Genomic DNA, 57,671 nt, shown 5'->3' with positions numbered 1-57,671 from the left:
TTTTTCTGAAAGAGAGATCGCCTATTTGACGGAAATTTTAGTCAGTTATAGTGAAGAGTCAATCAATCAGAGTTACCAGAAGAATCTTTTGTCTTTCAAATTATTTGTTTCCAAACTAGTGACTAGTGTTGGTAAGGAGCTTGGGATGGAATTAACAGAAGATCCTATTCTAATGGAAGGGCTTTATCAACACGTTAAAAGCACGATTTATCGAAAGAATAACTCCTATGAGATGGATAGTGAGATTTATCAACAAGCTATTGGGAACTATCAAAGCTTATTTTCGCTTTTAGAAAAAAATATTGAGTTTTATCAGAATGAACTTAATGTTCACTTTACAAAAGAAGACATTGCTTTGTTTGTGATTCATTTCTTAGGAGGGATAAGAAGATTTCAAGAAACACATCAGCCTAATTTAAGAGTTTTACTCGTATGTCATTCAGGCTATGGAACATCAGTCCTTTTAAAAAATCTGATCGAAAAAAATTATAACGTTGAGGTGATTGGAACTTCTTCCATCTATCAAATCAATGATTACCTTTCTCAAAACATTGATTTGATCGTGAGTACCTTATATTTTTCCTTTGAAATTAAAAAAACAGTAGAAGTTCCCATTCTGTTTATTTCGCCGTTCTTAACCTTTAATGATGATCAGAAGTTAAAAGAATTTGGAATTACTAGAAAACGGGAAAAAAATAAAATTTCTGTAAATAAATTATTGAAAGTGCTAGAGCGTCATACCACTATTTCTAATTCCTTAAGTTTGAAAAAGGACTTATTAGCTGCTTTTCCAGAGAATCTACAAGAGGAGCGAAAAGAATCTAGTCTGTTTGATGGCCTCAAAGATGAAGACATTACTTTCGTTCAAGAAATAGAGGATTGGCAAACGGGATTGTCCATGTGCTGCCAATCGCTGGAACAAAACCAAGTTGTGAAAAAGAGTTATTTGGAGGGAATATCTCAATCCGTTAATTTATATGGTGCCCATTTTGTTATTCGGAATCAAATTGCGATTCCTCACGGCAGTGAGAAAAGCGGAGTTTTAAAATCAGGTATCCATATTCTTTATGTGAAAAATCCAGTTATTTTTCCAAATGAATTACCAGTAAGACTGATATTCTTTATTGCTTCGAAAGAAAAAGAGCTATTAATAAATACAGTGATGACTATCAATGCTATTTCTCATGATAAAAAGTTTTATCAAAAATTAGACCACGCAATTGAAAAAGCAGAATCCTTATCTGATTTCTTCAAAGAGTGGCTCGATGGAGTGTGATAAGATGCTTAACCAAGATTTTGTTTATTTTGACGAAGAATACAAATCAGCCCGGGATTTACTCTCACAAATTGCCAAGGATTTGTATAAAAAAGGCTACGTTAAAGAAACGTATGAACAGTCTATTATTTCTAGAGAAGAGAAGTACCCTACAGGTTTGAAGTTAGCAGGCTTGAATATCGCAATCTGTCATACAGAACCTAAAGATGCTGTTAAAAATACCTTGTTTTTAGTAAAACCAGCTCAGCCCGTATTTTTTAAGAATGCTGAGACATTAGAAATACTGCCGGTGGATTTGGTCATTGGTTTGGTATTCAGTGATGGGAAAATCCATTTAAAGAATCTTTCTTTTTTAGCTCAGTTATTTACCAATCAACAATTCATTCAGGAAATTAAGCAGGCGGCTTCAAAGAGAGAACTGATAACGACCTTTTCTCATTTTGCGCAGATAGGAGGAGAGCAATGGAGCGATTGAAGCAGTTGATTATGGAATTATCCGATTTACCAGGAAATGTTGGTTACGAAGATCAAGTCATTCAGTATTTGCTAGACAGTTTAGGCGAGGAAAAGCAGGTTTCTCTCGATATATTAGGAAACTTGACCGTTCACTTAACGCCAAAAAACATAGGAAAACAAAGAGTTATGCTTTTTGGACATATGGATGAGGTTGGCATGATGGTCAATCATATCGACAAAAATGGATTTATCTACTGTGAGAAACTGGGTTCATTGAATCCTACTTGCCTTGCAGGTTTAAAGCTCGAGTTACATGGGGAGAAAGGATCAGTCAATGGGGTCGTGGGAGTAAAGTCTCATCATTTGGCAAAACAAAAAGAGGGAAAAATTCCAGAGAATGCTCGGGACTACTATTTGGATATTGGGGCTTTAAGTAGGGACGAAGTATTAGATGCAGGAATTGACATAGGATCTCCGGTCACTTTCAAGCCACAATTCTTGCAATTATATGGAAACTGCATCGCAAACAAGGCGATGGATGACCGTGCGTTGTTAGGAATTTTACTCTATTTGACTGAGAATTTAGCCATTGAGAAATTAGACGTAGACTTATATCTAGTATTTAGCGTTCAAGAGGAATTCAACACTCGCGGGATTATGCCGACTGTTAGAGAGATTCATCCAGATATTGTTATTGGTTTAGATGTTACTCCGGCAACTGACACACCGGATTTATCCGGATTATCGGAGATTAAGTTAGGAAAAGGTCCCGCATTAACTTTCATGAACCATCATAGTCGCGGCACATTAGCAGGCATTGTTCCAAATAAACGATTTTTGACCTATTTAGAAAGTATGGGAGAAAGAGCTGGTATACCGATTCAGAGAGAAGTAGCCACAGGGATTTTGACTGAGACAGCTTATATCGCCATTGAAAATAATCAAACTGTTGTAGCGAATATTTCATTGCCTACTCGATATACACATTCGCCTGTTGAAGTTATCCATTTGGAAGATGCACTAGGAATTTATCAATTGTTGGCAGAATTTCTACTTTCTTTAGATGGCACTCAAAAGTTTGGAAAAAATAGTGATTTTGAAAGGAATGATAATAAATGAAAAAAGTGATTGTAGCCTGTGGAACTGGTATGGCTACTTCTTCCATGATCGCGGAGAAAGTCAGACAGGTTCTAGAGGACAACGAGGTGGAGTACACGCTTTCTCAAGCACAATTAAGTGAGTTAGACATGTACAAAGAAGCAGATTTATTTGTAACGGCGATGCGGGTCGAAGAAGATTACGGAGTACCGATGGTTGTTGGCACGCCTTTCTTGGTAGGAATCGGGGAAGCTGAAGCAGCTGCGAAGATTATTGAAATTCTAAAAAATTGATTTGATAAGGAGGAAGATTGATGGAAGCAATACTCGATTATATTTTATCACTAGGCTCGACAGTATTTGTTCCAATTGTTCTGTTCATTATTGGTCTAATATTTGGTTTAGGTTTTTTCAAGTCTATCAAATCAGGAATTACTGTAGGTGTGGGATTTATTGGTTTCAATTTAGCAGTTGGACTTATTTCCAGTTTTTTGTCGCCAGCTGTCAATTTAATTGTGGAGCGTTTCGGATTTAATCTAACGGTCATTGACCTAGGGTCTGGTGCGGGGGCTGGAGTTGCTTTTTCAACAGTAGTCGGTGCGTTAATTATCCCAGCGGTTTTCATTTTAAACGTAATCCTTTTGGCTATTGGTGCCACTAAAACGATGAACATTGATATTTTTAATTATTCTCATTACGCCTTTACTGGAGCAGTCGTCCATACTGTGACAGGAAATTTGATTTTAGGGATGGGAGTAGCCTTAGTGCAAGCCACATGGTCACTATTATCTGCCGATTACACAGCAAAAAGAGTCCAAAATGAGTTAGGAGTTGAAAGTATTTCAATTCCTCAGGGCTATGCAGCAAGCAGTGTTCCGTTATTCGTGATTCTAGATAAGATTTACAGTAAAATTCCTTTTCTCCAAAACTCAACTTTGGATATTAAAGGCTTACAGAAAAAAGTCGGATTTATGGGAGATCCAGTGATAATCGGTGGAATATTGGGTATCATTTTAAGTTTATTGTCTGGTTATGGCTTTAAAGATGGTGCGAACCTTGTAATGGGTGTCTGCGGAATTATGGTACTGTTTCCGAGAATGATCAAAATTATCGTGGAAGGTCTGATGCCTCTATCGGAAGCCGCAAAGGGATTTTTTGCAAAGCATTTCTCTGGAAAAGAAGTGTACATCGGACTCGATTCCGCAGTTACCTTGGGACATCCTACTACTATGATTATTGGAACAATACTGATTCCTATTACGTTGATACTAGCAGCAATTTTACCAGGAAATCGTGTGTTGCCTTTAGCTGATTTAGCTTTTGCTGCGTTCTTTATCTGTATGGCGACTATTATCCATAAAGGAAATATCCTAAAAACCTTAATTAGTGGTGTCATTAATATGACAGGTATTTTATACATTGCAACTTGGATTTCACCTTATTTTACAAAACTAGCGGAAAAAGGCGGCGTGTCAGAATCCGGTGATAAGGTCAGTGCCTTATGGGCAGGGAATGTCTTTGATTTTGTTATCGCAAACATTGGATTTTTGGGTTATCTTGGCTTGGCCATTTTAATTATAGCAACTTGTTTTATAACGATTTTTGTAAAAAGGAATGCTTTAAAAGATTAAACATCAGGAGGGAACAACATGACTTGGTTAAAAGAAAAATTAGGTACAGAAAAGGCAATTATTGCAATGTGTCATTTCGATGCGTTGCCGGGGGATCCTCATTTTAATGAGGAAGGTGGTATGGAAAGAGTGATTGAGCATGCCAAAGCTGATTTTTTAGCGCTTCAAGAAGGCGGCGTTGACGCAGTAATGTTTTCTAATGAGTTTTCTTTACCTTATTTAACAGATGTTCGGACAGAGACAGTAGCCGCAATGGCACGAATCATTGGAGAGCTGAAACCATTAATTAATATACCATTTGGAGTAAATGTTTTATGGGATGCTAAAAAATCGTTAGACTTAGCAAAAGCCGTAGATGCTGTTTTTGTAAGAGAGATTTTTACTGGAGTATACGGGTCAGATTTTGGCTTATGGAACACAAATGTCGGAGAGACTGTTCGACATCAAAAACAAATTGGCGCTCAAAACGTGAAACTTCTATTTAATATCGTTCCGGAGGCTGCTACTTATCTTGGTGATCGTGACATTACAAGTGTTGCCAAATCAACTGTTTTCAATAATCGTCCAGATGCACTTTGTGTCTCAGGTTTGACAGCTGGAACAGAAACAGACGCTAATACTTTAAAGGTCGTCAAAGATGTTGTTCCCAATACTGTTGTTTTCGCTAACACTGGTGTCAGACTGAACAATGTTGAAGAACAATTAAAGATCGCTGATGGTGCTGTTGTGGGTACTACGTTTAAGAAAGATGGCGTCTTCGAAAATCATGTTGATCAGGCACGTGTGAAGGAATTTATGGACAAGGTCAAAGCGTTCCGCGAGCAATCTCATTCATGAGAAAACCAGCTGTGATTAATCGTTATAAATTTGTGATTGATTTTGATGGTACGATTTCAATTAATGATAGTACGACAATGCTGGCTGAAATGTATATTCCTGATCTACATCAGAAATATTTAAGGGAGATTCGAAATGGAAATATTTCTGTAAGGAAATATATAAAAGAACAATTAGAAGCAATTAGGATTACCAAAGAAGAGTACATTCGTACATTACGAAACGAGATGCAGATTGACTTGACCTTCAAAAATTTTCTGATAAAGAATTGGGATTTTATGATTGTAAGTGCGGGCACTCTACAAAATGTTTTTTACTCATTAGAAGCAAAAGGGATAGATATCTCACAAAAACAAATTATTTCAAATCAGTTGACTTTCAATGGTGAAGAATTGAAAGTGGAGGCACCGCGCCAATATGATGATCAGGAAAATGGTATTAATAAGGCTGAAGTCATCAGGAACTATCAGCGACAAGGATATCAAGTTGTTTTTATAGGTGACAGTATTTCAGATTTTGAAGGTGCTAAAGTTTCGGATATTGTGTATGCCAAAAAGAGCCAGAAATTAGCGAAGTACCTCAAAGCACAAAATATTCCTTTTATTGAGTATCAAAATTTTGACGAAATTGTTCGTCATTTTCAACGATATTTAGTTGGTATGAAGTAAATGATAGTTCTATAAAATCCAAGCAGCTTCTTTGGATTTTGTAGGACTATCTTTTTTGGGGGAATCTGTATTGAAGACATGCTTTGTTTGACTATGGGATATAAATAGAAGATCGTCTTTAAATGATGAGAGTGCTTATGATTTCAGCTAACTAGTTCGTAGATGTTTTTGAATAGCTTTTTGTTGAATCATTATACAAATATTTCTCTCCCTGGAGTTTATTTCTTCTTTAATAATTATAGTAAATAAAAAATAGCTACATTCTATATTGAAAACCCCTGTCACTTCAATTAAAATTTAATTATCATACGCTATTATGATAATTAAAAATGGAAAAGAGGGTACTCGTTTTGCTAGAATTTTTTAAACAGCTTTCGCTAATCAAGCGGATCGTCATAGGGATTATCATTGGGGGAATATTAGGTGTTTTTCTTCCTCAATGGAGCTTCATTGCGATCCTAGGCAGTTTGTTTGTTGGCGCGTTAAAAGGGATTGCGCCACTATTGGTATTTGTGTTGATCATGTCTTCGGTATCGAAACATCAAGCGGAAACGCAAACGTTCATTAAGCCAATCATTTCTTTGTACTTATTTACCACTTTATTAGCAGCAACTGTTGCTGTATTGGCTAGTTATATTTTCCCGCTAACTATTTCGTTACAAGAGGTTTCGGGTTCTCAAGAAGCGCCCAAAGCTCTGATCGATGTATTGACGACTATTTTGAATAATATTGTTCAAAATCCGTTACAGGCAATGATTGATGGTAATTATTTAGGGGTTCTATTTTGGTCCGCTTTAATTGGTTTTGCACTACGTACACGGAAAAATTCGGTAAAAGAAGTCATTGACGAATTCTCTCAAGCAATTACTGGGGTAGTCCAGTTAGTTATTGCGATGGCACCATTTGGTATCGCGGGTCTTGTTTTTGATTCGGTCGCATCAACTGGTTTGGCTGGTTTAGCGCAATACGGCCGTCTTTTGCTTCTATTAGTAGGTACAATGTTGGTTGTAGATTTGATTATTTATCCTTTAGTCGCTTTTGTGATCATTAGACAAAATCCATATCCGCTCGTTTGGTTCTGCTTAAAAGAAAGTGCGATTCCAGCATTTTTCACTCGAAGTTCTGCAGCCAATATCCCAATCAATATGATGTTGGCTAAACGCTTAGGCTTAACAAAAGAATCGTATTCTATTTCGTTACCACTAGGTGCAACCATTAATATGGGGGGAGCGGCGATTACTATCTCTATAATGACCTTAGCGACTGTTCAAACTTTAGGAATCGCTGTTCCTTTTAGTTTGACCTTAATGCTATGTGTATTGTCAGCCTTAGCTGCTTGTGGAGCTTCAGGAATTGCCGGTGGCTCGTTATTATTGATTCCATTAGCCTGCAGTCTCTTTGGGATTTCTAACGATATTGCTATGCAAGTTGTTGGTGTTGGCTTCATTATCGGGGTAGTTCAAGATTCTGTTGAGACAGCAGTGAACTCATCCAACGATTTATTTTTCACGGCTATTGGTGAATTTTCAGATCTGCGCAAACGTGGAGAAAAAATTAATCTAAAGGAACGCTTGGCAGAGAAATAAAGAACGTTGATTCAGTTCTCAAGAAATGAATGAATTAGGAGTGTACAGAAGATGTACACTCCTATTTTTTGTATGTTTTGAAAACCATAGGCTATGCCTATGGTTCCAGAGAGCTTCCAGCGTGGTATTAAAAAAGCCTCCCAAAATTGATAAACTGATGATGGTTTCCCGACCGCATCACAATCAAATTTAGGAGGTATCCTTATGATGAAGGATAAAGAAAGTTTAGCACACTCAAAATGGAGATGTAAGTATCATATTGTATTTGCACCAAAATATCGTAGACAAATCATTTATGGGAAATATAGAGAAAGTATCGGAGCAATCATCCGTAAGCTTTGCGAAAGAAAAGGGGTAGAAATTCATGAAGCAAATGCTTGTAAGGATCACGTTCATCTTCTTGTCAGCATTCCACCAAAGCTAAGTGTGGCTCAATTTATGGGATATTTAAAAGGAAAAAGCAGCTTAATGATATTCGATCGACATGCGGAGTTGAAATATCGATATGGGAATCGTAAATTTTGGTGTCGCGGATACTATGTGGATACGGTTGGTCGAAATAAGGAACAGATAGCAGAATACATTCGTAAACAACTCAAAGAAGATCATGTAGCGGACCAGTTAACGTTGTTTGAAGAAGTAGATCCATTTACAGGAGAAAAAAACAAGAAGAAATAAAGAGAGATTCTTTTAGAATCAGCGAGTAGATGTGGTGCGGGAGGAAGCCTTCAGATGGCCTTTCAGGCCAAGGCCGGTAATAGAGGCTTTCAGCCGAAGAGCAAACCACCCGTTTCACGGGTGGTTTTGATTCTATAATAGAGCAAGTTATTCACTTTTTTTATCTGGGCGCATAATTGGAAACAGTACAGAATCTCTTAGATTTTTTGTTCCAGTGATTACTTGAATTAATCGATCTATGCCCATACCCCAACCCGAAATCGGCGGCATACCGTGACGCATAGCAGTAAGGTAGTCAGTATCCATTACCATGGCTTCCTGATCCCCCTCTTTATTTAATTTTGCCTGTTGCTCAAGTCTTCGTTCTTGTTCAGTAGGATCAACAAGTTCAGAATAGCCATTAATAATTTCAGCACCGTTAATAATTAATTGAAAACGATCTGTGATTTGCGGATTTTCGTCATTTGCTCGAGCTAGTGGTGATAGCTCAATAGGATGCTCTGTTAAAAAGGTTGGTTGAATAATCTGTGGACGACTTACTTTTTTATAGAGCAAATCAATTAGGTTTCCTTTGCCCATTGAGTCTAAGTCATCCGTGCTATTGAGTTCAATGTTGTTTCTTTTAATTTCTTTCAATAAGCTTTTTGCTGTATCGAACTGATTTATGTCTATTCCACAATCTTTGATAAGCAGCTCTCGAAAGGTCACAATTGGCCATTCGCCATCAAATTCTATAAGACGTTCATTTATGGAAATCTGTGTTTTACCATAGACCTCTTTTATTACTGAAACGAGCATTTCTTGTAGAAACTTCATATTGTCTAAATAGTTATAATATGCGCAATAAGCCTCTAACATAGTAAAATCCTGCAAATGAGTAGCGTCCATCCCCTCATTGCGAAAACAACGGGCAAATTCAAATACTTTGGTAAACCCGCCTACAATGGCCCTTTTTAAATAAGTTTCAGGAGCTATACGCAAAAAAACATCAATATCTAAAGCATTATGGTGTGATACGAAAGGCTTAGCCAAAGCACCAGAAGGCTTATTGGTCAATACAGGTGTCTCAATTTCAATATATTGCTCATTCTCTAAATAGCGTCTAATCGCTTGAATGATTTTCGTTCGTAACAAGAAACGCTCCTTGGCTTCTTTATTCATGATTAAATCAAGATATCGTTGACGATAAATAATCTCAGAATTCTGCACCCCATGAAATTTTTCCGGTAGTGGAAGGTAGCTCTTGCCTAAAAAAGTATACTCTTTTACTCTTAACGTTTTTTCTCCTGTTTTAGTTGTAAAAATGGCGCCCTCTAATCCGATAAAATCACCAGTATCAATTATTTGATGAAAATGGTTGTAGCTTTCCTCGCCAACCTCATCTTTTTTGATAGCTGCTTGTACTTCACCATCAATGTCAGAGATACGGAAAAAAGTTAGTTTTCCTATTTTTCGAACAGCGGTTATTCTACCAGCAATCTTTACATCAGTTGTCCCGTCCTCTAGAGAGGCAACTTTACAAATCTTTTCATTAACTTCGTATCTGTCAGGATAAGGATTTTTTATCTCCTTTAGTTTTGCTATTCTCACTTCTTCTAATGACAAATTATCCATATTGATTCCTCCTTAAAATAAAAAAAGCCTTCATCCATAAAAGGACGAAAGCTTTTGTTTCGTGGTACCATCTTTTTTCATCTATACCTCTCGGTACAAATCTCTGCAAGTACGGGTAAATTACCGATACTCTGATGCTATAATGGGCATTCCCATCGCAGCCTCAATACTTAAAAGTATAATCGGTGCGCCGCTCCGAGTCTTTTCAGTAAGCTTATTTTGTACCTTCTTTCAGCAACCGAAGGCTCTCTGTAACAAAAGTTGAAGCAAACATTCTCTCTTCATAGCGTTTCATTTCTTTTAAGTATGTTCACATGAAGTCAGTAAAAAGTCAACCGCTCAAAAAAAGATATTTATCTGTGAAGCTATGAAACAAGAGCTAAAGAGATATTGATTGCCCGTGGTAATCAACGACATAAGGAGATTTGAAATACCTATAAGAAATCTTTTCCTGCTGTTTTTGAAGAGGAAATTGAGAAACGAGGAGACTTGTTTGCGCTATTAAAAAACTTTTAAATGTTTTTATAAAATACTTTTTAAGGGTAAATAAAAGTATTTTCTGTAGAAGATTAGGGCACGATAGGGAGGAGGCATCGTCGATTATCAATGATTATCTATGCCGGCCATTCGTTTTGCGTGTAAGAATTTCTAATTGCCTGAGGATCTATAAAAAATCATCCTTGATTGACGAGGAGAGATAAGAAAAAATCAATGATCAACTTAGTAGATCGTTGTATCTTTTCAAAAGCTGTTGATAGTGAGCATACAGCAATGTAAAGCGATTATTACTTTTTTCATCCCAAGGCTTTGGCTTGCCGCAATAATGCAGAACAACGGTATTTTTGGCTACCCAGTGAGAGTTCTGTTTGCCGAGGCTTTTTGTGAGGTAGACATTAGATTTTCTAGTATCGTAATTCCATATTTCTTCGGGGATCTCTTTGATATATTTTCCATAAAGGAAGTTTAGAATGTCTTGATCAGGAAGTAATAGGTAATCGCCGAATTCATGAATCGTCTTGAAAATATCTTCTAGCTGGACGATTTCACGAACTTTTTCCATATCCATAAGCATCACGCCAGAGTTATAGTAGCCATGATCCGTACCCAAACGAATATTATTGAAGCCTTCTGTCAAGTTAGTTAACCCAGCATGAGTCGCTGCTCCTAGCATGTTTCCATTCAAATCAAAATCCCATAAGGAGCTTAATGGATTAATGATTAAGGTGTCAGGGTCCAAATACACTACCTTTTTGACGGTATTTGGCAATAATTTACCGCTGGCTAGACGAAAATACATTTCTTTTGGATAACGCTCTACAGTAGGGGCATTAGAGAATAATTCCATAGGGACCTTAATTTCATGGAACGTCATTTTCCATTGGGCCAATAGACGATTAAGCTGTTGTAGTTTACTATCAGGTATCCGCTCATGTATCAACCAAATAGTAAAGTCTTGAGCTGGATTATTAACGTGTAGTGAGGTAAGCATGACATGCAGCGGCTCCAAGTAATTTTCATCTAAAGTAATTAAGATATCTATCGTTTCAGCCATCGTGCAGCTTCCTTTCCAAAATATAGATTATTTTTGGGGAAATAAAAAAGGAATGTTTTCCTCTATGACAATAGTCAAGTGGCGAAACCGACTACTTAGGAGGTACATTCCCTACGAACAAATTTACCATAGAAACAAGGCTCGCTCTAGCCTAAAAAAAAGATTTGAATAAAACTTTATGTTTTTGTCTTGAACCAATTTTTTATATGAATAAATAGGTCAGAGTGAACGCTCGTGTATTGTTGGAATAATTGCTCCAAACGATACACGAGCTTTTTAAATTGCTGGGTTGGTCCCTCTAGTTATTTAAATACGACATCCAAAATTTTCAAGGAATAAACCATCAGATGGAAGTTTCTAATTTTGTCATGAATAATCGAATCCTCCATAATCGTGTAAAAAGCTTCTTTCAGCTCATCGATGTTTAAAGAGTCGGTTTTTCTACGTATTTTTTTGAAGAATAGCTCCATCTTAGCGTTAAGAATAGTGAAAATTTGCGCTTTTAATGGCATAAAGTGATTCAAGTCGATCCCATGATTCATTTGAAAGAGCAGCTTCATTCTTTTCTGCTGCTCCACAGAACTCGTCATTTCAATCAGGTTATCAGTTAAACGGGTCAAATCTTCTTTTGACTCAATCGAAGGAATGATCGCTTCTAGTTCAGTAATAAACGTGTGATTAGCCGAGTGTAGTAAATCGACCTGGTTCTTGTAGTGCTGATAGAATCTTTTTTTACTAACCTTGGACGCTGCAAGCAGCTCATTCAAAGAAATTGCCAAGTAGTTCTTGTCCTCAATCAGTTTTTTTGCTCCATGCATCAATTGATTTTGTAAGTTGTTTTTTATTGTATTTGCGGATACTGTAAATTGCATTGTTTTTATCACTCCGATCCTTTGTTAAGTGGTTCCAATATCACTGCTACCTGAGAAGAATTTTCAATATTTCTCTTTTTTGAAAGCCGATAACCATCATTGACGATCACTGAGAACTCGCCTTTTTCTTTTAAAACCAATTTCATTAGCTTTGAAATATAGTTTTGTTTAAGATTCCCGTTAATGATCAGCTTTCCTTTGGCTTGCTTTAAATACTCTTTGATCTTTTTGATAGAAAAATGACTATTTTTGTGGAACTCTTTAAAGGTAAGAAAGTGTTTTATATTTTTGGGTTTACTGCCTAATAAGATATCTGTTTCGACAATAGGCTGTTTTGCTAAGTTTTGACGTTGAGCAATGTATTTTCGAATTTTATTGATCATAGTGAAGGCACCTCTTTCTTTTTATTAGACAAAGGAAATTTCATCATGCAGCTTTTTTTCAGCGTTTAATAGGGATATTCCCAATTATTGGCTGCGTAATCCTCTAGTGTTTTCAGTACACCATCGCTATTGTTTGATGGAATGATTTTATCAGCGAGTTGTCGGATACTAGGATCAGCATTTCCCGGAACAAAGGATCTGCCTGCATACGTCAACATTTCCTCATCATTTCGGTCATTTCCAAAAGCAATCATTTGAGAAGGGCGGATAGCATATTTGTTTCCTAGCCTTTCTAAACCGGTCGCTTTATTTATGTCAGGCGAAAGAATATCCAAAGTTCCATGTCCAGCTGCTTTAACACAAATATTCCCGCCAAAATTTTTTTCGATCACTTTTGTCATATAGACTTTACTGTCACTAGGAAGCAAACAGGTGATTTTAAAAAACTGATCCTTAGGTAGTTGTTTGATGTTTTCCATGACTTTTAAATTAACAAAAAACCGTTTTGCTAAAGAGAGAACTTTTTCGTTTTTAGAATCTGTATAGGCAAAGCGCTTTCCAGAAAGCAAGATCTCGATCCTGGGTATTCGTTTAAGTAAGGCTAAGATCTGAGCGATTTTGGATGTGGGGATCGAACTAGCGACCAGCTCCTCCTGTTCTGCTAAAACATGCGCGCCATTTTCCGCTATGATTGAAATGTGGTCATTGAATGAAAACTGCGAGCGGAGCCTCGAGTGCTGGTTCCCACTTGCGGCAACAAATTTGACGCCATTCTCCTCCATTTTTTCAAAGATTTTACGAAAGCGCGTGTTATCGTAGGTCAGATCGTCTCTTAAAAAGGTGCCATCCATATCTGCGGCAATAAGTTTGATCATTTTGTTTCCTCCATTCATGAGTTTATTCGCTATAGGAGTTATTTTTTTGATTGTTCCAATAGACGACAAACGTATAGTAAAATGATATAAAATAGTTATAAGCTATCCCTTAAAGGGAAGGTCAAGGAGGATAAGATGGATCATAAGGATTTGTTAACAATTGGAAAGCTCGCTGAACTCTCAGGGGTTCATGTCAAAGCGTTGAGATACTATGATCGTATCGGAATATTGCCGCCAGCTTGGGTGAGTGAAGAGAATGGGTATCGCTATTATTCTCAAGAACATATCTATTTAGTTGAAATCATCAAGCTTTGTGCAGAAATAAGTATTCCGTTAAAGGACTTAAAGGAGTATTTATCCGAAGATGGATCGATCGAAAATATCTCCGAGCTTGCGGATGTCGGTATTGAGATGTTGAAAAAAAGAGTGAAGGAATTTCAGGAAGGTTTAGGCTTTCTGGAGGAGTTGAAAAAAGAGATTCAACGTTCGTCAGATATGAAAGAAAATAATCAGGCTACGCTGATTGAATTTGATGCCACTGATTATTGGTTAGAGCCATTCGATGGTCGAATAGATGACATTGCTTATCATACTTTATTGGCAAAGGTATTTAAGAAGTTAGAAAAGCTGGGCCTACAAACCAAATATGAAATGGGTACTGCTCTTATATGTGAAGAAGATACGTATCGTTCTTATATTTTTATCGCACTAGAGGACGAGGAAAAGAATTCAACATTTGATTCTGTCATTCGTGTGCCAGCGACTTCTTATTTAGCAAAAATAACCGCTGAGACAAGGTTAACTTCAGCAAATGAGGTTTTCCCAGAGCTCTTTAAAAAAGAACATCCCAAAATCATATTCGAGCTGGAACTGATAACCGTTCAAATGAATCGAAGCCTGCCGAGATACGAAATGAGATGTTCATTGCCCGCAAAATAAAAAAAGTTCTTATGACGTTTTGTTGGAAAACGCTGTAAGAACTTTTTTGTATTTTATAGGTTGTGTCTGATTTGAGATTATGAGCTTGCTGGATTAAAAGCTAGTTCAATTGCTTCTAACCTATTTGTTAAAGTGAATAATTGATAAAAGAGAAGGGCGGCGAAAACGTGCCGCCCTGGGTATTTTTGCGATTAGAATAGAATCGTCTCGGTAGTTTCTACCAGCATAGCTGTCTCTACCGTATCGAAGAGATCTTCTCCTTCTTTAGAGAATAGCTTCAATGGACCGATTCGTTCTAATAGACCTTTGATTTGCCCGGGTGTTTTGCTCGTATCTGGATTAGCGAAGCTCCATGTTTGTTTCTTTCCTGCACTGCTTCTGAAAATGGCGACTAGTTTTAACATATCATTTCCTCCGATTTCTTTTTTATGATGTTAGTTGGTGTAACGTGTTTGGCTGGTTAGGACAACACTATCAAGCTCGCTGCCGTCAGGTGATAGAAGAGTCATGATTTCGCCTAACTCTAAGATGGCACTTTCTTCTGGAGCGTCCACGACATTTTGAAAGTTGATGTTTTGCAATTTTTCCTCATTTGGCGCATTGACCTGTACCTTTAATTTGTTTCCAATTCGTTGAATCATTTTCATTCCTCCAAGTTGAATTTTTTATAGTTCCGGCCGGTGAGGTAAGAATACCGCAAAACGAAAAAAACGCCTCCTGCCAATTTCGTGAAAAGTGGGTCAATTTCGGAGGGCGATACCTATTTATTTGACAGAAATGTTGATTTAATAGGTTTTCTAAAAATTCTAAATCGCCAAGACCTCCGTAAAAGGCCCTTAAATCCAGTTATACGAGCTTGACAAAATTATTTGTTTGTGAAAGGGCTTTATTTGTGTTTAAGAGGCTGGTAAATCAGTTTTTGTAGACAAAAAGACTCGTCTGTAGAAACATAGGCGAGTCAAAAATTTATTTATAAAAAGCTTGCATTATGTGATAGGCATGCAGTCACAGATCGGAAAGGTCACTGACACACATTAAAATTTTTGAGAGGAATTATTCTTGAGGGCTTCTCATTTTTACTTCAGCCGCTAACTGCGTCAGCTTTTCGCTATCTAGAATTAGATAGTTTTTTTTTTCTTTTATGATGTAGCCTTTTTCCACAAAATGTGCGAACACGTAAAGCAGGTGTCGATAGGAGACACCTAGGTATTCAGCGACCTGAGTGTGTTTTTCGCGATAGATGCCTTCGTTTTGTGTCAATAAAATGAAGGAAGCTAAACGCTGCGAAAGAGGATAGCCTTGATTTTTTGTTGATGCTTTAATGTTTCGATAGTTTTTATGAGCAAAGTAAATACATAATTTTTGTAAAAAAAGTGTGTCGGACAGCAGCCGCTTTTGGCAATCCTTTTGTGCCAAAGCAAGGCACCAGCAATCATCGATCGCCTGTACACTAAAAGCTGTTTGATTTTCATCTACCAATTCCATCTCGCCGATAAAGCAGGGCGGTGAAAAGAAATCGATCAGTGCCAATTTACCATTAGCCAAGGTGTCATACAGCTTGGCTTTACCTTTGACTAAATAAAACAAATGCGTTGGCGGTTGATTTTCTTTGACGATATAGCTGTTGGCTGGAAAGAAAAATAGTTGAGTATCTAAGCTGACATCAAAGGAAAATTGATTCAAAAAGCCCGAAGAGCGGATAAATTGCTGCTTTAATTGCTCATTGTGCAATTTCTTCATTTTTCTGTCTCCTTGTATGAGATTTCTCATATTTGTGATAGGAAGGAACTCGCTATAATGCAAATAAATAAAGGAAATAAATTTGTAGGAGGCGTTAAAATGGAAAAGCGAAAAATTATTCTCGACTGTGATCCAGGGCACGATGATGCGATTACAATGTTGATGGCGGCAGTCCATCCGAAAATTGATCTATTAGGAATTACTATTGTAGCAGGAAATCAAACGTTGGACAAGACGGTGGTAAATGGGTTGAATGTCTGCCAATTATTGGATATCGATGCGAAGGTCTATGCGGGGATGCCAAAACCACTAGTACGAGAACAAGTAGTGGCAGACAATGTTCATGGTGAATCTGGTTTAGACGGACCAGTCTTTGGCCCGCTTCATCGTCAGGTAGAAAAAACACATGCGATTAAATACATCATTGATACTCTGTTGGAAAGCGATGGGGATATTACGCTGGTGCCAGTTGGTCCACTAACCAATATCGCGGTTGCTATGCGGACAGAGCCAAGGATCGTTCCTAAGATCAAGGAAATTGTTTTGATGGGTGGCGCTTATGGAACAGGCAATTTCACACCTTCAGCTGAGTTCAATATTTTTGCCGATCCAGAGGCGGCACAAGTCGTCTTTACCTCTGGTGCTCCGATTGTCATGATGGGATTGGATTTGACGAATCAAACACTTTGTACGATGGAGGTTATTGAACGGATGGAAGCAGTTGGAAATGCTGCTGGTAAATTATTCGGAGATATTATGCGGTTTACACTGAAAAGCCAATTCGAGTGCTTTGGGTTGGAGGCAGGCCCTGTACACGATGCGACATGCGTGGCCTATCTGATTCATCCAGAAGCCTTTGAAACGCAAGACATGTTTGTAGAAATCGATACGAATCAAGGACCTTGCTACGGGAGAACGGTCTGTGATGAATTGAATGTCTTGAAGCAAGCACCAAATGCGAAGGTTGGTAAAAAGATCGATACCGATTATTTCTGGGATTTGGTAGAGGAATGTATCAAGAAGTATTCAGACGTATATGTTGGTGCAAAATAACGAACCATGAGAGAAGCAATTGAATAAAATAAATGAATTGTTTCTCTTCTATATTATGTAAGCGGTTTATCTAGGAGGATTTGAAAATGAAAGTTGTAGTAGTTGGGAGCATTAATTTAGATCTGGTTGTTCAAGCAGATCGCTTTCCGAAAGTTGGCGAAACAATGTTTGGGACAGACAGTAAGATGCTGCCCGGAGGAAAAGGTGCCAATCAAGCTGTTGCGGCAGCGCGACTGGGTGCAGAGGTTACCATGGTCGGGTGTGTCGGAAACGATGCTTATGGTGAGATTGTATTGAAAAATTTTCAAGAGAATCAGGTCGATGTCTCTTGTGTAAAAAAAGTGGCAGAGCCTACCGGAGTGGCTTATATAACGATCGCGGAAAACGATAATTCAATCATTCTGGTACAAGGAGCTAATGCCTGTGTGGATCGTTCACTGATCGATGCCTCTAAAGCTCAGATTTTAGCAGCGGACATCGTCATCACTCAATGTGAGATTCCACTGAATACAATCGAATATTTGATTGATCTGTGTGCTGAAAATGACGTATGCCTGGTGCTGAATCCAGCACCAGCACCGGAGATTGATCCAGCGCACTTAGTCAAGGTGGCTTTTTTAACCCCGAATGAAATTGAGATCAATCAGCTTTTTGAACAGGAGGCGGAGTCGGTATTACAGAAGTATCCGAATCAAATCATTATGACTTATGGCGCAAATGGGGTTCGCTATCATGATGGAGAAAAAATCGTAGAGATTTCCAGCTATCAAGTTCCAGTGGTGGATACGACAGGCGCTGGTGACACTTTTAATGCAGCATTTGCAGTGGCTTTTGGACAGAAACAGGATCTGGCAGCGGCCATCGACTTTGCGAACCTAGCAGCTAGTAAGACAGTTCAAGGATTAGGAGCACAAAGCGCTATGCCGAGAATCGAAGAGCTGGTTTAGCAAGGAGAAGCTTTGAGATATCGATTTTGCTTTTTGCAGCTATCGGTCAAAGAAATCCTATGTTTAGACAATTGATAGATGTGATGAGCATCTAACTTATTATTCTTTTGAAAAACAATGCATGAAAACGAACTAGGAGGAATACAAAATGAAAAAAACAAAATTATTTTCTTTGGGTCTTGTGGCAATGGCGGCGTTAGTGGCGTTTAGTGGTTGTGGTGGTGGAAACAAAAGCGGTGCTTCTGATAAAGGAAGCTCAGATCATAGTGTCGTGATGGTGACCGATGTCAGCGGAGTAGATGATAAATCCTTCAATCAATCGGCATGGGAAGGTCTGCAAAAATGGGGGAAGGAAAATAAATTCAAACGAGGAATCGGCGGCTATGACTATATTCAATCCAATGAGATCGCTCAATTTGCCTCGAACATCGATACTGCTGTGTCGAATAATTTCAAGACGGTGTTTGGGATTGGGTATTTACTGGCGGATTCGATTGAAGCAGCGGCCGGACAAAACCCGGATACCAATTTCGTCATTATCGATACTGTAATTGAGGGTAAGGATAACGTTGTATCTGCGACCTTCCGTGACAATGAAGTGGGTTACATTGCGGGTGTCTCTGCCGGCTACACGACCAAAACCAACAAAGTCGGCTTCATCGGCGGCGAAGAAGGCAAGGTAATTGATCGTTATGAAGCAGGGTTTGTTAAAGGAGTCAAAGATACAGCGAAGAAGCTGAACAAGGAAATCTCGGTAGATGTGAAATATGCAGCATCCTTTGGCGATCCGGCAAAAGGGAAGGCCTTAGCAGCAAATATTTATCAAAACGGTGCGGATATCATTTATCAAGCGGCTGGCGGAACTGGCGCCGGTGTTTTCTCAGAAGCAAAGGCCTTGAATTCAGAAAAAAATGAAGCAGATAAAGTTTGGGTATTAGGCGTGGATCGCGATCAACAGGACGAAGGTGAGTACAAATCAAAAGATGGAAAAGAAAGCAATTTCTGTCTTGCTTCAACGATTAAATCTGTTGGTGTGGTGGTTCAAGATATCTCTACTCGTGCATTAGAAGATAAGTTCCCTGGCGGCAAACACCTGTCCTTTGGTTTGAAGGATGGCGGTGTAGAAATGACCGACGGCTATCTAAGCGATGAAGCAAAAGCGGCAGTGAAGGAAGCGAAGGAGCAAGTGATTTCTGGCGATATCAAGGTTCCTGAAACACCTGAGGATTAGTAATAGACAGGTCCCCTCTGGATTGTTCAGAGGGGATCACTAGAAGGGAAGAAAGGATGCGAATCAACGTGACAGAAGAACAGTATGTCATCGAAATGCGGCATATCACAAAGCAATTCGGCGATTTTAAAGCCAATGACGATATCAATCTGCAAATTCGCAAGGGTGAAATCCATGCGCTCTTAGGAGAAAATGGCGCTGGTAAATCGACCTTGATGAATGTATTGTCGGGGTTATTGCAACCAACCTCAGGTGAGATTTACATGAATGGACAAGCAGTCAGCATCGCCAGTCCAACCAAAGCAAATCAGCTTGGAATCGGAATGGTCCACCAGCATTTTATGTTAGTTGATGCTTTTACAGTGACTGAAAATATTATTTTAGGCAGTGAGTTAAGTACAAATGGCGTGTTGGATCAGAAAAAAGCCAAGGAAGAGATTACTCGATTATCTAATAACTATGGTTTGCAGGTCGATCCAGATGCGTATGTTCGGGATATTTCGGTCGGAATGCAGCAACGAGTAGAAATCTTGAAAACCTTGTATCGCGGTGCGAATGTGTTGATCTTCGATGAGCCGACAGCAGTTTTGACGCCGCAGGAAATCGATGAACTGATCACGATCATGGCAACATTAGTTGACGAGGGCAAGTCAATCATTTTGATTACTCATAAGCTGGATGAGATCAAAAAAGTCGCTGACCGTTGTTCAGTTATTCGCCGAGGCCGTTATATTGGAACGGTTGATGTAAAAGATGTGAGTTCTCAGGAATTGGCAGATATGATGGTAGGACGCTCGGTTTCTTTCAAGACGGACAAACAGCCGCCGACGATCGGTGAGATCGTTCTTTCTATTGAAGATTTAGTAGTAAAGGAAAGCCGTGGGCTGGATGCGGTGAAAAACTTGAGTTTAGTTGTTCATCGTGGCGAGGTCTTAGGAATCGCCGGTATTGATGGGAATGGTCAATCAGAGTTGATCCAGGCATTGACGGGTTTGCGAAAAGTGGAAAGCGGCACGATCATGATTGATGGAAAAGATGTGACTGGCAACAAGCCGCGGGAGATCACTGAGAATGGGGTTGGACATGTACCAGAGGATCGCCATAAGTATGGCTTGGTTTTACCTATGCCATTATCGGAAAATATTGCTCTGCAATCTTATTATCATGAACCTTTTAGTAAAAATGGTATTTTGAATTTCGCGGAGATCCAGCAATACGCTAGTCGCTTGATTGAAGAATACGATGTTCGAACGACTAGTGAACAGGCGCCAGCGGCATCATTATCTGGTGGAAATCAGCAAAAAGCGATTATTGCTCGAGAAGTGGACCGAGATCCAGAGCTTCTGATTGTGGCGCAGCCGACGCGAGGCTTAGATGTCGGTGCTATTGAATATATTCATAAACGTTTGATAGAACAGCGAGATAAAAATAAAGGAGTCCTGTTGGTCAGCTTTGAGTTGGATGAAATTTTGAATGTTTCGGACCGTATAGCGGTGATTCATGCAGGAGAGATTGTCGGGATCGTTGATCCGCAGGAAACAACGGAAAGAGAGCTGGGCCTGCTGATGGCGGGATATAGCTTAGAAGATGCCAGAAAAGAGTTAGTAAAGGTGGGGGGAACAAATGAATGATCGTTCTGGACAACTCAGAAATGCGCTGGTGCCGATTATCTCGGTCGTTTTAGGATTTATTTTGGGAGGATTGCTGATGCTTGCGACCGGATATAATCCGCTCTTAGGGTACCAGGCGATGTTCCGTTCAGCCTTTCAAAGCAGTATCTCTATTGGTGAGATCTTAGTTGGTGCCGGACCGCTAATTTTTACTGCATTAGGTTTCTCAGTGGCTAATTCAGCAGGATTTTTCAACGTCGGTCTATCGGGACAAGCGTTATGCGGCTGGGTAGCGAGTATTTGGGTAGCGTTGAGTATGCCTGATTCACCAAAAGTAGTGGTAGTACCTTTGGCGATTCTTGCAGGAGCAGCAGCTGGTGCTTTGGCAGCGGCAATCCCTGGCTTGCTGAGAGCTTATTTTGGGACTAGTGAGGTCATCGTCACGATTATGATGAATTATGTTTTATTGTATTTTGCCAATCACATAGTCAATAATGTCATGGCACCAACGATCATTTCCAATAAAGGTGTTACTAAAATCGTGGGAACGAATGGGTTACTACGAGAAGAGTGGCTGACAAATCTGTTTGGCGCGTCACGAGTCAATATGGGGTTTGTTCTTGCCTTGATCTTCTTAGTTCTGGTTTGGTTTCTGATGAAACGGACGACCTTGGGATTTGAGATTCGCTCAGTTGGAATCAATCCTTTTGCCTCTGAATATGCTGGTATGAGCAGTAGACGCACGATCGTGATCTCTATGCTGATATCTGGGCTGTTAGCTGGATTAGGCGGGGTGGTTCAAGGACTAGGAACATTTGGCAATTATTTTGTTCAAGGGTCCTCGATCAGTATCGGCTTTGATGGTATGGCTGTTTCCTTATTAGGAAATGGCGGTTCGGTCGGGATTCTTTTATCAGCACTGCTTTTCAGTATTCTGAAGCTCGGCGGACAGGGAATGCAGTTTGCTGGTGTTCCAAGTGAACTGGCAAATAGTGTGATTCCGCTGATCATCTTCTTTGTCGGAATCAACTATGTAGTTGGACGGGCATTAGACAAAGCTGGAGAGCATAAGAAGGAGAAGAAAAAGCGAGAAGTAAGAACAGTCCAGTCGTTAAATCATAAACAGGAAGGAGCTGATTTGGAATGAACATCCAGTTAATAGGTTCATTGATCTCTCAAACCCTCGTTTATGCAGCACCTTTGATTTTAACGGCATTAGGCGGTGTCTTTTCTGAACGTAGCGGAATCGTAAATGTCGGATTAGAGGGAATCATGGTAGTTGGTGCATTTAGTTCGGTTATTTTCAATTTAAGCTTCGCAGATCAATTTGGTATGATGACGCCTTGGCTGGGAGTCCTCGTTGGTGGAATTGCCGGGTTAGTGTTCTCCTTAATCCATGCGGCAGCCACGATCAATTTCCGTGCGGACCACGTTATCAGTGGGACGGTCATGAACCTATTGGCGCCACCATTGACGATCTTTTTGATTAAAGTGATGTATGGCAAGGGACAAACCGATACGATTCAGCAGCAATTTGGCTATTATGATTTCCCTGGTTTAAGCAAGCTTCCGATTCTGGGCGACCTGCTTTTCAAGCGTACTAGTTTGCCAGCCTTTTTTGCGATCGCTGTTGCAGTTGCAGCATGGTTCGTCATTTATAAAACCAAATTTGGTCTGCGATTACGTTCAGTCGGAGAGAATCCGCAAGCAGCAGATACTTTAGGGATCAATGTCTATGCGATGCGTTATGCGGGCGTGCTGATTTCTGGATTTCTTGGCGGTATGGGCGGAGCAGTGTTTGCTCAGTCAATTGCCGGGCGTTTTGCCATCACTACAATCGCTGGACAAGGATTTATCTCTTTAGCAGCAATGATCTTTGGTAAATGGAATCCACTCGGTGCGATGGGAGCCGCGGTTTTCTTTGGCTTCGCGCAAAATCTCAGTATTGCCGGATCTAACTTGCCGGTCATTTCGCAGATTCCTGATGTGTATCTGCAATCTGCGCCATACGTACTAACGATTCTCGTGTTAGTTGTCTTCTTAGGAAAAGCTACAGGGCCAAAAGCAGGCGGAGTGAACTATATAAAATCGAAATAGTTAGAAATACGAAAAGAAACTAATTCCTAGCGATTGGTTTCTTTTCTTGTTGTTAAAGGAAGTGTAAAACTTGAGGTATTCAAGTAGAGCAATTCCGATTCGTAAATTTATATTTAAACATATATAATATATTGAAATATGTATGTATTGCGATAAGTAGCGTAAAGGGGGTTACTCAATACCGCTTACAGGCAAAAAAGAATGATTGGATTGTCATTAGAAAAAACAGTTTCCTCATCAATTACAACATTCTGTAACCGGAAAAAAGAAAACTATAGCAGTTCATACAAACCGAGATTTGCCAATAGGTACTGAACAGAAGCTTTTGAAACAGTTAGGTCTGAAAAAGTGAGAGCTAGGAGGAATTACTTAATGGAAAATCGTAGCTTAATTTATGCAATGCGTGTCACAAAACTAGCAGATAATGATTTTTATGTGGATTATCCTTTTGATGATATGAGTATTCAGGGAAGTGCAGAGTCATTAGAAGAAGCAATTGAGATCGCTAAAAGCTCATTAGAATTTACGCTATTTGATATGTATGAGGAGAACGAAGAATTTCCTGTTTTTGATGAAAGTAAGGTATCCGAGCTAGAAAAAACCAAGGAATCGAATCAGCATATCACATTGATAGGTACAAGTATGAGATCTATTATTGAAACTTTTGGAGAAAAGAAAATAGTTAAATCTATTACTATTCCTCAGTATCAAGAATTTTGGCTTAAGAAAACGAAACTTAATTTATCACAATTCGTCCAAGATAAATTAAATGATGAAATTGGGAAATAACGAAAGCCGAAAAAAGAGAATAATGAAGAAGAGTGTGTATATGGTAGATTTTTTTGGGGGGATCAGCAAAACAACCACACCAAAAAGTAAATGGACAGTATGGTTAATAGTTGATTCGGGGGCTAACACAAAATACAATGTCGCTAAAGGATCAAAAATGTTTAACACTGAAAAAGAAGCAGAAGTATGGATTGATAACTATGTTAGTAGTTTACCGTTTGGAACATCTGTTTCTAGCTACGGCGTTATGGAAATTCCAAAGTAAATTAATAGGTGTAAAAAAAAGACACTCAAAATTATTTTGGTTCTTTCTGAAGCTTTATATCAAAACTTCAGAAGGAACCTTATTTTTTTGAATGTCTTTTTTGACGTTTAAAAGAGTCTCTTATCTGTAAATTTAGTTGTATGAGTAAATGAATTTCGGTTATGATACGAATGAGGTGATTTCGTGCTAACTTATCGACAGGTATTAATTTTATCCTATATTTTAAGTATGAAAGAGGGCGTCTTGCTAGCAACGTTAGCTCAAACTTTAGAGGTATCTGATAAGACTGTAAAAAATGAAGTTGCAGCAATCAATCAGCTGTTGCCGAAGGAAGAACAAATTCAGTACATAGGAAAAAAAGGCTACTTTATTGAAGAGGCTGGCAGGACAATCGATAAAATTATGGATGAATCTTTTCAAGAAAATCACGAGGAGTATGTAGACAGGGATAGAACGAACCGTATTTTAATGATTTTACTATTTGAAAAGGATTATATTAGCATGGAAGCGCTAGGTCGAAAGTTGTTTTTGTCTAAGTCCATGCTGAATAAGCTAATGGATGTTTCCTGGAGATTGCGGAATTATATTGAAGTTTCTCCTACAAAGGGTTTACGTTTACCATGGTCTGAAAGTAAAAAGAGAAATTTTCTGGCTAAATCTTTTATTATCAGCCCAGCAACACTGGCACTCGTTCAGCAAGACTCAGAGGCTCTTTCGGCTATGGATACTTTGTATCAAATTTTACAAAAAGCCGTGTTAGCCCATCATTATACAGTTGCTGGAGATGCTTTTACCGCGTTTCATCGGTATATGTCAGTAACGATGATTCGTACACAGCAGGGCTTTCTTTTAGAAGAAGAGGTTACAAAAGTACCCCTTTCAAATTTAATGATGGAGGTAAATCAGCAGATTCAATCAGAGTTACAGGTAATTTTGAACGAAAAGGATCTGTGGAGCTGCCAAAAGAAGTTAAATGAGTTGAATGTTCTGCATTCTATAAAAAAAGATGGCTTTACTGAATATATGGAGGTCCTGAAGGATAATCTGGATTTGTTTAGCAAAGAAATAAAAAAAGATTTCAACATTACTATTGAGATGACTGAATCGCTGCGGGAAAACTTTTTACTGCATATGTACAAGCTGAAAATTAGAAATGACAATGGCACAGATGTTCCGAACTTTAATAAGCGAACGATTAATGAGCATTATCCTTTCTCAGCCCAAGTGATAAGAGATTATTTTCTTCCGATTTTTAAGTTAGACATTAGAGAATCGGAAGTATCCTATATTATTCTCTATTTTGCAAAATTTTTAGAACCTTCAATGCCAAAGCAGGAACTTTTGCTTATTAGTGATAGTGCTCCCAGCTTGATTTATGATGCACAGAGGAAGCTAATGCAGCGACTTGAAGGGTGCTCTGTAACAATCATTCCCCAATATAAATATTTAGCAGCTATGGAAGAGTACAATGCCCGTTTTCTAGCGATTCTTACCACGGAGGTTCCAGTTATTGTAAAAAATCATCGAGCGTTGTTAATTGATAAATTCCTAGTTCAGGAAGATTATGGCCTCATTGAGCTTTACCTGCAGGGATGTCTGCGTAGCAATGAGAAAACCAGACTAGAAGAAAATTATCGGCGTTTTGTTTCCGAAGATGATGTAATTAAGGGAGCTTATAAGTTCGTGGCGGAGCTTTTTCCTGAAGAACAGCTTGGCGACTTTAAACGCTATGACTTGGTTTTAGAAAAAAATATTGGTTACTTTGCTTCTTTTTCAAGTGAGAAGAGCCAAATAAGAATTAAAAAGCTGCAAACACCTATTTTGTACAAGGACCATTTTTTAGAAATGGTAATTGTTGCTGAATATAATCCAACGACAAATAATCTAGAGGGCTTTTTCCAAGTGATTCATCACTTACTTCAAACATCTACTTAAGCAAAAAATACAAGGAATTGATCGGCTCCTAGTATACCCATTCACTTTTTTTCCATTTTTTTTGGAAAAAGACTGAATGGTTTTTTTTATGCAGCTTTTTATAATAAGAAGTAACAATAGAACAGATGGAGAGAGGAGTAGAAAGATGTATCATAAACGAATTTCTAAGTTCCCTGAGGACTTTTTGTTTGCCGCAGCGACCTCAGCGTTTCAAGTAGAAGGAGGGGTTGACTGTGGTGGCAGAGGGATAGCGGTTCATGATTTACAGCCGAAGAAACCAGGGATTACTGATTTCTCTGTAGCCAGCGATCATTACCATCACTATAAAGAAGATATTGCTTTGATGAAAGAACTGGGGTTAAAAGCCTATCGTTTATCTATTTCATGGGTTCGTATTATGCCGGATGGAGAAAGCGTCAACCCAGAGGGAGTGGCTTTTTATGATCGTCTGTTACAAGAGGTTGTTGATAACGGCATGGAGCCGATTGTGACAATTTATCATTTTGAATACCCGCAAGCATTAGTAGAAAAATATGGTGGCTGGTTGGACCGCAAAGCCATTGACGATTTTGAACGGTTTGCGACAGTACTTTTTGAAAATTATGGAGATCGTGTGAAGCACTGGCTGACTATTAATGAACAGGATCATTTACTAAAAATTAGTGGACGTCTTGGTTTTCCTGAAGAATTGACAGGTCAGGATTATTTAAAAGCAGCTGAGCAGGCAAATTATCACATGTGTACAGCAACGGCTTGCGTAATTAAAAAATGTCATGAGCTTTTGCCAACCGCTAAAATTGGTCCTGTGATTAATCCCATGCCGGCTCTGGCTGGCAGCAACAAACCAGAGGATACAATTGCGGCGATGGAATTTAATGAACTTTCCACGTACTATATCACCGAACTGCATTGTCGTGGGGAGTATTCACCTCTTCATTGGAAATATATGGAGGATCGTGGCATCCTTCCTGAGATTCGTGAGGAAGACATGCAGCTGATGAAAGAAAATACACCGGATTTCTTGGCGATGAACTATTATTTAAATCAAACGGTTGCCAAAAGTCAGAAGAAAGAATTTGGCTATCATGACAAAGCTGTCTTCATCAATGAAGAGCCGGGTATTTATAAAATTGTAGAAAATGAGCATGTTCCACAAACGGACTGGGGTTGGAACATTTGTCCTGAAGGGCTTAAAATCGCGATTATGGATTTCTACCATCGCTATCGTCTGCCAATTCTGATTACTGAAAATGGGTTAGGAGCTTACGATAAGCTGGAGAATGGAGAAATCAATGACGATTATCGTATTGAATATCTGCAGAATCATTTATCACAAATCAAAGATTGTATCGGAATGGGGTATCCGGTTTTCGGTTATTGTGCGTGGTCCTTTATGGACTTGGTTAGTGGACGTGAAGGCATGGATAAACGCTATGGGTTTGTTTACGTTAATCGAAATAATGAAGAGCTGCTGGATATGAAGCGCATCAAAAAGAAGAGTTTTTATTGGTATCAAAATATGATTAAGGAAAGAGGGGAATCGCTATGACCAATCAAGAAATTGCCAAGGAGATTTTGTCGTTTGTTGGAGGAAAAGAGAATATTACGAATGTTACCCACTGTGCGACAAGACTACGTTTAAACGTAAAAGATGAAGCAGCGGTAAAAATGGATCGCTTGAATGATATTCCTGATGTAATCAAAGCACAATTCAGCAGTGGCCAACTGCAAGTTATTCTTGGTGGAAAGGTAACAGGTGTCTACAGTGCATTTACGGCATTGGTTCCAAGTGGTGATGAGGAACAAGTTGAGGAGAAGAAGAAGTTTTCTTTCGGCTCGTTGATTGAAACCATCGCAGGCATTTTTAGTCCGACATTACCTATTTTAATTGGTTGCGGGATGATTCAATCCGTGAATGCTCTGTTGGTCAACTTTCAACTAATTTCACCAGAATCTGGTGCGTATGCGTTGCTGCAAATGACTGGTGATTTAATCTTTTATTTCTTGCCATTCTTCCTGGCCATTAGTGCAGCAAGAAAGTTCAAGACAAACGAATATATGGCAGTTGCTTTGGCTGCGGCTTACATGTATCCGACCATTCAAAATGGTGCGTTGACTGCAGCAGAAACAGGGATCAAGGCATTAGATTTCTTTGGCTTGCCGCTATTGTTCGTTAATTATAAGGCAACCGTTTTTCCAATTATTTTTGCAGTCTGGATTATGAGCTATATCTATAAATGGATCAATAAGTTGATTCCGGATGCTTTTAAGATTCTAGCAGTTCCTATGCTTACCTTATTTATCATGGTTCCCTTACAACTAGGTATTTTAGGACCGATCGGCTCGTACACGGGGATCTATATCGCTCAAGGTGTTAACTGGTTATATAATACGGGGGGAATTATTGGCGCCTTCCTTCTGGGGGCATTAAGACCCGTTCTGGTAATGTTTGGTATGCATTATGCCATTACTCCAATTATGGTTCAAGAAGTTGCTGAAACAGGGAAAACAGTGATTATTCCTGCGCTACTGGTTGGAAATTTAGCGCAATCAGGTGCGGCTTTTGCGGTGGCTGTCAAATTGAGAAACAAAGCTCAGAAGGCCGGTGCGTTTTCAGCTGCCTTCACAGCCTTTTTAGGAATTACCGAACCGGCAATGTATGGCTACAATTTAAAATATAAAAAGCCATTTTACGCAGCCTTACTTTCCGCTGGGGTGGCAGCTGCTTACTTAAGTATTTTCCATGCATCCAGTAATGCAGTCGCTTTACCAGGAATTCTGGCATTATCTACGTATAAAGCAAGTAGTTTTATTCATATTATTATTGGAGTAGTGATTGCGGTAGTCGGCGCATTCTGTTTAACCTTTGTATTAGGAATTGGCGAACAAAAGGAAGAAAAAACAGGAGCAGGTACCACAAATTCAGCCGATTTAACTTCAAGCATGACAGTTCAAGAAATGAGGTCACCGGTTAAAGGGGAGCAAATTGAGTTGGCTCAGATACAGGATGAAGTCTTTTCTAAGGAACTAATGGGGAAAGGTTTTGCTGTGTTACCAAGTGAAGGAAAAGTCTATGCTCCTTTTGACGGAGAAGTAACCATGCTTTTTGATACCCTGCATGCCATTGGTTTAACCTCAACGCAGGGGGCAGAAGTCTTAATTCATGTTGGAATGGATACCGTCAATTTGAAAGGGCAGCATTTTACTCCTAAAGTAAAAGTAGGAGATCAGGTGAAGGCTGGAGATCTATTGTTGGAGTTTGATCTTGAAAAAATCAAAGAAGCAGGATATTTAACAGATACTCCTGTTGTTGTTACTAATGGTATGCCCTATACAGTAGTCTAAATTGAAGCAATCGTAAAAGAATTCTTTACTTGTTGAAAGATAAGTAAAGAATTTTTTTTGCGTTCATGCTCCAGATGATTTTAGGGCATAAAAGTATGGTCATTCCAGCTATCTAAATTGGTGGATGTAAGGAGGATCAGACCTATTTTCGAGTTCATTATCTAAGAAAAATAGTGGACATTGCTGCCTATACCCCCAACTTAATAGAAAACGATATGAACATTTTAGACCAGAAAATGGAAAATTAGAGAAGCATTTAACAAGGAGTGGAACGGTAACTCTGCTTGACGAAAACCACATGTGTTACGAAAATAAACCAATTATTTACAATATTCGTAAAAGAGTTCAGCCATATATTCTTCACTTTCGTTAAAGTCGTTCATAATCCATTCAATTAGTATATTAAAAAAACCACCGGTCAAAAATTTGATGGTATATTTTTCCTTTTCTGGAGAATAAGACTTGTCACAAACAATTGTTTTACAGATGTCTTCTAAAAAAGTATTGCACTTATCAAGTAGGAGATAGGTTAGTTTTGATTCGATCAGATTTAATAAAAGCGTTTTTTCCGCTTTGAAAGTAGAGAAAAACAGCAATACAACTTCATAGCTATTATCTAATCCGACACGTTCTATCGCTTTTTCATATTCGGCGAAGCAGTCATTCAAGTAGTCAGTGATGACATCCTCAAGCACTTCGTAATTTCGATAAAAGGCCATTCTGGAGACACCTGCTTTTGCGGTGACTTCAGTGACGGATATTTTATGAAAGTCCTTTTTTTCCATGATGATCATGAGCGCAGTAAAGATACTTTCCTTTGTGATTGCGTTTTTGTAGCTGTTCATCGCATTAGCCATAACACTTTGCCCCAATCTGTAACGTTTGGAGGGGTTACACTTGAAACACCTCTTTGAAAGGAGTATATTTCATTTTGCGAGAGGTTGCAACTGTAACATCTAGAAAAATAAGGTGAGGGTTACTGAGATGAATGAAAAAAGAAATGCAAAAAAAAGATGGACAGAAAAAGAAATAGGTTCTCAAATTGGTAAGAATGTAGTGATTACTGGTACTGGCGGACTAGGATATGAAGCAGCGATAACTTTGGCAGGTGCAGGCGCGAATGTGATCATTGCAGGACGCAATCCTGAAAAGGGGAGAAAAGCGGTGGATGGCATAAAATCCGTTTATCCTAATGCGATAATCAGCTTTCAACAGCTTGATCTGGCAGATTTGGCTTCAATAAAAAAATTTAGTGAAGTGATTCAGTCACGCTTTAAAAAACTGGACATTCTCATCAATAATGCCGGTGTCATGGCGGTTCCAGAGAGACACGTGACGAAAGATAAATTTGAATTGCAGCTTGGGACGAATTATCTTGGGCATTTTGCATTGACGGCGCACCTCATCCCGCTTCTTCGCAAGGTGCAAACTCCCCGTGTCGTAACAGTGAGCAGTATGGCGCATCGTTCTGGAAAGATTCATTTTGATGATCTACAGCTAGAGCAAAATTATGATCCTGATGTTGCTTACTCTCAATCTAAGCTGGCTTGCTTGATGTTTGCTCTTGAGCTACATAAGCGCAGTGTTGCGGCAGGCTGGGGGATCACCAGTATCGGTGTTCATCCAGGTGGGGTGGCGACTGATTTGATAGATAATGGTCCAGGCAAAACGCTCTATACCCGATTGATTTATCATACTCTCCAAACACCTAGTGAAGGGGCCAGAGCTTCTTTACTTGCGGCTACATCATCCGAAGCCCAAAGCGGTTCATTTTATGGACCAACAAGACTGATGGAGATTTATGGAAAGCCAAAATTGATTGAACCTGCAAGCCAAGCATTAGATGCTCAGGCTTCTGCAAAATTATGGGATATATCCAGTGAACTGGTTCATGCGGACTTTATGTAGAATCCAGATCAAGCGTGGAAAGATTTCTTGAAGACAAGCCCCTATTAGTATTTATCTAACAAACGCTTTTATGATAAACTATATGAACGATTAAGATCATAAAAATGGAAAAAGAGACAGGCATTTAAGAAGGGGTGAGTCAAATTGATTAAGCGTATTCGGGAAATAGGTGCTGAGTATCCAATTCTAGCACACATAATTGGTTATTTTCTTTTGGCTATAGGTTTGGGAGCTTTTGATTTGTATGTGAATGATAAGATCGGCTTTGCTGTTTTTATGGGGCCTCTAGTTCTCTTTTTATACTGGCTCCTTGAATCGTATTATCGCCTTTCGTATAAAAAAATATGGCTTATTTACTTTGTTGTACTCTTCATCTTTCTAACAATTTTTGATAGAGGAGCTTGGGTAGATTGGACATCTTCGCTCGTTCAATTAGGGGCAGCTGCAATAGTAGCGAGTCTCGCTGTAGTTTTCTCTAGAAGAGAAGGAAGAAGCTAAACGAAAAATCGATTGGCTTACAATCTGCTTGTACGAAACTTGGCAACAGATTGGTCGTAAAAATATATCTGAGTGACTCATGCTGTCTCAACCGAACTAAATACGGGAAAATAATTATATTAAAAGACCAGAAAATGAGATGTCTATTATATCTCCTCTTTCGGGTCTTTTTCCTTAGCTCAACACTTTGCAAAATAAAAACTGTGGAGCAACTCCTTGAATAGTGGTTACTTATTTCAAAAATCATTATGGCAAATATTTTTCATAAATTCTTGAGTCTCTATCTGGGAATGGGTAGCTAATATCCAATTTCTCTTTATCTATTTGTCTAAAGCCGTTCTTTTCATAAAAGAAATGTGAACGTTTTTCGTTTTCTGGTGTATCTAAGACAACTCTATTAAAGTCTGCATTTAGGGCATACTGAAGAAAGGTTTCAAACAATTGGGCGCCTAATCTAATGGGATCTCCTCTGAATTCAGGATAAGTAAAAAATTTTTTTAATACAACAACCTCATTATTGATTGGTAATAACGCGATTGATCCTACAACTCGATTTTCTTTCAAAGCAATCCAAAATTCGCCATTATTATCTTGATAATATGATTTAATATTGAAAACATCACTCTGTTCAGCCATTTTAATATCTAAGTCGGCCTCAATATTTTGACAATAGTTTATTAAATCGACTAGTTCTGCTAAATGTTGAGAATTCTCTTTGTATTTGACAATTTCCATTATGCTCACTCAATTCTTACTAAGATATGTAGTCTATTTGACGTTGACAACTAATAGGCTACAATCTATAATAACACCAAAAAAACTTCGGAAAAATCGAATTATATGGATTTTGAATTCGATGAAACCGAATCGAAGGACATCACCTATGGAACTTAAAAATTTGATTACTTTTAAAACAATTGTTGAGACTGGAAGCTTTCAAAATGCTTCCTTCCAACTGAATTATGCTCAATCAACAGTTACAAATCAAATTCAACAACTTGAAAATGAGTTCAACGTCAAATTATTTGAAAAAGTTGGAAGGCAAATGATGCTTACTCAAGCTGGGAAAGATTTAATTCCACATATTAATAGCATTATTGATACCATGTCTTTGATAAAAAACTACCATAATAGAGACAATACAAAATTAGAAGGTGAATTAAGAATTGCGCTTCCAGAATCGTTGTTAACTTATCAGCTTCAGCCGATACTCAAAAAATTTCATCAAGAAGCACCGAATGTAAAATTACATCTGAGAACCATGAATTGTTATCAAATACCTAGTGAGGTTCATTCTGGTATAGTAGATTTAGGCGTTTATTATGATGTCGAAGAGCGAATACCTAATTTAATAATAAATAAAATTTGGAAACACTCGGTTGTTTTGATTGGCAGCCCACAATTAGATACAACAAAAATAGATTTTTCAAAACCCAATCAAACAATTGATAGCTGTTTGCTGACAAATGACCCAGACAGCATATTTCAAAAGCGGTTGAATCGCTATTTAAAGAAAATGAATATAAATTTTTCACATAGTATGAATATTGGAAGCATAGAAACAATAAAAAGAAGCACCCAAAGTAATCTTGGAATCGCAATACTTCCGAGATTCGTGGTTGAAAAAGAGTTGACCGCGAATGACATAAAGGAAATTCCTATAAATTTTTCAAAAGGCCAAACGCAGATTGAAACCATTTATGCGTTCCATAAGAACAAGTGGATGTCTCCTAGTATGAAGCTCTTTATAAACTTATTGGAAAATGAAAAGGCAGACGAAGAGTTTATTTAGTTTCTTCAAATTGCTGAGGAGCAATGAAGAAATTCTTAACAAGCACTCTTTATATTTTTCCTAGGTTTATAGTTCCATTCGTTTAGTGTTTCTTCCTACGTTGAATTCTTCGTAAATATCCCGCTCAGTTTTTGCAGCAGTCCATTCCTTTTTTTAGGGATGGTTTCTTTTTTGTCTGATGAGCTGGGACTAGGCGATCGATCTTCTGAATGGTTGCTTTCTACAGGTAGATAGGAGTCGGTCTCAACTGCTTCTATTTGTTTGATAGGACGAGTGATAGGTAGGCTTGTGTGTAGTTCTATCGGCTCCTCTTTTGTGTCAAGCTTGTCAGTTGGAACTTTGTTTAGCGCCTTAGGGCAGACTAAATCGACAAACTTTCCGTAATTAATCGGCTTGAAGGGATTCAAGCAAGAAACGGGCATAGGGTTCTTGACTGGCTTTTCTGGCAATGGCTCGGATTCGACAGGAGCGTCTGGATTAAATTGAATGTACTTTACTGTTTCGATGTATTTAGCAGTGACGACTTCCGCGAAGGTTTTTATGCCGTTTTCTTCTTCAAAAATATCTAAGGTGGTCAGTAATTCTAGGGCTTCATGAACTTCTTCGGGCGTTTTATCAACAGTCGGACTTTTGATCGTCAGATTGTGCTTTTCGCCGACACTGTTTTTAAAGGTGGATACGAGCTTTTTGACTTTGATAGTTTTCATGTTTTTCGTCCTTTCTTTTTAGTTTTTTTTACGATTACTCGACCTGTGTTTCGTTGTTAAATAAAAGGATACTAGAAAAGCGGCTGCGGACTTCGTGGATCGCTTTTTCGGCGTATTGTCGGACAGGAAAGACGCGGATCGTTAAGTATTTCCACTGTTTTGATACGAAGTACTCTTTAAAGTGGAAAAAGTATTTTTTCATAATTTTCGTAACCTTGCGTTGGGTGAATAGATGGTGCACAAGATCCTTTAGAACCAAGTGAAATTCGCTATCTCCTAGGCGATTTCGGACTTGCAGGGCGATCAGATATTGTACGGTGGCATCGGAGTCGCCGGAGATTCTGTAATACGAGACGATACGTTTTTCCAGCGTGGATTTTTTCAAGCCAAATAGCTGTTGACGGGTAAAAGGTTGTTCGTTCATAGGTTTTTCCTCCTCGATTTAGAAATGAGTGAACAGATGCGAGTCCGTTGATGTCATTTCCTTTGAATAGTGTGGTTTCGATAGTTTCTTGATACTTTGCGCTTTCGATCGAAAAGAAAGCAGCGTTTTTAAAAAGGGTTAAAAAAGTAAGACGTTCCAGAAGACTGCGCAGTTCCTCTGGTTTTAAATCTGTCCTAGGATTTATGTAGTACCAGCGATGGTGTGTATCATCGTCGGATTTGTAGTCAATGATGAGCCTGATCATGTTTCTTCCTCCTTGAAAAGAGAAGGGCGGCGAAAACGTACCGCCCTCGACACTTTTACGATTAAAATAGAATCGTCTCAGTAGTTTCTACCAGCATAGCTGTTTCCACTGTGTCAAAGAGATCTTCTCCTTCTTTAGAGAATAGCTTCAATGGCCCGATTCGTTCCAATAGCCCCTTGATTTGCGCGGGCGTCTTATTCGTATCTGGATTGGCGAAGCTCCACGTTTGTTTCTTTCCTGCACTGCTTCTAAAAATGGCAACTAGTTTTAACATATCATTTCCTCCGATTTCTTTTTTTATTTATGGTGTTACCTAACGAATGGCCCGCTGTAAGCGATTGACCTTCTGGTGTCGGATTGCCTTTAGCAGGCCATTGGGTTGGATAGACTATTTGGTGTAACGAGTTTGGCTGGTTAGGACAACACTATCAAGCTCGCTGCCGTCAGGTGATAGAAGAGTCATGATTTCGCCTAACTCTAAGATGGCACTTTCTTCTGGAGCGTCCACGACATTTTGAAAGTTGATGTTTTGCAATTTTTCCTCGTTTGGCGCATTGACCTGTACCTTTAATTTGTTTCCAATTCGTTGAATCATTTTCATTCCTCCAAGTTAAATTTTTATGGTTCCGGCCGGTGAGGCAAGAATACCCTAAAATGAAAAAAACACCTCCTGCCAATTTCGTGAAAAGTGGGTCAATTTCGGAGGAACGATACTTATTCATTTAACAGAAATGTTGATTTAATAGGTTTTCTAAAAATTCTGAATCTCCAAAACCTCCGTAAAAGGCCCCCAAATCCAGTTATACGAGCTTGACAAAATTATTTGTTTATGAAAGGGCTTTATCTTCGTCCGAAAGGCTGGTAGAACAGTGTTTATAAATAAAAGACTCGTCTGTAAAAACACAGATGAGTTAAAAATTTATTCTTAAAAAAGCTTGCATGAGTAAATGGTGTGTGAATAAGCGGGTTTGGAAGACTGACATTTTCTTTTGTGTTCGGGAGGTAATTTTTGTAAAGAATAATGAGTTTATTAGGTAATAATTAATTTACATCTGCGCTGGATTTGTTAATTAGTCAAAGTATATTAATCGGTATAATTATAAATGGTGATGTTAATAATCAATATTAAGCTTATTGTAAGGAGGAGGCAGGGTTGTATTAAAAATCGGAAAGTGTGAAATGAACGACAGCATCTCCTCACCCCCTTCGATATAAATAAGAAATATGTAGGTAAAGAAATGGATAACTTTCGATGAGGGAAAAACAAGAGGAAGAAGTCGTTAGAGGAAATGCTGGTAAATCAATACCCGTATTAACATTATCAAAACGATCAATTAAAAATGGAGGAAAAAGAATGAAAAAGAAATTCTACTGTATAATAAGCTTGCTTTTAATAGTTATTAATTTCTTTCCACCAATTTTTCAATCAATACAAGCGACCGCAACAAGTACAGAACAGAATAAAACGATTCAATCAGAACAACAACCAATAAAAGATATTGATTTTATAGATAAAGTTGAAGCAGATAGCAGTGAGGCTCCTAAAGAAGACCTTACTACAAGAAGTTCGATGGATAATCAACAAGAAAATTATTCTGACTTAATACAAGCTATGTCAGAGGTTGACACAGTAGTTAATATGAGTATAAGTGATTCAACGGGGAATCCCTTAGCCCCCAATGCATCTATTGATGAATATGAAAGCTTCAGGATTGATGTAGATTTTTTCGTCCCTAATAATACTGTCCAATCAGGAGATACTACCACCCTTACACTACCAGCATCATTAAAGATTTCTAGTTTAACAGCTGAGTTCAGTGTATATGATACTATGGGATACGAAGTTGCCAAGGTAAAAGTTGAACCGGGGAATAAGACGATCACTATAACATACACGGATTATGTAGAGCTGAATTCAGATGTCTCAGGTAGTTTTTATTACTATGTGCAAGTGGATAGCGTCACTGTTACTGAAGAAAAAGACATACCAATTGATATCACAGTTAACAATGGAACAGAATATCACGCAGGAGACATCCATTATCCTGGTCCTATAATTATTCCTGAGACCAGTATTGATAAAATTGGTTGGATGGATGCAGTCACACCTTACACAGGTTTTTATGAAATCTACGTCAATAGAAACAATAGTAAAATGCGCAATGTCTCCTTACATGATGAATTAGAAAATGCTGGGATAACTATTATTCCAAGTACGATTTCTATCACAAAAGGACAATGGACCAAAAATGGACAAGGCAAATTTGTTCTAATTAATACATCGAATGTTACTGCAAACTATACCGTTACTATGGATCAGGGAAATACTGGTTTTGTTATCGAATTAGGTGATATATCAGAAACAGAAGGTTTTATCATAAGCTATCAGACAGAGATATCTTATGATTTGATTGACGGAGAAGAAATTAATAATAAAGTTACTATCAATTATGATGAAACCAAAACAGAAGAAAAAATCACTCAATATATTTATAGAAAAACTGGAGGAGCTGCAGAAGGATACACCTACAGTATTGAAATTATAAAGAAAGATAAGGATAATAATAAACTAGCTGGAGCAGAATTTGAGGTAGTTAGAGATCGAACCAATGAAGTAGTTGGAAAAATAACGTCAGATACAAATGGGAGTGCAGTGTTAAACGGTCTATTAAAAGATGATTATACTATTAAAGAAATAAAGGCTCCCCAAGGCTACCAACTGTCGGCTCAAGAAATTACCATCTCTCAAAACAATTTTGATGAGAATAAATATTTTGGTTCGGAGTTCATTAACGAAAGAATAGAAGGTACCGTCGTTCTTCAAGCGAATAAGGTATTAAACGGAAAAACCTTAGCAGATAAGGCGTTCAAATTTGTTCTGAAAGACGAAAACAATCAAGAAATACAAACACAAAGCAATGATGCCGCAGGTGCAATTAGCTTTGACGAAATAAAGTATAAAAAAGCAGGCACCTACAAGTACACGATTCAAGAAGTAAAAGGTACGGAAGAAGGAATCACTTATGATGATCACGTCTTAAATGTAACAGTGACAGTAGAAGAAAAAGACGGAAAATTAGTAGCGACGCCTTCATATAGCGGTGAGCAGACCTTTGTTAATGATTACAAGTCCCCAGAAGATTCTGTAGTATTACAAGCAAAGAAAGTATTGAATGGAAAAAGCTTAACAGACGGGGCATTCAAATTCATTCTGAAGGACGATAAGGATCAAGAAATACAAACACAAAGCAACGATGCCGCAGGTGCGATTAACTTTGATGAAATAAAATACAAAAAAGCAGGCACCTACAAGTACACGATTCAAGAGGTAAAAGGTACAGAAGAAGGAATCACTTATGATGACCACGTCTTAAATGTAACAGTGACAGTAGAAGAAAAAGACGGAAAATTAGTAGCGACGCCTTCATATAGTGGTGAGCAAACCTTTGTTAATGTTTATGGAGCACCCACTGGTTCTGCGATATTACAAGCAAAGAAAGTATTGAATGGAAAAACCTTAACAGATAAGGCATTCAAATTCATTCTGAAGGACGACAAGGATCAAGAAATACAAACACAAAGCAACGATGCCGCAGGTGCGATTAACTTTGATGAAATAAAATACAAAAAAGCAGGCACCTACAAGTACACGATTCAAGAGGTAAAAGGTACAGAAGAAGGAATCACTTATGATGACCACGTCTTAAATGTAACAGTGACAGTAGAAGAAAAAGACGGAAAATTAATAGCGACGCCTTCATATAGCGGTGAGCAAACCTTTGTTAACACTTATAAGGGAATGAATATGGTGGGCAACCAAAAGAATTTCTCAAATTGGATACACAGGAAATTACTTCCTAATACTGGGGAACAAAAATCAAGATCAATGATCATTGCCGGTATGAGCATACTAGTACTTTTAATTCTTTTTGTAATAGTGCCTAAATACAAAAAAAGTAATTAGAGAACAATTGCACTTTTTGATGAAGGATACTTAATTAGGTATTTCCATTAGTAAAACGGGCAGCTAGACTTATTTCCTAAATACTATTTTGAATGCTTGAGGTATAAATATATCTGATTTTAATCATTAAGGGTGTATATATATTTTGGTGAATTAAGAAAAGAGGGAAGAACATGGCGATACTGAGAAAAACAGAAATCATTTCTATTCCAGAATCCCTCATGGTTGGAATAGAGGTAGTGAATGGCGGAAAGCAAAATCCTGTTCCCGTTTTATGGAAGAAACTACTTGAAAATAATACATTGGACACAATGTCCCAGAATGATACCATTTTAGATATGTATGTTGGTTGGATGGGTGATTACAATCCTCAAAATGGCACCTTTAAATATCTAGCAGGCTATATCATGCCATTAGGATACGATATTCCAAAAGGCTTCTCATATAGACAGATCTCAACCAGCAACATTGGGATAGCTGAAATAGAAATAAGCAATTCAAATAGAAATGTATTCAGTCAATTACACGATATGACCGTTGCCGGTATTCATCAACAGGGCTATGAACCAGACTATACTTTTGGTTGGAGTGCAGAAGCTTATCCATTTGACTTAGCTTTTGAGGCAACATCTGGAATATTACATTATATTTGCCCGTGTAAAAAATCTGAAGAGTAGAATATGAACGGTGTTCTATTGTTGGAAGAGTCAAAGAGAGTAGGCGTTTCTATCCATCGATCAAAACAAAAATAATAGGAATGGTCACTTAAAAATTTTATAAATCACGACAGCCCTGCTTCAGCTCGAAGCGGGGCTGTTTTCGTCAAAGCCGTTCTTTTCCAATGGGCATGTCATCTAGAAAACCTGGTTCAGCGTCTATCGATTCACCTTTAGCGGCAGCCGCATCAAAAATATTTGCCTGCTTTTTGACAAATGTAATCGAATCGTCGTTACCCTTGAAAGCAAGGTATTCAATATCTTCACCAATTCTAAATTTAGCTGGTATTGAAAAAAAGCTCTACTCCTGACCGAGTAGGGCTTATGTGTTTCTAGCATTCTGAATCTGTACTTTTTGCCAGTCTATTATAGTATAAGAGCCAGTTTTTAATAAAGGCTTCGGTGCAGTTATTGAAGCGTATTTATCTTTACATTTCATTCGCAATAATTTCTTGCCACAGCGCTATGGCAAGACTTTGTATTCCTTTTGTAAACGCTATCTTATATGATCAAGTTATCGAAGGAAAGGATGGTTTGATCAATGAGTAGATGTTCAAAAATTTGTGTGAGGAGGGAATGCCGCAGCTCGCCGGTTTGATGGCGAATGAAGAGGAACAAGGAAAACGCTAGTGTTCATTGATTTTGCTCAAGACAACGATAGAAAATGGTACATTGGATAAAGTAAAAAAAGATTAGGAGGAATTAGGATGAAAAAAGCGCTAATTGTTTGTGCAGGCGGGATGTCTTCTTCGATCATCGCCAAAAAAACAACGGAAAATTTGCAGAAAGGCGGAAAGGATATCGAGGTGAACGCCACTTCTCAATCACAAGGGGCGACGATTATCGGAAAAGATGAATATGAGCTGTATCTGGTAAGTCCACAAACGAAAATGTATTTTGACAGTTTGGAAAAGGCGGCGAATAAGTTTAATAAGCCTATTGTTAATATCCCGCCGCAGGCATACGTACCGATTCCAATGGGGATAGACAAGTTATCGAAGCTGATTACAGACAATATTGATTAAGGATTGATTGATATGTTGAGCAAAAGAGAGGCACAAATTCTTAAATTACTTTTTGATTGCAAGTATACCTATTTGACGAGCCAAGAAATCGCCTCTGGTATCGACGTTTCAAATCGTACCGCTAGAAAATATCTACATCAATTAGAGGACACGTTAAAAGGAAAAGGCCTGGCAGTAATCGAAGGTAAGCAGGGCAACGGCTACAGATTGAAAATAAACAAGCCGAAGGAGTTCGATGAATTTTACTACCAAGAGGTGAAAAGTAATTATGCCTCAAAGGACATTCGAACGATTCAGGAATCGATTGACCGGCAGTACTATATTTTGAATCACCTGTTTTTTGAACGAAGTGAGGTTTATGTCGATTGTTTAGCAGATGAATTGTATGTTTCTCGCTCAACGATTTCAAATGACTTAGTTGAGATAAAAAAATTATTAAACCCTTATTTGATAGAGCTCCAGAGTAAGAATAATAAAGGGATCTTCGTGGTTGGAAGCGAGCAGAACATTCGCCACTTCATCATGAACTATTTCTTCATGGATCGTTTACACGACAATTTATTTACGTTTTCGATGTATGCGAATTTATTAGAGGGCATAAGTATCGAAGAAATCGTCATCATTGTTCTGGATGAGTGCCGAGAATCTCAACTAAAGCTTTCTGATTTTATCGTCTACAACCTAGTGCTTCATATCGGATTAGCGATCAAGCGAATCCAAAACGGGTTTCAAATGGATATCCCAGCGCCAATGGTGGTTGAAGCTAAATCAGTCGAATATCAAACAGCGCTTAAAATAATCACTAGAATCGAAGAAACGATCGATCTCACTTTTTCTGCGGAAGAGGCGGATTATATTGCTCTTCATTTGAGGAATAAGATCACGGCCAAGACGATTTTTCAAAAGGCAGAATTTAGTGAAGCTGAAATCAGAGCACAGTTGTTGAATACATTGAAGCAAATTGATCAGGTAACGGAGTATACACTAGAAGACGACATGATCCTAATTGATGGTTTGATGATGCACTTCATTCCTCTTTTAACCAGACTTCAAAATGGTTCCAGCATGGAGAATCCTCTGTTGGAGGAAATAAAGTCGCAGTATCCCGATCATTTTCAAGTAACCGTCGACTATTTTTCACAGATGCCTGTCTTCCAAACCTATCAGGTCACAGATAGCGAGTGGGCGTACATCACGATTCATTTAACCGCGGCAGTAGAGCGATTTTACAACGAGCAAAAGGCGCATGTACTAGTCATTTGCGCGACAGGCTTAGGCAGTTCGCAAATGATAAAAAATCGCCTTGAAAGAGAGTTTGGCACAAAAATATTGATTGAGAAGGTCATCAGCTATTATGAGATCGCTAACCAAGACCTGGATCACATCGATTTGATCATTTCTACGATTAATTTGCGGAATATGGTCCTGAATGTGCCGATAGTAAATGTCAGTGTGTTTCTCAGAGAAGAGGATATTCGAAATATCAACCATGAGATATCCAGCTTTAAAGGGGTAAAGCTCACGCATTCATTAACAGAAAACGAACCTTCTTTCGTCAAGGAACGAGTGCGCTTAATAAAAGCCTGCTTCAAACCGGAATTGTTTTATCTGATTGATAGAAAAACAGAGAAGGATGCAGTGATAAAGGAGCTGGTCACACGAATCGAGCGTGTCGAGCAGCAGGACCTATATGAAAGCTTCTCAAAGCAATTACTGCTGAGGGAATCCTACAGCTCCGTCGTTTTCTCAGAATATCTGGCTGTTCCGCATCCGATCGAAGCGTTGACGAACGAAGCCCATGTCGCCATTGCGGTCGCAAAAGACGGAATCGACTGGGGAGCTGAATCATCAACGATCCAGCTGGTATTCTTGCTTTCGCCAGATAAGCTAGGAAAATTTGAGATCGAAAAAATTAGTCAAATGCTAATGGAAATTATTGAAGATAATCAGTTTAGAGAGCGATTAATCATTAGTGAAAGCTTTGACCAATTTATTGAAGCTTTCACCAATCAACTAGAGAAAAAATCCTGTTAGGGAGGGAACAAAATGGATTCAGAAAAATTACAAGAGGTCGCTTTCCAGATTATTTTAAGCAGCGGCGATGCTAGAACCTTGGTTCATGAAGCATTTGCGCAAATGCGAGCAGAAAAATTTAATGATGCTGAGTCTCGATTAAATGAAGCGAATGACTCGCTGGTGAAGGCCCATAAAGTACAGACAGAGCTGCTTCAGCAATATGCGAACGGAGAGCGGATCGAGATGGAGATTATTATGGTCCATGCACAGGACCATTTGATGACAACGATGACTCTGAGAGAAGTCGCGTTAGAGATGCTGTCACTATATAAAAAGGTTTCATAAAAGGGGAGAGAAACAAATGAGCAAACGAAATAGCAATCAATTAAAGAAGGAAACAGCGTTAAAGAATTTCAGATACAGCCGCTTCTTATTACTCAGATATCTCTTGGCAGGATTTTTCTTCACAAACCTGTATTGGGCTCTTTTATTAAAAATGAGTCATAGTCCATGGGTTATTTTGCCTGTTCTTTTGATTGCTATTTCGATCCCAGCCATTGCGGAGCATCTTCGTTTATACGGATATCCGTCAGATGATGTGAGTGATCAGTTGAAATTTCAGCGATTGTATCAACGAATCCAATTATCAATCAATGGTATCCTGCTCATTTCAATCTTAACTAACATCGGATATAGCGATTTGTTTCCGTTTCTTTCCGATACCTTCGCCACAAAAGGAGCAATCATTTTTATTCAATTAGTGGGGATTTTATTGTCTGAAGTTGTTCTGCGCAGAGTAAAAAAGATCTACCAGCAGCAGGATAAGCACCTGTCATATATCACAGAATTTATCAAACTTAATAAATAGAGAGTGAGTGAAAAAAATGGACGGATCAAACAGCAGGTTATTTACATTTTTGGAAAAGTCTTTAATGGGACCGATGGGGAAGCTGGCCCAGTTTAAAATCGTTCGAGCGATTATGGGCGCAGGGATGGGTGCCATTCCCTTTACGATCGTCGGGTCAATGTTCTTGGTATTTAATATTTTGCCGATGACAATGCCGTTTTTAGAAGGTATTTTTAATTCAACATTCTTCAAGATCAGTGATTTGTATATGTTAGCCAACAGTACGACAATGGGGATTCTAGCTTTGTATTTCTGTGTAGGATTGGGCTATGAATATACGAAAATCATTGCTGAAGAAGAAGATTTGAATGTAGCTCCTTTAACAGGTGCGCTATTGTCTATGTTTGCATTCTTTTTATCAATTCCGCAATTAGTGATTGAAAACGGGAGTATCGTACGTTTGACAAACGCTGATGAAGCTATTATTAATGGATGGGCAATAGGAGCTGATGGGGTCTCACGCTTAGGAACAGTAGGTATTTTTACCGGAATCATCATGGCGGTCATCGCTGTACAGCTCTATCGCTTGTGTATCGCTAGAAATTGGGTCATCAAAATGCCGGAGGAAGTACCAGAAGGTGTTTCAAGAGCCTTTACAGCCCTAGTACCTGCATTTATCGTCGCATTTGTCGTCTTGATCATCACAGGTATCTTGGTGGTATTCAATACGGATATTTTCCAATTGATCGCTGTTCCATTCGGCTTTGTGACAAGCCTGACGAGCAGCTGGATCGGGGTCATGGTTATTTACTTCTTAGTACATGCATTATGGCTTGTAGGTATTCATGGCGCGAACATTATCTTCTCACTGATCACACCAATCACATTAGGAAATTTGGCGCTAAATGCAGAAGGCGCACATATTCCTTTGGCTGGTGAATTCAATAACGCCTTTGTAACCGTTGGCGGATCAGGAGCAACTCTAGGATTATGTTTCTTCTTAGTGTATATGGCAAAATCAGAACAGCTGAAGGTTCTAGGAAAAGCTGCACTAGTTCCAGCAATCTTCAATATCAATGAGCCGATGATCTTCGGTATTCCATTGATCTATAATCCATATCTTGCGATTCCGTTCTTCTTAGCACCAATGGCCTCCGCAACAATCGGCTACTTCGCGATTCAATTAGAATTGATTCGTCCAGTCATCGCTAATATGCCTTGGCCATCACCAGTAGGTATCGGAGCATTCATTAGTACCGGGGGAGATTGGAAAGCAGCGGTTGTCGCTGTAATATGTGCAGTAGTATCCTTTGTCATCTATCTGCCATTTGCCAAATCTTATGACCTTCGATTAGTGAAGGAAGAAGCTGAAAACGCTACAGAAAGCACAACAGAAGGATTAGCATAAACGAAAAAATGATCTAGTGTGGTTTTGAGAGAATTCCCACACGTTGACCATCATAAATAATGAAAGAAATCCCTGCTTCTTGCTGAGCAGGGATTTCTTGTTTCTAGCACTTTCTCATATAAAAATATAAATCATGAAATTAATATTCAATTACGATAGCGGATGCGCTATCATAAATATACAAAGAAACCTCAATTTGATTTCATAAGGCGGAAGGAGTAAATAAATTAAAAGATTTTTCAAATTCGATTCCTGAAAAAGATTCTGCTAAAAACGTTAAAAAACGGTATGAGAAAGGAGAACTTCAATGGGCAAAATTGATGAATTAATTAATAAGAAAAAAGCTGAAAGTGCAATTTTTGCTACGGAGTATGAAAAGGAAGCACAACGCTTAGATATTGCGATTGCTTTAACTCAATTGCGAAAAGAATTAGGGCTAACCCAGCGTGAATTGGCTGAAAAAGTAGGGAAACCCCAATCAACCATTGCTAGGATTGAAAATGGATCAATGAATCCTAGCTTGACTATTCTCCATGAAATTGCAACTAAAGTAGGAAAAGAGCTACATGTAGAGTTTAAGTAGTTTTGATCAATTACAGAAAAATCGGTAAATCAGTAGGCGCGATTTTTCGTAAAGATACTTCTCCAAAAGTTGGCGAAGTCTACATACAATTATCAAATAGAAGTCTGATTTCACATTAATTTATTGTACTAGAAACGCTTTGAAAAAAAATCAATTGTTTTCTCTAGTCGTTCTTATTCACATGGTACAATAATACGTGAAAAAATGAGTGAGAAGATTGGAGAAGATAAAATGGAAAAAGAATATATTGTAGAGGCGAGAACAGGAATAAACATTAAAGTGAATGAAGGAGAACTAATCGAGATAATCGATTTAGCAGGGCAACAAGTCGTAGATTTCTTTGCGCTAAATCAAATAAATCCCAAAGAATTTTTATCAGCAGGGGTCACCATAGATTGTAACGAAAGCTTGAAAGTTACAGTGGGGGATAGACTTTATACAAATCATTACAAAAAAATGTTTACGATAATCGATGATGATGTAAAGGAGCATGATTTGCTACATCCATGTTGTCGGACGGAAATGTATGATTTCTTTTACAAAACAGGTGAGAATCATCCTAGCTGTTTATCAAATATTAATGAGTCTCTTCTTGAAACCTTTGATATTCGTAAGGAAGAAATTACTCCTTTTAATATATTTATGTATACTAAAATATTACCAGATGGAAAAATTTCTGTGGAGCCCCCTAAATCTAAAGCAGGAGATAAAATTGTTTTAAGAGCTGAAATGGATGCTTTGCTGGCTGTGGCAGCGTGCAGTGTTTCTGAAAGTGACTGTAATGGAGGAAGATGTACTCCAGTCAAGATTGTTATAAAAAAGCCGGTAAATGAGAGAATCATCTAGGTTTCTCTTCTTATGAGTGTAAAACAACTGAAAAGTTCTTCATGGTTAGCTGGTAGCGATCGTAGAGACTATAACTTTGTTGAAACTGTTCCAGATGATTTTATTGATGCCCCGCTAAGAAAAGTGACGGTACTATTTCAAAGGGACAAGGACTAACTGATAACAAAAAAGACGGGCAAAGCGCCCCGTCTTTTTTTAAATTTTACAGCTGATCGTGAGAAGGTGAAATACTGTTGTAGCAACAAATCAGATCCCTTTTCTTAAGCAATCGATTGCACCAAGATTGCAATGCATGGGCGTTTAACATAGTTATGAAAAATTGTTCTGCTAATTCTTATAAGAGATATGATATACTAACTCTGATGAAGTAAACAAAGTTTACTAAAGAAGGTGAAATTATGGCAACAATACAAGATATAGCTGATGAAGTTGGTATTTCTAAAGCAGCCGTTTCTAGGATACTTAATCGAAAAGGCAAGTTTAATGATAGTACAAAGGAAAAAGTATTCAGAGTCGCAAAAGAATGGGGTTACTCAATACCTGGAGAGAATCAAATTTTAGACGAAAAGTTTTTTAAAACAATAGGAGCTGTTTTCCCCACAGGGCATATTGCTTATTACAGTGTTCTAGTCTCATTGTTAGAACAAGCTGCCTATAGTTTTGGTTATAGTTTGATGATTTGTAGTTCTTTGTATGATAAAGAAAAAGAAGAACTTTTTTTTGAAGAATTAAGAGAAAAAAGAATTAGCGGAATAATTTACGGAAGTTTTACAAATGATGCCAATTTACCTATAGATGAAAATCTTCCAATCGTCACTATTGGACATCAGCTTTCTGAAAACATACCAGTGATTAAGTCAGATAATCATTTGGCAGGAGTAATTGCAGCTAAGCACTTAATTATGAAGAACTGCGAGAACTTCTTATATATATCCGCCTATCAGGTAGGAGAATATAATGATGATCGATACAAAGGATTTGCTGAAGAATTAGAAAAAAACGATAAGAAACTCAGGTCTTATTTTACTGGAATTAATGAAAGAAACAAAGATGTACCAAGTGTAATCACTCAAATGTTTATCGAGAATCCAGAGGCAGATGGTATTTTTGTTGAATCCTATACTCTGGCTATTCAGTGTTTAAAAGTCTGTAAATCCTTGGGGATTAATGTTCCCGAAGATCTGAAAATTGTTACCTACGGAAGTCAGATATTAAGCTCCTATAGCTTTCCGGAGATAACAATGATATCTGAAAATACAAATCAAATTGCACATGAAGCAGTATCGTCTTTGATTGATATCATTGAAAAAGAGAGTAATGAAACTTCTGATATACCTAACAAACAAATTATTATACCTGTTGCATTGATTGAAAAACAAACAACATAAAACGAGTGAATGAGACTAGAGACACTATTCTTTTTAAGGATACTGTTTTTAGTCTTTTTTTTATTATTTTAAGTAAACATGTTGACTTAAATAGTAAACGAGTTTACTATTAGTGGTGTAAACGTTAACAATAATAAGCACAGGCCATGCTTAAGAATTTGGAGGAAAATTATGTCGGATAAATTTAAAGACACCGCTAAAAGTATTATTGAACTTTCTGGTGGAAAAACGAATATTTCTAATGCATTACACTGCGCAACTAGAGTCCGTTTTAATATAAAGAATTTTGATTTAGTGAATATTGAGAGGTTAAAAGAAGTGCCTAGGGTACTCGGGGTTATGAAAGTGGGAGATCAGCTGCAAATCATCATTGGAGCCGATGTCAATAATGTTTTTGATGAGGTAACTACTATCTTAAATGAAGGGACAGAAGAGAACGAGCTTGAAGTTTTACCTGATAAAAGTAAAAGGAATGGCTTTAAATCCTTAGGTTTAGGAATTCTTGATGGACTTTCTGGAACAATGGGACCTGTTATTCCCGCAATAGTCGCTTGTGCGCTTTTCAAAATGTTTACTGCTATTTTAGGACCAGATTTGTTAAATTTACTCCCAGTAGAAAGCGATATTTTCACTCTGCTGACATTTGTAGGAGACGCAGGTTTCTACTTTTTCCCAGTAATTGTAGGCTATTCTGCGGCTAAAAAATTTGGTGTTACACCAGTTCTAGGTATCTTATTAGGAGCAATTTTAATTCACCCGACCCTTATTCAAATGGTGACAGAGGGGGCTAAATTCACCGTTTTTGGACTACCTGTTTACATGTTGGATTACAGTGGAACAATCATTCCAACTATCCTTTCTGTGTGGGTAATGAGCTATGTAGAGAAATTCTTTAATAAGTATATTCATAGCTCGATAAGAAGTGTTTTTGCACCTGCATTTACCATATTTGTTATGTTGCCACTATCTTTGTGTTTCATTGGCCCAGCAGGAGCATTTCTAGGAAACTATGTTGTAAACGGACTTTTAGGGTTACAAAATTATATTGGATTTCTAGGTATAGCGATTATCTCAGCTTTGTATCCAATTCTTGTAATGACTGGTATGCACATGGTACTCATTACGGCTCTTTTCCAAATCTTTGCCACGCAGGGATGGGATGGCTTCGCAGGCCCAGCTCTTTGCTATGCTAGTTTTTCTGTAATGGGAGTCGCGCTAGGTGCTTTCTTCAGATTAAAAGACAAGTCACAAAAATCTTTAGCCGCTAGCTATGCAATAACGGCTATCGTTGCTGGAACTTCTGAGCCTGTAATCTATGGGATATGCACTCGTTATAAAAAACCTTTTATAGGATTGATAGCAGGAGGCTTTGCAGGCGGGCTGTATGGAGGGCTCACTAAAGTAATCTCTGCAACACTAGTTCCTTCATCTAGTGTGACGGCAACACTAGCTTTCGTAGGAAAATCTACAAGTAATATATATAATGGCGTAATCGCCTCGTTGATTGCACTTGTTGTGGCTGCTGTTTGTACTTATTTTTTCGGTTTTGAAAAAGACGAACCTGGATTAGAGAGGTAAACATGTTTCATAAAAAAATAGAATTGAATGATACCGCATTTGTTGAGGCGTATATCCCGGACCCAATCATCTCATACGAAGTTAATAGAAAGTGGCCAGCAGTAGTTATTTGTCCTGGAGGAGGCTATATGATTTCTGCGATCAAAGAAGGGGAAGCCGTGGCAATGCAATTTTTATCCCAAGGGTATGCTTGTTTTGTTTTAAGATACTCTACGTTTATTAAAAGTCGAGAGGCTTGCTACAAAGAGTTAGCAGATATAAACGACAACGGTTATTATCCCTCTCAAATACTTGAGCTCATGGAAACGCTGCTTCTTATCCAGGAGAATTCTGAGGAATGGTCTATAGACAAAGATCACATTTTTACAATTGGTTTCTCAGCAGGAGCACATATCGTTGCTATGGAGGCTTTTAGGTGGAATGATGAGGAATTAGTCAGCAAATTAAAATTTGTGCCAAAATCAAAAGAGTTGAAACCTAGAGGAAGTATTTTGTGCTATCCCATGCTGAATGCCAGAATGGATCATTTTACGAATAGTGAATTATCCAAATTTCAAAAGGACATGATGAATAAATGCCTACACAAAAGCATTAGTCCAACTTTAGAACAAAGCAAAGAATTAGAGGTTGAAAACTATCTGCAATCAGATATTCCGGAGTTATTTATCTGGCATACTACTGAAGATGCTGTTACGAATGCGAAACATACAACATCTTTAGTGAAAAAAATTCAAGATTTTGGACTGCCATGTGAATATCATCTTTTTAGACAGGGGCGACATGGATTGGCCTGTGGGAATAAGCAATATGCGAATAAGACGGATGATATAAATAAATATATTGGTATGTGGTTACCATTAGTTTTTAATTGGATGGGAGAAATATAACGAATGCTGGACGAAGACAAAACAATTTTTGACTATAGACTGAAAAAAGAAGAAAAGTATTGTGACATGATAAAAGAAGAAAGACTAAAGGATGATATTGAGAAGATTTCTTATTTTTCTAAACACTGTGGCTATATAGATGGATATGTCTATAGACCTGAAGGATACGACTATGAAACCAATTTACCTGTTGTCTTTAACTTCCATGGCGGCGGGATGGTACTAAGGTATTGTGAACAGGATGGAATTTATTGTCAAGAGATTGCAAATAAGGCTCGAGTAGCGGTTATTAATGTTGACTATGTAGTTGCGCCTGAGTACAAGTTCCCAGTACCGATACTTTCATCCTATGATTTTATTGACCAGGTTCTTGATAATAGTGAAATATATAATCTTCAAAAAAACAATGTTCTATTAATGGGCCATAGCGCAGGAGGCTATATTTCAGCAGCACTATGTGTGTTAAACGACGCTCAAAAAAGACTTAATATTAAGGGATTGATTGCAGATTACGCTGTTTTGAGACAGGATACACCGCCATCATATAGAAAGACAAATGACAAAGATAAATCAATTCCTGTTTCTAGAATGGAAGAGTATTTTAATTGGTATTTTAATAAGAATGAAGACACAGCAAATCCGTTAGCTTCACCAATTAATGCTAATGGAAGTATCTTTCCTTCTGCTCTTATTATCTCTGCTGAATATGATTCTTTGAAGCAGGAGGAAGCAGAGTTTGCACAGAAGTTACTTAAAAGTGGTGTTGAAGTAGAATATAAAGAATTTAAGGATACGATGCACGGTTTTACACATAAATGGTTTGATGAATTTCATGAAGATCAATCAAAAAAAGCGTGGGCCTTGATGGGAGAATTTATTCAAACAAAATTATTTAGCTAAATTAAGTTCAAAACTTAAGAGAAAAGTGACTGGGATATAGGTCCAGTTCAAAAAAATAAACGGTAGAAAGAAACATTGATTTTTACTAAACAAAGAGAACTCTCTGATAGACTTAAAGCGTCGGAACAAAAAGTCTGGAGAGTTCTCTTATGTTTAAAATTACAACATACAGCAAGTCATTTTACCGCTTGATTGTACACTAGTTATAACTAAGCTGAGTACTCTAAGTATGCAAAATAAAATGAAGTAATTATTCTTCCTAATTTCCAATACTAAGTTCAGCAGATAACAACCAACTATCACATTGATATCTGCTGAACTTTAGAGGATTTTGTGGTTTTTAGTTATTTTCAAGTTATTTACTTAGTATTAAATTTGTGATACTCTTTTCAAGTTAGGGGGTGATTTCATGGACAGCAAAGGGGACATTTTATTTAAATCTAAAACTGACAGTTTAAAAAATGGAATTGTTTTTCTATTACTTGGCATTGCAATGATTGTAGGATCTAATTTTATTTATACACCAATAGTACTTATAATCTTTGGCTTAATATCTATTCTCATTGGCTTATATATACTTATCTTCAAGAGAGCTGACAATGTTATTATCTATGAAAATGCAATTTCATTAAAGAATAATCAAATAATTGACAAAGATAGTATCAAATCAATATCCTATAAAAAAGTTAAACCAAAAGGTTCTCTTCCATCTTATTACGCAGTTTTATTATTAAACAATGATTCAGAGCAACTTATCAATATTGCTTTCAATTCAATGATCAATAAGGATTTTGAAAAAATAATTAAATCATATCTAGACTAAAACCGTTTAAACGGTTTTTTTTTTGCAAAAATACAGGTCTATAGCTTAATAACTATTGGCTCTATTTGCCTGGTCAATTAAATCAAATTGCCTACAAGGGTATGCCGCAAAAATTGTAACAGGATCGTTAATAAAAAGAGTTTCATCTAATTTGTAGTTGCTTTTTAGAGGCGTTCTCATAGTGTGAAATTCAATTGAGAAACATAGGTCATTAATGAAAACGCTTTATATTTTTCGTTTATTCCCGTATAGTTATTGGTGAAGGGGGAGGTATCATGAAGAAAATTTGTTTTGTACTAACAGTCAGTACAGGGATAAACTATGGTTCAATATTCGCTGCGCCAGCTATTAAAAATAACGAGAGCTTGAAAGACTATTTTTCAAAGTATTATGACGTTTCTATTGATTACATTAGGGATAGAGACACTGTTGACTATTTGGTGGTTCCTAAACCGTTTACGCCTTTTGAAAATGAGAATAATCTCCCAATAATCGAAGTACCTGCTGTATTGTTTATGAAAAAAGACTATGAAGAAATAAAGTCTTATATTGACGATTATTTTGCTGGTGATCAATAAAAAGCTTAGGTAATTTTCACAGTTGAATTTTTTCGAGAAAAGCGAATTTGTAGAGAAAATCTACATAATTCGCTTTTTTTCCGTATCTGAAATAAGAGAGTTCGTATTTATATGCTTTATTCGCTTCTTTTTTTAAGAGAATCGAGCATAAAGAAGATGACACCGACGAGTATTGGTGAAGCAATATAGTCCAAAAGCTTATCAATGAATGAGTTATGAATGTAAGACTCGTTCACGAATAAAATAAAAGTAATCGAGAATACAAAAAAGAAAGAATAAAGCTTGATTGTTGAGCGTTTCAAAGTAAAAACTCCTTTTTGGTTCATTGTACCACTAGAGGTTTAGAACAATATAGACCTAAAAATAGAAGAAGTCATAAGAAACAAAAGAATGACAGAAGATGAACTCCAATTTTGTAAGTCAAATTTGAGTCTAGCTGGAGCTCTAGAAAAGACAATACAAGTTTATTCATGAAGATGGGCTGTCCCAGAGAAAAATATAGATATAGCCATTTCCTTGTTCACATTTTCTGAGCAAATTTAAAACAGTAAGAAAAATTTACTCGTATATAGTTTTATTAAGGCCACAACAACGATGATTAATTGGATTGTATAGCAAATTTTTTTCGAGGCTCCTCTGTCTTTTTTCAAAAAATTATAGAGAAGGATATTGATTCCTGTACCAATAAAAAGGAAAGCAATAGCAAAAGATATTTCGTCACCAAAATATACAGTATGTCGAATAGACCTGTGCATTCTGGAACTACTGTAACTATTTGGAATATTGTGTTGAGCAAATAAAGGATTCCAAAAATAGAAAGTAAGATATTTTTTTAGGAATATATAGCTAAATACAATAATCCCAATAAATGTTTGGACTAAAAAAATTTTTATTTTTTTCAAAATAGTTACTCCTCTTTGAAAAATAAATTTTATGGAGACGTTTTTTCTATCAAAAGAGAAAAGACCGCCACGACTCGAAGGAGTGTGAGTAGCGGTCAATAAGCTGATTGGAATACATTTTCGATGATGTATCAACTCAGAAATAGTTTATCAGAGAAAAATGCGAGTCACAAGAGTAGCGGCTAATTCTTTTAACGGTGAACGTTCATAGTTCATGAACCTATCATGTATGTTTAAGATGAATCAAAATCATTGGGTTTAATGTGCGAGAGAAAGGTTTCCTTTTTGCGTATCTTATCAAAGAAGAACTTTGATAGTACGCCATTTGCCGTGATATAATAGGAGCGAAGAAAAGCTCTTTTCAGGCAAGCGCGACCATCTGAAAGGGAGCGATTTTCTATGCAAAAATTCTTGCCAACGAACGATTTACTTTTTAAAAAATTCCTAACATCGGAAGATTCCCAGCACATCCTAAAAGCCTTTGTCAAAGACCTCCTCGGCATTGAGTTCAAGTCACTGAAGCCAAAACAGACCTATCATATCGACAGTTATATTGAGAACTATGAAAAACAGCAAAAAGAAGCCAAAAAGGAAAAGAAAGTCCTCTATACCGAAGTGGATGTCTTAGCCGAAGCTGACGATGGCAGCCGTACGACTATCGAATGTCAGGTTCAGAACCAAGATTACTTCAACGCGAGAGCCCTATTTTACTTAACAGAAGCATACCGAGCGCCTTTTGGCAGGAAATCAAATTCTAAAGAAAAAGAAAGTAACTATTCCAGCTTGTACCCAGCCTATGGGATCAATATCGTGGATTTCTATCCAGCGTCAAAAGATGCCAATGCCCTGCAAAGATATCATTTATTGGAGGAACAGTCTTATACCCCCTTTGTGAATGATGAAGGAAAAGAACTTTTGATTCTCTGTTTTCTAAGCCTAAGAAATAAGAATATCGATCGTACCAGTGCCGCTTATCATTGGCAGTTTTTTCTAAAAGAAGGAGAAGTCTTAGAGAACGCCCCTGAATACATCAAAGAAGCAAAACAAAAAGTCGACTATCATAACCTCGAAAGGAGCGAACAAACAATGATTATGAAAATGGAAAAGGCCGAAGCTACCTTTAAAGCCATTGTTTCTATGGAGAAACGGAAAGCGTTGGAAGAAGGAATCGAAAGAGGTATAGAAGAAGGTATGGAAAAGGGTATAGAAAAAGGTGAGAGATAAAATATACCCTATAAAGTAGACAGATTTAGAAAGAGGGTTCCCTTAAAGTAGACACTTAGACAAAGGGGTGTTCCCACTAAAGTGGACACAGAAAATATCTTCGGGAAGATGTTAATATATAACAAAGCATCTAGTAGGAGAGAAGAAATGAGAGAGTATACCAAGAAGCAAATAAAAGAACTAGAGTCTAATGAATACACTTTAAAGGTCACCTCAAAAAAAATGTACTTTACTGCAAAATTTAAAAAAGATTTCTGGATTAGTTATCAAGCTGGAAATGCACCGAGAAAAATTATTAGCGATTTTGGATACGATGTATCCATGTTTCCTCAAAAACGAATTGATAGTCTTGTTCAAAGAATAAAACATCAAGCAATGTCAGGAGAAGGTTTTAAAGAAGGTGAAGATCACAGTAAACGAGTAGCTATTAAAAAAATTCAATTACAAGAAGATCTTTCACCACAATCATTAAAACAAATACAACACGAACTTTTATACTTGCGCCAAGAAGTCGAATTTCTAAAAAAAATTACAAAAATCAACAATTCAAAATGAATCGACAAAACATGAGTGAATCTAGCCGTAAGTTTGAGGTTATCCATGAGATGTTGACTCAAGAAGACAATGTATTGTCCGTCGTTATGCTTTGCGAAATTGCAGGGGTATCACGCTCTGGTTATTATCGCTGGGTAGAAAATGCACCTAAGCGCAAAGAAAAAGAGGATAATGATAAAGCCGATTTTGAAAAAATTTTAAAAGCCTATAATTGCCGAGGGTATGCCAAAGGTGCACGTAGTATACATATGAATTTATTACATCAAACACCGCCAATAGTGATGAATGTTAAAAAAATAAGGCGCTTAATGAAAAAGTATGGATTAATTTGCCCTGTACGCAAGGCAAATCCATATCGAAGAATGGCTAAGGCATTAAAAACAAGCAATGTAGCAGAAAATCTATTAAACCGGGAATTCACAGCGCACGGTGCAAGAGCTGTGCTTCTAACAGATATTACATATATTCCGTATAATGAGGGATTCTGTTATCTATCAACGATCCTGGATGCTTATACCAAGCAAGTACTAGCATATGTTCTCAGTAAATCGCTGGAAGTGGATTTTGTTTTAGAAACAATTGATCAAATGATGGAAAATCACGGTGAAACTTTGACGATGGAAACTTTAATTCACAGTGATCAGGGGTTTCACTATACGAGCTGTAGCTTTATTCAACTAGTAAAAGACAAAAACATGAGACAATCAATGTCGCGTCGAGGGAATTGTTGGGATAATGCTCCTCAAGAGAGTTTCTATGGTCATATGAAAGACGAAATAGATATTAGTCAATATACAGGGTTTGATGAAGTAAAAGCAATTATAGATAATTGGATGACCTATTATAATAATGAACGCTATCAATGGCAATTAGCTAAGTTATCCCCTAATGAATACTATCAATACATAACAACGGGAAAGTATCCATTAAAAGGAATCACACCACCTAAAAATAGTTAAGTAGCTATAGCAATATCTACCTGAAAAGTTATCTCCCTTTTTCTTAAAGTGTCCTTGACATAGGGTACGTTTCAAGAATCGGGACCCAAAAAGGTGCAGCAAAGAAACAACAGGAGATTGCAATGAATCTACTTAAAATGAATTTATCGGTTAAGCAAATCTCAGAGGCCACAACCCTGAGTATTCAAGAAATAGAGAGCATAAAAAATAAATATATCGTCTAGAGGACAGCCCAGATGGGTTGTTCTTTTTTAATGGAGAGAAAATTTCATCGTGAACTAAAGAATTTCTTCGACAATAACTTGTCGCGTCTTTTTTTGAGATATATCTTTCGTAGTAATCGGCGTTCTATTGGATGGGGAAGTGGGAGAGCGAGTGCTAAACCATCGGAATCTTTGTGAAGTATTTTAATAATCTAAAAAAAAGAAACGCCGAGGCGTCCCCTTAAGGTAATTTGAATAAAACAACATTATTTGACTTAGAGCCAGAATATTATGACGAATAATAAGCCAGTTCACAGATCTAACACAATAAAACGAGGGTGTTCTTATCTACATTTTATTCAAGATTCTTGAATGCTCTTATGATAAAGGTTTTTTAATGGTTAATACCGTTGGCGGATGAGAACAAAAAGTAACCAAAAATGCGGTCCCCTTCAATCTACCTTCTAATTTTTTTCGATGTATTGGCAATAACCACTACAGGAATAGTCGGCAAAATAATCATTGCAATCAGAAGCTTTGCGGACAATAAATTGGAAACCAAACACACCAAGGAAAGATAAACTAGAAACGAACCGACGAGCTTTCCTAATTGATGCCCGTCATACTGTTTCTTTTCTTCCTTAGTCATGGTGTTGTAGCCGGCGATCAGGAATAACCATTTACCACGAATCAACTGAAGTCCGCTAATAAGCAATAGAAGACCGACGATTTCCATAAAAGGATGAATAATCGAAGACATAAAAAGACCTCCTTAAACTGATGAGATAGTGACCGATCTTTCACTTAACTGAGTGTCAATAAGGATAGCAGCGGACTTTTTGTGATAGAAGGAACAGGTCTTGAGCGAATGTTCACAAGAACGACAAGTCCAGAATTAATTGAAATTTCAATAGCAGCTTTTAAAGATTCTTGCTCCCGCTTGAAATTATGAATATCAGGTGAAAGTAACTTGTAGTAGGTGATTGATCAGGTATATATTTCATTTACTTTTCTACTGGTACATGATTTTTTCATCCCTTGTTCTGCAGCCGCTAAAAGCATTCTATTAAGCTTTCTCGCTTGTACTGGACAAACAGCAATACAGCGCATACAAGAAATACATTTTTCCTTATCAAGCGAGGAAGGATTATCTATTGAAATCGCTTGCACAGGACATTGCTCGGCACAAATCCCACATT

General features: G+C 37.7%; 61 protein-coding genes (2 of these 61 only partly in view). 44 read left to right on the top strand and 17 right to left on the bottom strand.

Annotated elements, in window-relative coordinates; genetic code table 11:
• From IGI67_RS24910 to tnpA, 9 genes are all read left to right on the top strand, one after another.
• On the top strand, positions 1-1,276 hold the 3' portion of the coding sequence (locus IGI67_RS24910) for a PTS sugar transporter subunit IIA (protein WP_429959751.1). The gene continues 779 nt to the left of window position 1, outside the view; only the last 1,276 of its 2,055 coding nucleotides appear in the window; the start codon falls outside the window, past its left edge; the stop codon is at positions 1,274-1,276.
• A 4-nt stretch (positions 1,277-1,280) separates the two neighbouring features.
• Complete coding sequence (locus tag IGI67_RS24905) at positions 1,281-1,751, top strand: PTS sugar transporter subunit IIA (RefSeq protein WP_207107631.1); 471 nt, start codon at positions 1,281-1,283, stop codon at positions 1,749-1,751.
• Positions 1,739-2,851 (top strand): M42 family metallopeptidase, encoded by a 1,113-nt coding sequence (locus IGI67_RS24900; RefSeq protein WP_429959750.1) that lies wholly within the window; start codon positions 1,739-1,741, stop codon positions 2,849-2,851. Before IGI67_RS24905 ends, IGI67_RS24900 begins: the two co-directional genes overlap by 13 nt.
• Entirely contained in the window at positions 2,848-3,123 is a 276-nt protein-coding gene (locus tag IGI67_RS24895) for a PTS sugar transporter subunit IIB (RefSeq protein ID WP_429959749.1), read from the top strand. The genes IGI67_RS24900 and IGI67_RS24895 overlap by 4 nt, the downstream gene beginning before the upstream one ends.
• Before the next feature lie 20 nt (positions 3,124-3,143).
• Entirely contained in the window at positions 3,144-4,460 is a 1,317-nt protein-coding gene (locus IGI67_RS24890) for a PTS galactitol transporter subunit IIC (protein ID WP_429959748.1), read from the top strand.
• A gap of 18 nt (positions 4,461-4,478) precedes the next feature.
• Positions 4,479-5,297, top strand: coding sequence for a BtpA/SgcQ family protein (locus IGI67_RS24885; protein ID WP_429959747.1), 819 nt, complete (start codon positions 4,479-4,481; stop codon positions 5,295-5,297).
• Entirely contained in the window at positions 5,294-5,965 is a 672-nt protein-coding gene (locus IGI67_RS24880; protein ID WP_429959746.1) for an HAD-IB family phosphatase, read from the top strand. Before IGI67_RS24885 ends, IGI67_RS24880 begins: the two co-directional genes overlap by 4 nt.
• Positions 5,966-6,315: 350 nt before the next feature.
• Positions 6,316-7,551 carry a serine/threonine transporter SstT gene (gene sstT, locus IGI67_RS24875; protein WP_429959745.1) on the top strand — a complete coding sequence of 412 codons (1,236 nt, stop codon included), beginning with the start codon at positions 6,316-6,318 and terminating at the stop codon, positions 7,549-7,551.
• Between the two features lie 204 nt (positions 7,552-7,755).
• Positions 7,756-8,229, top strand: coding sequence for an IS200/IS605 family transposase (gene tnpA, locus IGI67_RS24870; RefSeq protein ID WP_429956784.1), 474 nt, complete (start codon positions 7,756-7,758; stop codon positions 8,227-8,229).
• Between the two features lie 147 nt (positions 8,230-8,376).
• Here the strand turns inward: tnpA and lysS are convergent, their stop codons facing one another.
• The 5 genes from lysS to IGI67_RS24845 form a co-directional block, all read right to left on the bottom strand.
• On the bottom strand, positions 8,377-9,843 hold the full coding sequence (lysS, locus tag IGI67_RS24865) for a lysine--tRNA ligase (protein ID WP_429959744.1): 1,467 nt from the start codon (positions 9,841-9,843) through the stop codon (positions 8,377-8,379).
• 715 nt (positions 9,844-10,558) lie between these two features.
• On the bottom strand, positions 10,559-11,395 hold the full coding sequence (locus IGI67_RS24860) for a glycosyltransferase family 8 protein (protein ID WP_429959743.1): 837 nt from the start codon (positions 11,393-11,395) through the stop codon (positions 10,559-10,561).
• A 302-nt stretch (positions 11,396-11,697) separates the two neighbouring features.
• On the bottom strand, positions 11,698-12,267 hold the full coding sequence (locus IGI67_RS24855) for a TetR/AcrR family transcriptional regulator (protein WP_429959742.1): 570 nt from the start codon (positions 12,265-12,267) through the stop codon (positions 11,698-11,700).
• A gap of 8 nt (positions 12,268-12,275) precedes the next feature.
• Positions 12,276-12,650 (bottom strand): hypothetical protein, encoded by a 375-nt coding sequence (locus IGI67_RS24850; protein ID WP_429959741.1) that lies wholly within the window; start codon positions 12,648-12,650, stop codon positions 12,276-12,278.
• A 65-nt stretch (positions 12,651-12,715) separates the two neighbouring features.
• On the bottom strand, positions 12,716-13,525 hold the full coding sequence (locus tag IGI67_RS24845; RefSeq protein ID WP_429959740.1) for a Cof-type HAD-IIB family hydrolase: 810 nt from the start codon (positions 13,523-13,525) through the stop codon (positions 12,716-12,718).
• 135 nt (positions 13,526-13,660) lie between these two features.
• Here IGI67_RS24845 and IGI67_RS24840 point away from each other — a divergent pair, with 135 nt between their 5' ends.
• Positions 13,661-14,464: a MerR family transcriptional regulator gene (locus IGI67_RS24840; protein WP_429959739.1), complete on the top strand. Its 804-nt coding sequence runs from the start codon at positions 13,661-13,663 to the stop codon at positions 14,462-14,464.
• Between the two features lie 191 nt (positions 14,465-14,655).
• Here the strand turns inward: IGI67_RS24840 and IGI67_RS24835 are convergent, their stop codons facing one another.
• The 3 genes from IGI67_RS24835 to yeiL form a co-directional block, all read right to left on the bottom strand.
• Entirely contained in the window at positions 14,656-14,868 is a 213-nt protein-coding gene (locus IGI67_RS24835; RefSeq protein WP_429959738.1) for a DUF2922 family protein, read from the bottom strand.
• 30 nt (positions 14,869-14,898) lie between these two features.
• Positions 14,899-15,105: a hypothetical protein gene (locus tag IGI67_RS24830; RefSeq protein WP_429959737.1), complete on the bottom strand. Its 207-nt coding sequence runs from the start codon at positions 15,103-15,105 to the stop codon at positions 14,899-14,901.
• A gap of 412 nt (positions 15,106-15,517) precedes the next feature.
• Positions 15,518-16,204, bottom strand: coding sequence for a transcriptional regulator YeiL (gene yeiL / locus IGI67_RS24825; protein ID WP_429959736.1), 687 nt, complete (start codon positions 16,202-16,204; stop codon positions 15,518-15,520).
• Positions 16,205-16,303: 99 nt separating this feature from the next.
• Between yeiL and rihB the strand changes: the two genes are divergently transcribed.
• The 12 genes from rihB to IGI67_RS24765 all read left to right on the top strand — a co-directional run bounded on the left by rihB (position 16,304) and on the right by IGI67_RS24765 (position 29,476).
• The gene (gene rihB, locus IGI67_RS24820) at positions 16,304-17,257 is read left to right on the top strand and encodes a ribosylpyrimidine nucleosidase (RefSeq protein ID WP_429959735.1); all 954 of its coding nucleotides are present in this window, start codon (positions 16,304-16,306) and stop codon (positions 17,255-17,257) included.
• A gap of 86 nt (positions 17,258-17,343) precedes the next feature.
• Positions 17,344-18,204, top strand: a complete 861-nt coding sequence (gene rbsK / locus IGI67_RS24815) for a ribokinase (RefSeq protein WP_429959734.1) — start codon at positions 17,344-17,346, stop codon at positions 18,202-18,204.
• Between the two features lie 148 nt (positions 18,205-18,352).
• Positions 18,353-19,435, top strand: a complete 1,083-nt coding sequence (locus tag IGI67_RS24810; RefSeq protein ID WP_429959733.1) for a BMP family lipoprotein — start codon at positions 18,353-18,355, stop codon at positions 19,433-19,435.
• Positions 19,436-19,491: 56 nt separating this feature from the next.
• On the top strand, positions 19,492-21,066 hold the full coding sequence (locus IGI67_RS24805) for an ABC transporter ATP-binding protein (protein WP_429959732.1): 1,575 nt from the start codon (positions 19,492-19,494) through the stop codon (positions 21,064-21,066).
• Positions 21,059-22,192 (top strand): ABC transporter permease, encoded by a 1,134-nt coding sequence (locus tag IGI67_RS24800; RefSeq protein ID WP_429959731.1) that lies wholly within the window; start codon positions 21,059-21,061, stop codon positions 22,190-22,192. Before IGI67_RS24805 ends, IGI67_RS24800 begins: the two co-directional genes overlap by 8 nt.
• On the top strand, positions 22,189-23,142 hold the full coding sequence (locus tag IGI67_RS24795; protein ID WP_207107651.1) for an ABC transporter permease: 954 nt from the start codon (positions 22,189-22,191) through the stop codon (positions 23,140-23,142). The genes IGI67_RS24800 and IGI67_RS24795 overlap by 4 nt, the downstream gene beginning before the upstream one ends.
• Positions 23,143-23,416: 274 nt before the next feature.
• Positions 23,417-23,494, top strand: coding sequence for a hypothetical protein (locus IGI67_RS24790; protein ID WP_429959827.1), 78 nt, complete (start codon positions 23,417-23,419; stop codon positions 23,492-23,494).
• Between the two features lie 20 nt (positions 23,495-23,514).
• Entirely contained in the window at positions 23,515-23,931 is a 417-nt protein-coding gene (locus tag IGI67_RS24785) for a hypothetical protein (protein WP_429959730.1), read from the top strand.
• Positions 23,932-23,971: 40 nt separating this feature from the next.
• Positions 23,972-24,196, top strand: a complete 225-nt coding sequence (locus tag IGI67_RS24780) for a hypothetical protein (RefSeq protein ID WP_429959729.1) — start codon at positions 23,972-23,974, stop codon at positions 24,194-24,196.
• A gap of 183 nt (positions 24,197-24,379) precedes the next feature.
• Positions 24,380-26,131 (top strand): PRD domain-containing protein, encoded by a 1,752-nt coding sequence (locus IGI67_RS24775; protein WP_429959728.1) that lies wholly within the window; start codon positions 24,380-24,382, stop codon positions 26,129-26,131.
• 145 nt (positions 26,132-26,276) lie between these two features.
• On the top strand, positions 26,277-27,680 hold the full coding sequence (locus IGI67_RS24770; RefSeq protein ID WP_429959727.1) for a glycoside hydrolase family 1 protein: 1,404 nt from the start codon (positions 26,277-26,279) through the stop codon (positions 27,678-27,680).
• Positions 27,677-29,476: a beta-glucoside-specific PTS transporter subunit IIABC gene (locus tag IGI67_RS24765; RefSeq protein ID WP_429959726.1), complete on the top strand. Its 1,800-nt coding sequence runs from the start codon at positions 27,677-27,679 to the stop codon at positions 29,474-29,476. The genes IGI67_RS24770 and IGI67_RS24765 overlap by 4 nt, the downstream gene beginning before the upstream one ends.
• Positions 29,477-29,796: 320 nt before the next feature.
• On the opposite strand, the gene IGI67_RS24760 is transcribed toward IGI67_RS24765, so the two are convergent.
• Positions 29,797-30,333 (bottom strand): TetR/AcrR family transcriptional regulator, encoded by a 537-nt coding sequence (locus IGI67_RS24760; protein WP_429959725.1) that lies wholly within the window; start codon positions 30,331-30,333, stop codon positions 29,797-29,799.
• Positions 30,334-30,460: 127 nt separating this feature from the next.
• Between IGI67_RS24760 and IGI67_RS24755 the strand changes: the two genes are divergently transcribed.
• Both IGI67_RS24755 and IGI67_RS24750 read left to right on the top strand, forming a co-directional pair.
• Positions 30,461-31,384, top strand: coding sequence for an oxidoreductase (locus tag IGI67_RS24755; RefSeq protein ID WP_429959724.1), 924 nt, complete (start codon positions 30,461-30,463; stop codon positions 31,382-31,384).
• A 144-nt stretch (positions 31,385-31,528) separates the two neighbouring features.
• A complete protein-coding gene (locus IGI67_RS24750) occupies positions 31,529-31,882 on the top strand; it encodes a hypothetical protein (RefSeq protein WP_429959723.1) in 354 nt (117 codons plus the stop codon).
• A 246-nt stretch (positions 31,883-32,128) separates the two neighbouring features.
• Here IGI67_RS24750 and IGI67_RS24745 read toward each other — a convergent pair whose 3' ends face one another.
• A complete protein-coding gene (locus IGI67_RS24745; RefSeq protein WP_429959722.1) occupies positions 32,129-32,617 on the bottom strand; it encodes a GNAT family N-acetyltransferase in 489 nt (162 codons plus the stop codon).
• A 148-nt stretch (positions 32,618-32,765) separates the two neighbouring features.
• Between IGI67_RS24745 and IGI67_RS24740 the strand changes: the two genes are divergently transcribed.
• A complete protein-coding gene (locus tag IGI67_RS24740; RefSeq protein WP_429959721.1) occupies positions 32,766-33,674 on the top strand; it encodes a LysR family transcriptional regulator in 909 nt (302 codons plus the stop codon).
• Positions 33,675-33,769: 95 nt separating this feature from the next.
• Here the strand turns inward: IGI67_RS24740 and IGI67_RS24735 are convergent, their stop codons facing one another.
• From IGI67_RS24735 to IGI67_RS24720, 4 genes are all read right to left on the bottom strand, one after another.
• A complete protein-coding gene (locus IGI67_RS24735) occupies positions 33,770-34,381 on the bottom strand; it encodes a DUF2922 domain-containing protein (RefSeq protein ID WP_429959720.1) in 612 nt (203 codons plus the stop codon).
• Between the two features lie 34 nt (positions 34,382-34,415).
• Positions 34,416-34,805 (bottom strand): hypothetical protein, encoded by a 390-nt coding sequence (locus IGI67_RS24730; RefSeq protein WP_429959719.1) that lies wholly within the window; start codon positions 34,803-34,805, stop codon positions 34,416-34,418.
• A gap of 326 nt (positions 34,806-35,131) precedes the next feature.
• Complete coding sequence (locus tag IGI67_RS24725) at positions 35,132-35,344, bottom strand: DUF2922 family protein (RefSeq protein ID WP_207107665.1); 213 nt, start codon at positions 35,342-35,344, stop codon at positions 35,132-35,134.
• Between the two features lie 114 nt (positions 35,345-35,458).
• Positions 35,459-35,665 (bottom strand): hypothetical protein, encoded by a 207-nt coding sequence (locus IGI67_RS24720; protein ID WP_429959718.1) that lies wholly within the window; start codon positions 35,663-35,665, stop codon positions 35,459-35,461.
• A gap of 657 nt (positions 35,666-36,322) precedes the next feature.
• Here IGI67_RS24720 and IGI67_RS24715 point away from each other — a divergent pair.
• From IGI67_RS24715 to IGI67_RS24640, 16 genes are all read left to right on the top strand, one after another.
• Positions 36,323-39,034 carry a Spy0128 family protein gene (locus IGI67_RS24715; protein WP_429959717.1) on the top strand — a complete coding sequence of 904 codons (2,712 nt, stop codon included), beginning with the start codon at positions 36,323-36,325 and terminating at the stop codon, positions 39,032-39,034.
• A gap of 173 nt (positions 39,035-39,207) precedes the next feature.
• Complete coding sequence (locus tag IGI67_RS24710) at positions 39,208-39,711, top strand: hypothetical protein (RefSeq protein WP_429959716.1); 504 nt, start codon at positions 39,208-39,210, stop codon at positions 39,709-39,711.
• A 746-nt stretch (positions 39,712-40,457) separates the two neighbouring features.
• Entirely contained in the window at positions 40,458-40,775 is a 318-nt protein-coding gene (locus IGI67_RS24705) for a PTS cellobiose transporter subunit IIB (protein ID WP_429959715.1), read from the top strand.
• Between the two features lie 12 nt (positions 40,776-40,787).
• Complete coding sequence (locus tag IGI67_RS24700) at positions 40,788-42,809, top strand: BglG family transcription antiterminator (RefSeq protein ID WP_429959714.1); 2,022 nt, start codon at positions 40,788-40,790, stop codon at positions 42,807-42,809.
• Positions 42,810-42,821: 12 nt separating this feature from the next.
• The gene (locus IGI67_RS24695; protein ID WP_429959713.1) at positions 42,822-43,136 is read left to right on the top strand and encodes a PTS cellobiose transporter subunit IIA; all 315 of its coding nucleotides are present in this window, start codon (positions 42,822-42,824) and stop codon (positions 43,134-43,136) included.
• A gap of 16 nt (positions 43,137-43,152) precedes the next feature.
• Positions 43,153-43,659 carry a hypothetical protein gene (locus IGI67_RS24690; protein ID WP_429959712.1) on the top strand — a complete coding sequence of 169 codons (507 nt, stop codon included), beginning with the start codon at positions 43,153-43,155 and terminating at the stop codon, positions 43,657-43,659.
• 16 nt (positions 43,660-43,675) lie between these two features.
• Positions 43,676-45,046, top strand: a complete 1,371-nt coding sequence (celB, locus tag IGI67_RS24685; RefSeq protein WP_429959711.1) for a PTS cellobiose transporter subunit IIC — start codon at positions 43,676-43,678, stop codon at positions 45,044-45,046.
• Positions 45,047-45,353: 307 nt separating this feature from the next.
• Positions 45,354-45,629 (top strand): helix-turn-helix domain-containing protein, encoded by a 276-nt coding sequence (locus tag IGI67_RS24680; protein ID WP_207107673.1) that lies wholly within the window; start codon positions 45,354-45,356, stop codon positions 45,627-45,629.
• Positions 45,630-45,860: 231 nt separating this feature from the next.
• Positions 45,861-46,475, top strand: a complete 615-nt coding sequence (locus IGI67_RS24675) for a DUF1989 domain-containing protein (RefSeq protein WP_429959710.1) — start codon at positions 45,861-45,863, stop codon at positions 46,473-46,475.
• A gap of 12 nt (positions 46,476-46,487) precedes the next feature.
• Positions 46,488-46,631, top strand: coding sequence for a hypothetical protein (locus IGI67_RS24670; RefSeq protein WP_429959709.1), 144 nt, complete (start codon positions 46,488-46,490; stop codon positions 46,629-46,631).
• Positions 46,632-46,873: 242 nt separating this feature from the next.
• Positions 46,874-47,863, top strand: a complete 990-nt coding sequence (locus IGI67_RS24665) for a substrate-binding domain-containing protein (RefSeq protein WP_429959708.1) — start codon at positions 46,874-46,876, stop codon at positions 47,861-47,863.
• Positions 47,864-48,034: 171 nt separating this feature from the next.
• Positions 48,035-49,441, top strand: coding sequence for a PTS transporter subunit EIIC (locus IGI67_RS24660; protein WP_429959707.1), 1,407 nt, complete (start codon positions 48,035-48,037; stop codon positions 49,439-49,441).
• Positions 49,442-49,443: 2 nt separating this feature from the next.
• Entirely contained in the window at positions 49,444-50,328 is an 885-nt protein-coding gene (locus IGI67_RS24655; protein ID WP_429959706.1) for an alpha/beta hydrolase, read from the top strand.
• Between the two features lie 3 nt (positions 50,329-50,331).
• Positions 50,332-51,228: an alpha/beta hydrolase fold domain-containing protein gene (locus tag IGI67_RS24650; protein ID WP_429959705.1), complete on the top strand. Its 897-nt coding sequence runs from the start codon at positions 50,332-50,334 to the stop codon at positions 51,226-51,228.
• A gap of 409 nt (positions 51,229-51,637) precedes the next feature.
• The gene (locus IGI67_RS24645) at positions 51,638-52,051 is read left to right on the top strand and encodes a hypothetical protein (protein ID WP_207110210.1); all 414 of its coding nucleotides are present in this window, start codon (positions 51,638-51,640) and stop codon (positions 52,049-52,051) included.
• Between the two features lie 275 nt (positions 52,052-52,326).
• Positions 52,327-52,629, top strand: coding sequence for a hypothetical protein (locus IGI67_RS24640; RefSeq protein WP_429959704.1), 303 nt, complete (start codon positions 52,327-52,329; stop codon positions 52,627-52,629).
• A gap of 539 nt (positions 52,630-53,168) precedes the next feature.
• Here the strand turns inward: IGI67_RS24640 and IGI67_RS24635 are convergent.
• Positions 53,169-53,531 (bottom strand): hypothetical protein, encoded by a 363-nt coding sequence (locus tag IGI67_RS24635; RefSeq protein WP_429959703.1) that lies wholly within the window; start codon positions 53,529-53,531, stop codon positions 53,169-53,171.
• Positions 53,532-53,930: 399 nt separating this feature from the next.
• On the opposite strand from IGI67_RS24635, the gene IGI67_RS24630 reads away from it, so the two are divergent.
• From IGI67_RS24630 to IGI67_RS24620, 3 genes are all read left to right on the top strand, one after another.
• Positions 53,931-54,755: an Rpn family recombination-promoting nuclease/putative transposase gene (locus tag IGI67_RS24630; protein WP_429959702.1), complete on the top strand. Its 825-nt coding sequence runs from the start codon at positions 53,931-53,933 to the stop codon at positions 54,753-54,755.
• A 147-nt stretch (positions 54,756-54,902) separates the two neighbouring features.
• The gene (locus IGI67_RS24625; RefSeq protein ID WP_429956938.1) at positions 54,903-55,310 is read left to right on the top strand and encodes an HTH domain-containing protein; all 408 of its coding nucleotides are present in this window, start codon (positions 54,903-54,905) and stop codon (positions 55,308-55,310) included.
• Positions 55,311-55,321: 11 nt separating this feature from the next.
• Positions 55,322-56,269: an IS3 family transposase gene (locus IGI67_RS24620; protein WP_429956937.1), complete on the top strand. Its 948-nt coding sequence runs from the start codon at positions 55,322-55,324 to the stop codon at positions 56,267-56,269.
• A 660-nt stretch (positions 56,270-56,929) separates the two neighbouring features.
• Here the strand turns inward: IGI67_RS24620 and IGI67_RS24615 are convergent.
• Positions 56,930-57,232 (bottom strand): DUF3784 domain-containing protein, encoded by a 303-nt coding sequence (locus tag IGI67_RS24615; RefSeq protein ID WP_207110205.1) that lies wholly within the window; start codon positions 57,230-57,232, stop codon positions 56,930-56,932.
• Between the two features lie 227 nt (positions 57,233-57,459).
• Positions 57,460-57,671, bottom strand: partial view of an EFR1 family ferrodoxin gene (locus IGI67_RS24610; RefSeq protein ID WP_429959701.1) — the final stretch only. 550 nt of this gene lie beyond the right edge of the window; only the last 212 of its 762 coding nucleotides appear in the window; its start codon lies off the right edge, out of view; its stop codon occupies positions 57,460-57,462.

It is taken from the genome of Enterococcus sp. AZ196, from assembly GCF_050498845.1.
Lineage (GTDB): Bacteria > Bacillota > Bacilli > Lactobacillales > Enterococcaceae > Enterococcus_A > Enterococcus_A murrayae.
The sequence above is the reverse complement of the archived record's forward strand: the minus strand, read 5'-3'. Positions and strand labels throughout refer to the sequence as shown.

What these genes read in the sequence shown, in the direction of transcription:
- IGI67_RS24905 (WP_207107631.1), top strand. Translation starts at nt 1,281, where the DNA reads ATGCTTAACCAAGATTTTGTTTATTTTGACGAAGAATACAAATCAGCC.
- IGI67_RS24900 (WP_429959750.1), top strand. Translation starts at nt 1,739, where the DNA reads ATGGAGCGATTGAAGCAGTTGATTATGGAATTATCCGATTTACCAGGA.
- IGI67_RS24895 (WP_429959749.1), top strand. Translation starts at nt 2,848, where the DNA reads ATGAAAAAAGTGATTGTAGCCTGTGGAACTGGTATGGCTACTTCTTCC.
- IGI67_RS24890 (WP_429959748.1), top strand. Translation starts at nt 3,144, where the DNA reads ATGGAAGCAATACTCGATTATATTTTATCACTAGGCTCGACAGTATTT.
- IGI67_RS24885 (WP_429959747.1), top strand. Translation starts at nt 4,479, where the DNA reads ATGACTTGGTTAAAAGAAAAATTAGGTACAGAAAAGGCAATTATTGCA.
- IGI67_RS24880 (WP_429959746.1), top strand. Translation starts at nt 5,294, where the DNA reads ATGAGAAAACCAGCTGTGATTAATCGTTATAAATTTGTGATTGATTTT.
- tnpA (WP_429956784.1), top strand. Translation starts at nt 7,756, where the DNA reads ATGATGAAGGATAAAGAAAGTTTAGCACACTCAAAATGGAGATGTAAG.
- lysS (WP_429959744.1), bottom strand. Translation starts at nt 9,843, where the DNA reads ATGGATAATTTGTCATTAGAAGAAGTGAGAATAGCAAAACTAAAGGAG.
- IGI67_RS24860 (WP_429959743.1), bottom strand. Translation starts at nt 11,395, where the DNA reads ATGGCTGAAACGATAGATATCTTAATTACTTTAGATGAAAATTACTTG.
- IGI67_RS24855 (WP_429959742.1), bottom strand. Translation starts at nt 12,267, where the DNA reads ATGCAATTTACAGTATCCGCAAATACAATAAAAAACAACTTACAAAAT.
- IGI67_RS24850 (WP_429959741.1), bottom strand. Translation starts at nt 12,650, where the DNA reads ATGATCAATAAAATTCGAAAATACATTGCTCAACGTCAAAACTTAGCA.
- IGI67_RS24845 (WP_429959740.1), bottom strand. Translation starts at nt 13,525, where the DNA reads ATGATCAAACTTATTGCCGCAGATATGGATGGCACCTTTTTAAGAGAC.
- IGI67_RS24840 (WP_429959739.1), top strand. Translation starts at nt 13,661, where the DNA reads ATGGATCATAAGGATTTGTTAACAATTGGAAAGCTCGCTGAACTCTCA.
- IGI67_RS24835 (WP_429959738.1), bottom strand. Translation starts at nt 14,868, where the DNA reads ATGTTAAAACTAGTCGCCATTTTCAGAAGCAGTGCAGGAAAGAAACAA.
- IGI67_RS24830 (WP_429959737.1), bottom strand. Translation starts at nt 15,105, where the DNA reads ATGATTCAACGAATTGGAAACAAATTAAAGGTACAGGTCAATGCGCCA.
- yeiL (WP_429959736.1), bottom strand. Translation starts at nt 16,204, where the DNA reads ATGAAGAAATTGCACAATGAGCAATTAAAGCAGCAATTTATCCGCTCT.
- rihB (WP_429959735.1), top strand. Translation starts at nt 16,304, where the DNA reads ATGGAAAAGCGAAAAATTATTCTCGACTGTGATCCAGGGCACGATGAT.
- rbsK (WP_429959734.1), top strand. Translation starts at nt 17,344, where the DNA reads ATGAAAGTTGTAGTAGTTGGGAGCATTAATTTAGATCTGGTTGTTCAA.
- IGI67_RS24810 (WP_429959733.1), top strand. Translation starts at nt 18,353, where the DNA reads ATGAAAAAAACAAAATTATTTTCTTTGGGTCTTGTGGCAATGGCGGCG.
- IGI67_RS24805 (WP_429959732.1), top strand. Translation starts at nt 19,492, where the DNA reads ATGCGAATCAACGTGACAGAAGAACAGTATGTCATCGAAATGCGGCAT.
- IGI67_RS24800 (WP_429959731.1), top strand. Translation starts at nt 21,059, where the DNA reads ATGAATGATCGTTCTGGACAACTCAGAAATGCGCTGGTGCCGATTATC.
- IGI67_RS24795 (WP_207107651.1), top strand. Translation starts at nt 22,189, where the DNA reads ATGAACATCCAGTTAATAGGTTCATTGATCTCTCAAACCCTCGTTTAT.
- IGI67_RS24785 (WP_429959730.1), top strand. Translation starts at nt 23,515, where the DNA reads ATGGAAAATCGTAGCTTAATTTATGCAATGCGTGTCACAAAACTAGCA.
- IGI67_RS24780 (WP_429959729.1), top strand. Translation starts at nt 23,972, where the DNA reads ATGGTAGATTTTTTTGGGGGGATCAGCAAAACAACCACACCAAAAAGT.
- IGI67_RS24770 (WP_429959727.1), top strand. Translation starts at nt 26,277, where the DNA reads ATGTATCATAAACGAATTTCTAAGTTCCCTGAGGACTTTTTGTTTGCC.
- IGI67_RS24765 (WP_429959726.1), top strand. Translation starts at nt 27,677, where the DNA reads ATGACCAATCAAGAAATTGCCAAGGAGATTTTGTCGTTTGTTGGAGGA.
- IGI67_RS24760 (WP_429959725.1), bottom strand. Translation starts at nt 30,333, where the DNA reads ATGGCTAATGCGATGAACAGCTACAAAAACGCAATCACAAAGGAAAGT.
- IGI67_RS24755 (WP_429959724.1), top strand. Translation starts at nt 30,461, where the DNA reads ATGAATGAAAAAAGAAATGCAAAAAAAAGATGGACAGAAAAAGAAATA.
- IGI67_RS24745 (WP_429959722.1), bottom strand. Translation starts at nt 32,617, where the DNA reads ATGGAAATTGTCAAATACAAAGAGAATTCTCAACATTTAGCAGAACTA.
- IGI67_RS24740 (WP_429959721.1), top strand. Translation starts at nt 32,766, where the DNA reads ATGGAACTTAAAAATTTGATTACTTTTAAAACAATTGTTGAGACTGGA.
- IGI67_RS24735 (WP_429959720.1), bottom strand. Translation starts at nt 34,381, where the DNA reads ATGAAAACTATCAAAGTCAAAAAGCTCGTATCCACCTTTAAAAACAGT.
- IGI67_RS24730 (WP_429959719.1), bottom strand. Translation starts at nt 34,805, where the DNA reads ATGAACGAACAACCTTTTACCCGTCAACAGCTATTTGGCTTGAAAAAA.
- IGI67_RS24725 (WP_207107665.1), bottom strand. Translation starts at nt 35,344, where the DNA reads ATGTTAAAACTAGTTGCCATTTTTAGAAGCAGTGCAGGAAAGAAACAA.
- IGI67_RS24720 (WP_429959718.1), bottom strand. Translation starts at nt 35,665, where the DNA reads ATGATTCAACGAATTGGAAACAAATTAAAGGTACAGGTCAATGCGCCA.
- IGI67_RS24715 (WP_429959717.1), top strand. Translation starts at nt 36,323, where the DNA reads ATGAGGGAAAAACAAGAGGAAGAAGTCGTTAGAGGAAATGCTGGTAAA.
- IGI67_RS24710 (WP_429959716.1), top strand. Translation starts at nt 39,208, where the DNA reads ATGGCGATACTGAGAAAAACAGAAATCATTTCTATTCCAGAATCCCTC.
- IGI67_RS24705 (WP_429959715.1), top strand. Translation starts at nt 40,458, where the DNA reads ATGAAAAAAGCGCTAATTGTTTGTGCAGGCGGGATGTCTTCTTCGATC.
- IGI67_RS24700 (WP_429959714.1), top strand. Translation starts at nt 40,788, where the DNA reads ATGTTGAGCAAAAGAGAGGCACAAATTCTTAAATTACTTTTTGATTGC.
- IGI67_RS24695 (WP_429959713.1), top strand. Translation starts at nt 42,822, where the DNA reads ATGGATTCAGAAAAATTACAAGAGGTCGCTTTCCAGATTATTTTAAGC.
- IGI67_RS24690 (WP_429959712.1), top strand. Translation starts at nt 43,153, where the DNA reads ATGAGCAAACGAAATAGCAATCAATTAAAGAAGGAAACAGCGTTAAAG.
- celB (WP_429959711.1), top strand. Translation starts at nt 43,676, where the DNA reads ATGGACGGATCAAACAGCAGGTTATTTACATTTTTGGAAAAGTCTTTA.
- IGI67_RS24680 (WP_207107673.1), top strand. Translation starts at nt 45,354, where the DNA reads ATGGGCAAAATTGATGAATTAATTAATAAGAAAAAAGCTGAAAGTGCA.
- IGI67_RS24675 (WP_429959710.1), top strand. Translation starts at nt 45,861, where the DNA reads ATGGAAAAAGAATATATTGTAGAGGCGAGAACAGGAATAAACATTAAA.
- IGI67_RS24670 (WP_429959709.1), top strand. Translation starts at nt 46,488, where the DNA reads ATGAGTGTAAAACAACTGAAAAGTTCTTCATGGTTAGCTGGTAGCGAT.
- IGI67_RS24665 (WP_429959708.1), top strand. Translation starts at nt 46,874, where the DNA reads ATGGCAACAATACAAGATATAGCTGATGAAGTTGGTATTTCTAAAGCA.
- IGI67_RS24660 (WP_429959707.1), top strand. Translation starts at nt 48,035, where the DNA reads ATGTCGGATAAATTTAAAGACACCGCTAAAAGTATTATTGAACTTTCT.
- IGI67_RS24655 (WP_429959706.1), top strand. Translation starts at nt 49,444, where the DNA reads ATGTTTCATAAAAAAATAGAATTGAATGATACCGCATTTGTTGAGGCG.
- IGI67_RS24650 (WP_429959705.1), top strand. Translation starts at nt 50,332, where the DNA reads ATGCTGGACGAAGACAAAACAATTTTTGACTATAGACTGAAAAAAGAA.
- IGI67_RS24645 (WP_207110210.1), top strand. Translation starts at nt 51,638, where the DNA reads ATGGACAGCAAAGGGGACATTTTATTTAAATCTAAAACTGACAGTTTA.
- IGI67_RS24640 (WP_429959704.1), top strand. Translation starts at nt 52,327, where the DNA reads ATGAAGAAAATTTGTTTTGTACTAACAGTCAGTACAGGGATAAACTAT.
- IGI67_RS24630 (WP_429959702.1), top strand. Translation starts at nt 53,931, where the DNA reads ATGCAAAAATTCTTGCCAACGAACGATTTACTTTTTAAAAAATTCCTA.
- IGI67_RS24625 (WP_429956938.1), top strand. Translation starts at nt 54,903, where the DNA reads ATGAGAGAGTATACCAAGAAGCAAATAAAAGAACTAGAGTCTAATGAA.
- IGI67_RS24620 (WP_429956937.1), top strand. Translation starts at nt 55,322, where the DNA reads ATGAGTGAATCTAGCCGTAAGTTTGAGGTTATCCATGAGATGTTGACT.
- IGI67_RS24615 (WP_207110205.1), bottom strand. Translation starts at nt 57,232, where the DNA reads ATGTCTTCGATTATTCATCCTTTTATGGAAATCGTCGGTCTTCTATTG.